General features: G+C 69.8%; 39 protein-coding genes, 1 other RNA gene and 1 pseudogene. 17 read left to right on the top strand and 24 right to left on the bottom strand.

Annotated elements, in window-relative coordinates; all coding sequences use genetic code 11:
* The 10 genes and pseudogenes from AC07Y4_RS25305 to AC07Y4_RS25260 form a co-directional block, all read right to left on the bottom strand.
* Positions 1 to 89, bottom strand: a pseudogene (locus tag AC07Y4_RS25305) (electron transfer flavoprotein subunit beta/FixA family protein); the annotation flags it as partial.
* Between the two features lie 37 nt (positions 90 to 126).
* Entirely contained in the window at positions 127 to 1,125 is a 999-nt protein-coding gene (locus AC07Y4_RS25300) for a Bug family tripartite tricarboxylate transporter substrate binding protein (RefSeq protein ID WP_487848130.1), read from the bottom strand.
* Between the two features lie 52 nt (positions 1,126 to 1,177).
* Entirely contained in the window at positions 1,178 to 3,133 is a 1,956-nt protein-coding gene (locus tag AC07Y4_RS25295) for an acyl-CoA synthetase (protein ID WP_487848129.1), read from the bottom strand.
* A gap of 46 nt (positions 3,134 to 3,179) precedes the next feature.
* Complete coding sequence (locus AC07Y4_RS25290; protein WP_495275271.1) at positions 3,180 to 4,178, bottom strand: Bug family tripartite tricarboxylate transporter substrate binding protein; 999 nt, start codon at positions 4,176 to 4,178, stop codon at positions 3,180 to 3,182.
* Between the two features lie 33 nt (positions 4,179 to 4,211).
* Positions 4,212 to 5,420 (bottom strand): CaiB/BaiF CoA transferase family protein, encoded by a 1,209-nt coding sequence (locus AC07Y4_RS25285; protein ID WP_487848127.1) that lies wholly within the window; start codon positions 5,418 to 5,420, stop codon positions 4,212 to 4,214.
* A gap of 73 nt (positions 5,421 to 5,493) precedes the next feature.
* Positions 5,494 to 6,309, bottom strand: a complete 816-nt coding sequence (locus AC07Y4_RS25280; RefSeq protein WP_487848126.1) for an oxepin-CoA hydrolase, alternative type — start codon at positions 6,307 to 6,309, stop codon at positions 5,494 to 5,496.
* The gene (locus AC07Y4_RS25275; RefSeq protein WP_487848125.1) at positions 6,306 to 7,448 is read right to left on the bottom strand and encodes an acyl-CoA dehydrogenase family protein; all 1,143 of its coding nucleotides are present in this window, start codon (positions 7,446 to 7,448) and stop codon (positions 6,306 to 6,308) included. Before AC07Y4_RS25275 ends, AC07Y4_RS25280 begins: the two co-directional genes overlap by 4 nt.
* Before the next feature lie 11 nt (positions 7,449 to 7,459).
* Complete coding sequence (locus tag AC07Y4_RS25270) at positions 7,460 to 8,668, bottom strand: acyl-CoA dehydrogenase family protein (protein WP_487848124.1); 1,209 nt, start codon at positions 8,666 to 8,668, stop codon at positions 7,460 to 7,462.
* 18 nt (positions 8,669 to 8,686) lie between these two features.
* Entirely contained in the window at positions 8,687 to 9,877 is a 1,191-nt protein-coding gene (locus tag AC07Y4_RS25265; protein ID WP_062478557.1) for an acetyl-CoA C-acyltransferase, read from the bottom strand.
* A gap of 32 nt (positions 9,878 to 9,909) precedes the next feature.
* Complete coding sequence (locus AC07Y4_RS25260) at positions 9,910 to 12,045, bottom strand: 3-hydroxyacyl-CoA dehydrogenase NAD-binding domain-containing protein (RefSeq protein ID WP_487848123.1); 2,136 nt, start codon at positions 12,043 to 12,045, stop codon at positions 9,910 to 9,912.
* Between the two features lie 157 nt (positions 12,046 to 12,202).
* Here AC07Y4_RS25260 and AC07Y4_RS25255 point away from each other — a divergent pair, with 157 nt between their 5' ends.
* Complete coding sequence (locus AC07Y4_RS25255) at positions 12,203 to 13,120, top strand: LysR family transcriptional regulator (protein WP_062478562.1); 918 nt, start codon at positions 12,203 to 12,205, stop codon at positions 13,118 to 13,120.
* Here AC07Y4_RS25255 and AC07Y4_RS25250 read toward each other — a convergent pair.
* Together AC07Y4_RS25250 and AC07Y4_RS25245 are read right to left on the bottom strand one after the other, a co-directional pair.
* Positions 13,105 to 13,347, bottom strand: coding sequence for a hypothetical protein (locus AC07Y4_RS25250; protein WP_062478565.1), 243 nt, complete (start codon positions 13,345 to 13,347; stop codon positions 13,105 to 13,107). The genes AC07Y4_RS25255 and AC07Y4_RS25250 overlap by 16 nt on opposite strands.
* 47 nt (positions 13,348 to 13,394) lie before the next feature.
* A complete protein-coding gene (locus AC07Y4_RS25245) occupies positions 13,395 to 13,733 on the bottom strand; it encodes a Rieske (2Fe-2S) protein (RefSeq protein ID WP_070060176.1) in 339 nt (112 codons plus the stop codon).
* A 175-nt stretch (positions 13,734 to 13,908) separates the two neighbouring features.
* Between AC07Y4_RS25245 and AC07Y4_RS25240 the strand changes: the two genes are divergently transcribed.
* The 8 genes from AC07Y4_RS25240 (at position 13,909) to htpX (ending at position 21,583) form a co-directional block, all read left to right on the top strand.
* Entirely contained in the window at positions 13,909 to 14,652 is a 744-nt protein-coding gene (locus AC07Y4_RS25240) for a peptidoglycan-binding protein (RefSeq protein WP_487848122.1), read from the top strand.
* A gap of 148 nt (positions 14,653 to 14,800) precedes the next feature.
* Complete coding sequence (locus AC07Y4_RS25235) at positions 14,801 to 15,010, top strand: YgaP family membrane protein (protein ID WP_095743567.1); 210 nt, start codon at positions 14,801 to 14,803, stop codon at positions 15,008 to 15,010.
* 3 nt (positions 15,011 to 15,013) lie between these two features.
* Positions 15,014 to 15,535, top strand: a complete 522-nt coding sequence (locus tag AC07Y4_RS25230; RefSeq protein WP_487848121.1) for an RNA polymerase sigma factor — start codon at positions 15,014 to 15,016, stop codon at positions 15,533 to 15,535.
* A 45-nt stretch (positions 15,536 to 15,580) separates the two neighbouring features.
* Positions 15,581 to 16,612, top strand: coding sequence for a dihydroorotase (pyrC, locus tag AC07Y4_RS25225; RefSeq protein WP_070060172.1), 1,032 nt, complete (start codon positions 15,581 to 15,583; stop codon positions 16,610 to 16,612).
* Positions 16,609 to 17,427: an NYN domain-containing protein gene (locus tag AC07Y4_RS25220; RefSeq protein ID WP_487848120.1), complete on the top strand. Its 819-nt coding sequence runs from the start codon at positions 16,609 to 16,611 to the stop codon at positions 17,425 to 17,427. Before pyrC ends, AC07Y4_RS25220 begins: the two co-directional genes overlap by 4 nt.
* Entirely contained in the window at positions 17,403 to 18,188 is a 786-nt protein-coding gene (locus tag AC07Y4_RS25215) for a DUF3025 domain-containing protein (protein ID WP_487848119.1), read from the top strand. Before AC07Y4_RS25220 ends, AC07Y4_RS25215 begins: the two co-directional genes overlap by 25 nt.
* A 107-nt stretch (positions 18,189 to 18,295) precedes the next feature.
* On the top strand, positions 18,296 to 20,551 hold the full coding sequence (locus AC07Y4_RS25210) for an IgaA/UmoB family intracellular growth attenuator (RefSeq protein WP_487848118.1): 2,256 nt from the start codon (positions 18,296 to 18,298) through the stop codon (positions 20,549 to 20,551).
* 159 nt (positions 20,552 to 20,710) lie between these two features.
* Positions 20,711 to 21,583 carry a protease HtpX gene (gene htpX / locus AC07Y4_RS25205; protein ID WP_056575841.1) on the top strand — a complete coding sequence of 291 codons (873 nt, stop codon included), beginning with the start codon at positions 20,711 to 20,713 and terminating at the stop codon, positions 21,581 to 21,583.
* 91 nt (positions 21,584 to 21,674) lie between these two features.
* Here the strand turns inward: htpX and AC07Y4_RS25200 are convergent, their stop codons facing one another.
* The 7 genes from AC07Y4_RS25200 to hmpA form a co-directional block, all read right to left on the bottom strand.
* Positions 21,675 to 22,220: a hypothetical protein gene (locus AC07Y4_RS25200; protein ID WP_070060168.1), complete on the bottom strand. Its 546-nt coding sequence runs from the start codon at positions 22,218 to 22,220 to the stop codon at positions 21,675 to 21,677.
* Entirely contained in the window at positions 22,217 to 22,660 is a 444-nt protein-coding gene (locus AC07Y4_RS25195; protein ID WP_070060167.1) for a hypothetical protein, read from the bottom strand. Before AC07Y4_RS25195 ends, AC07Y4_RS25200 begins: the two co-directional genes overlap by 4 nt.
* A gap of 145 nt (positions 22,661 to 22,805) precedes the next feature.
* A complete protein-coding gene (locus tag AC07Y4_RS25190; RefSeq protein WP_487848117.1) occupies positions 22,806 to 23,819 on the bottom strand; it encodes a ProQ/FinO family protein in 1,014 nt (337 codons plus the stop codon).
* Between the two features lie 111 nt (positions 23,820 to 23,930).
* Complete coding sequence (locus tag AC07Y4_RS25185) at positions 23,931 to 24,488, bottom strand: VUT family protein (protein WP_487848116.1); 558 nt, start codon at positions 24,486 to 24,488, stop codon at positions 23,931 to 23,933.
* Between the two features lie 2 nt (positions 24,489 to 24,490).
* Positions 24,491 to 26,116, bottom strand: coding sequence for an NAD(P)/FAD-dependent oxidoreductase (locus AC07Y4_RS25180; RefSeq protein ID WP_487848115.1), 1,626 nt, complete (start codon positions 26,114 to 26,116; stop codon positions 24,491 to 24,493).
* A 73-nt stretch (positions 26,117 to 26,189) separates the two neighbouring features.
* Positions 26,190 to 27,110 carry a cysteine synthase A gene (gene cysK / locus AC07Y4_RS25175; RefSeq protein WP_062478599.1) on the bottom strand — a complete coding sequence of 307 codons (921 nt, stop codon included), beginning with the start codon at positions 27,108 to 27,110 and terminating at the stop codon, positions 26,190 to 26,192.
* A gap of 115 nt (positions 27,111 to 27,225) precedes the next feature.
* Entirely contained in the window at positions 27,226 to 28,410 is a 1,185-nt protein-coding gene (gene hmpA / locus AC07Y4_RS25170; protein WP_487848114.1) for an NO-inducible flavohemoprotein, read from the bottom strand.
* Between the two features lie 135 nt (positions 28,411 to 28,545).
* On the opposite strand from hmpA, the gene norR reads away from it, so the two are divergent.
* The 7 genes from norR (at position 28,546) to AC07Y4_RS25135 (ending at position 35,926) form a co-directional block, all read left to right on the top strand.
* Positions 28,546 to 30,138, top strand: a complete 1,593-nt coding sequence (gene norR / locus AC07Y4_RS25165) for a nitric oxide reductase transcriptional regulator NorR (protein WP_487848113.1) — start codon at positions 28,546 to 28,548, stop codon at positions 30,136 to 30,138.
* A 59-nt stretch (positions 30,139 to 30,197) separates the two neighbouring features.
* An RNA gene (gene rnpB / locus AC07Y4_RS25160) (RNase P RNA component class A) lies at positions 30,198 to 30,566 on the top strand.
* Positions 30,567 to 30,725: 159 nt separating this feature from the next.
* A complete protein-coding gene (locus AC07Y4_RS25155; RefSeq protein ID WP_139701559.1) occupies positions 30,726 to 31,184 on the top strand; it encodes a MarR family winged helix-turn-helix transcriptional regulator in 459 nt (152 codons plus the stop codon).
* 12 nt (positions 31,185 to 31,196) lie between these two features.
* Positions 31,197 to 33,296 carry an FUSC family protein gene (locus tag AC07Y4_RS25150; protein ID WP_487848140.1) on the top strand — a complete coding sequence of 700 codons (2,100 nt, stop codon included), beginning with the start codon at positions 31,197 to 31,199 and terminating at the stop codon, positions 33,294 to 33,296.
* The gene (locus AC07Y4_RS25145) at positions 33,293 to 33,499 is read left to right on the top strand and encodes a DUF1656 domain-containing protein (protein WP_099795029.1); all 207 of its coding nucleotides are present in this window, start codon (positions 33,293 to 33,295) and stop codon (positions 33,497 to 33,499) included. The genes AC07Y4_RS25150 and AC07Y4_RS25145 overlap by 4 nt, the downstream gene beginning before the upstream one ends.
* Positions 33,500 to 33,524: 25 nt before the next feature.
* Complete coding sequence (locus AC07Y4_RS25140; protein WP_095743575.1) at positions 33,525 to 34,448, top strand: efflux RND transporter periplasmic adaptor subunit; 924 nt, start codon at positions 33,525 to 33,527, stop codon at positions 34,446 to 34,448.
* The gene (locus AC07Y4_RS25135; RefSeq protein ID WP_487848112.1) at positions 34,445 to 35,926 is read left to right on the top strand and encodes an efflux transporter outer membrane subunit; all 1,482 of its coding nucleotides are present in this window, start codon (positions 34,445 to 34,447) and stop codon (positions 35,924 to 35,926) included. The genes AC07Y4_RS25140 and AC07Y4_RS25135 overlap by 4 nt, the downstream gene beginning before the upstream one ends.
* 30 nt (positions 35,927 to 35,956) lie before the next feature.
* On the opposite strand, the gene AC07Y4_RS25130 is transcribed toward AC07Y4_RS25135, so the two are convergent.
* The 3 genes from AC07Y4_RS25130 to AC07Y4_RS25120 form a co-directional block, all read right to left on the bottom strand.
* A complete protein-coding gene (locus AC07Y4_RS25130; protein ID WP_487848111.1) occupies positions 35,957 to 36,526 on the bottom strand; it encodes a hypothetical protein in 570 nt (189 codons plus the stop codon).
* An 85-nt stretch (positions 36,527 to 36,611) separates the two neighbouring features.
* Positions 36,612 to 37,340: an RNA pseudouridine synthase gene (locus AC07Y4_RS25125; protein WP_390346730.1), complete on the bottom strand. Its 729-nt coding sequence runs from the start codon at positions 37,338 to 37,340 to the stop codon at positions 36,612 to 36,614.
* Positions 37,337 to 39,019: an MBL fold metallo-hydrolase gene (locus AC07Y4_RS25120; RefSeq protein WP_487848110.1), complete on the bottom strand. Its 1,683-nt coding sequence runs from the start codon at positions 39,017 to 39,019 to the stop codon at positions 37,337 to 37,339. The genes AC07Y4_RS25125 and AC07Y4_RS25120 overlap by 4 nt, the downstream gene beginning before the upstream one ends.
* Positions 39,020 to 39,129: 110 nt before the next feature.
* Between AC07Y4_RS25120 and AC07Y4_RS25115 the strand changes: the two genes are divergently transcribed.
* Positions 39,130 to 40,134, top strand: coding sequence for a Bug family tripartite tricarboxylate transporter substrate binding protein (locus AC07Y4_RS25115; RefSeq protein ID WP_487848109.1), 1,005 nt, complete (start codon positions 39,130 to 39,132; stop codon positions 40,132 to 40,134).
* Here AC07Y4_RS25115 and AC07Y4_RS25110 read toward each other — a convergent pair whose 3' ends face one another.
* Both AC07Y4_RS25110 and AC07Y4_RS25105 read right to left on the bottom strand, forming a co-directional pair.
* On the bottom strand, positions 40,135 to 40,965 hold the full coding sequence (locus AC07Y4_RS25110) for a TorF family putative porin (protein WP_487848108.1): 831 nt from the start codon (positions 40,963 to 40,965) through the stop codon (positions 40,135 to 40,137).
* A 50-nt stretch (positions 40,966 to 41,015) separates the two neighbouring features.
* The coding region (locus AC07Y4_RS25105) for an EamA family transporter (RefSeq protein WP_495275270.1) at positions 41,016 to 41,537 on the bottom strand (522 nt) is incomplete at its 5' end.

Raw genomic sequence — 41,537 nt, 5'->3', positions numbered from 1 at the left:
TTGGCAATGTCCACCCCGGTGCCGTCGCTCTTGACGCGCACCTTCACGTTGTAATCGACGACCCGTTTGACAGGCACCAGAACTTTCATGGCTGTTCCTCTTGAATGACAAAAATGGGAAAAGGGGTTACTCGAGCTTGGCGCCCGATTGCTTGATCAGGCGCTCCCACACGGGGCGTTCCTGCTTCCAGGCCGCGGCGAAGAGCTCGGGCGAGCTCTCCTTGATCTCGAAGCCCATGGCCGCCACGCGCTCGCGCACGTCGGGTTGCTGCGTGGCCTTGCGCACCTCGTCGGCGATGCGGTCCACGATGGCCTTGGGTGTCTTGGCGGGCGCGGCAATGGCGAGCCAGCCGGTCACGCGGTAGGCCTCGTCCTTCAGGCCCTGCTCGGCCAGCGTGGGCACGTTGGGCAGCGTGCTCATGCGGCGCTCGCCGGTCACGCCGACGGCCTTGAGCTTGCCGGCGTCGATGTGCGGCTTGGCCGCGAGCGCGCTGGCGTAGGCCATCTGGATCTGGCCGCCGATCAGGTCCTGCACCATCGGCGCCTCGCCCTTGTAGGCGACGTGGTTCATGTCGGCCTGCTGCGTGAGGCTCATGTGCGCGCCGGCCAGGTGCGGGTAGGCGCCCACGCCGTACGAGCCGTAGGCGACCTTGCCCTTGTTCGCGGCCACGTACTTCAGCAGCTCGGGGCCGGTCTTGGCGGGCACGCTGGGGTGCACCACGAGCACCAGCGGCGCCATCGCGATCTGGTAGACCAGCGTGAGGTCGCGCTGCGTGTCGTAAGGCAGCTTCTCGTAGAGGAACTCGTTGGTCATGAGCGAGTTGCTCAGCGACAGCACGATGGTGTAGCCGTCGGGCGCGGCCTTGGCGACCGCGTCGGTGCCGATGATGCCGGCCGCGCCGGGCTTGTTGTCGACCACGAGGGGCTGGCCCATGCTGGCCGACATCTTCTGGCCCAGCACGCGCGCCAGCACGTCGGTTGCGCCGCCGGCCTGGAAGGGCACGACGAGGCGGATCGGCTTGTTCGGGTAGGGCGCCTGCGCATGCGCGGGGGCCAGCGCGAACAGCGCGGCGGTCGAGGCTGCGGCGCACAGCAGGGCGCGGCGGGTCGAGGGTTGATGGGTCATGGTTTGTCTCCCGTTCGGTTTCAGAAAATCGTTGTGAAGAAGCTGATCAAGATCACTTCAGCGCGATGCGCGTCTTGAAGGGCAGCGGCTCCAGGGCCTTGTGCAGCCGTTCCTGCAGTGCTGCGGCTTGCGCACCCGCCGCGGCGGCGTCGATCTGCACATGCACGAGGCTTTCGCCTTCGGTGCTCACCGCCGGCCGGGCCGCATCGCCCACGCCGAGTGCGGCGCAGACCTCGGCGACCGTGGCCGCCACCACCTGCCGCGCGGCCATGGCGCGCAGCTCGGGCTTGTAGATCTTGCCGACGTTGGTCATCGGCATCGTGGCGATCACCGACACCCACTTGGGACGGGCCGGTGCCTCGTCCACGCGCGCGGAGGTGAAGGCCAGCAGCTCGTCCTCGGTGGCCGAGGCGCCGGGCACCAGCGTCGCGAAGATCACGGGCAGTTCGCCCGCGTAGGCATCGGGCGCACCGACGGCGGCGCACAGCTGCACGGCGGGGTGCGCACCCAGTGCGTCCTCGATGGTCTTGGGGTCGATGTTGTGGCCGCTGCGGATGATCAGGTCCTTCGAACGGCCCGTGAGGTGCAGCCGCTCCTCGGCGTCCATCCAGCCCAAGTCGCCGGTCGCGAGCCAGCCGTCGGCCGTGAAGGCCTTGGCGTTGTCGGCCGGATCGACGAAGCCCGAGAACACGTTGGGCGACTTGAACAGCACCATGCCGGTCTCGCCTTGCGCCACTTCGCGGTCGCTGGCGTTGCCGTTCTCGTCCAGCGCCACGATGCGCACCTGCGCGTACGGCAGGCGAAAGCCGACGCAGCCCGCGGGCCCGTTCACGCCGGGCGGCGTGATGGTCGAGATGCCGGCCATCTCGGTCATGCCCAGGCTCTCGTGCACGTGCAGGCCGAACAGGCGCTCGAAGCGCGCGGCCAGCTCGGGCGAGAGCACGGCGGCGCCGGTGCGGCAGTAGGTGATGGAGGAGATGTCGGCGCCGTCCAGCGGCACGTTGGCCAGCGCCGCGAGCACCGTGGGCACGGCCGACAGCGAGGTCGGGCGGTACTTCTCGACCAGCTTCCAGTAGTTGGCCAGCACCTCCTTGTTGCGCAGCAGCGAGGGCGTCGGAATGATCACCTCCACGCCCGCCGACAGCGACGAGAGCGAGGCCGGCAGCACGCCCGCCACATGGAACAGCGGGTAGCCGTTGATCGAGATGCCCTGTTCGTTCATGCCCGCGAGCTGCACGCTGGCCCAGGCGGTGAACACCTGCGCGCCGTGGCTGTGGCGCGCGAGCTTGGGCGCGCCCGTGGTGCCGCCGGTGTGGAAGTAGGCGGCGATGTCGGTGGGCGCGATGTCGCGGCCGCTCACGAGGCGGTCGCTCGGTTGCGCGGCGCGCAGCACGTCGAACTCGGCCACGCCCTCGGGCAACGCACCCGCAGCGCCCGGCGCTTCGTCGTGCGGCGCCACGCGCAGCACGGTGGTGAGCGTGGGCACCTGGCCGCGCAGGCGCATGGCCTTCGACCACATGCCCGATTCCGCGTCCGAGCCGTAGGCGATCAGCACCTTGGCGCGCGCTGCGGTCATCAGTGCCACCAGCTTCTCGTCGGTGAGCAGCGGGTTCAGCGGCTGCACGATGCCGGCGGCCTCGCCGCCCCAGAGCGCGAGGTGGTACTCGAGGCAGCCGGGCAGCAGCACCGCGACCGCATCCTCAGGCCCCACGCCCAGCGTGTGCAGCAGGTTGGCCGTCTGGTGGATGCCCGCGAGCAGCTGCGCGTACGACCAGCGGATGGGTTCATCCGCCGGGTTGCCGCTGCGCAAAAAGGTCAGCGCGGTCTTGTCGCCGAAGGCCGCGCCGGAGTTGCGGAAGAGCTCGTAGGTGCTGCGCACCGTGAGCGCTTCGTCGAGCGGCGTTTCTTCCAGCCGCCGGATGTCGGCGAGACCGCGCACCGGGAACAGGGGGCGGAACGGCGCGCTGGCCGTTCCCGTGGGGTTGTTCTTGTCGTTGCCTGTTGTCATGTTGTCTCCTTGAGGGGTCTTGCCGGCTGCGGACGGAGGCCGTGTCTTACTGGTTCGTGATCTTGTTGTCGCGAATGACCTTGCCCCAGCGCTCGAAGTCCTGGCGCATGCGCGTGGCGGTCTGCTCCGGCGTGCCGTAGGCCGCGAAGGAGCCCACGCTCTGCAGCTTCTCGCCGACTTCCTTGTCGGCCAGCGCCTTCTTCAGCTCGGCGCTCATGCGGTCGACCACGGCCTGCGGCGTGCCGGCCGGGGCCAGCAGTCCGCCCCACGAGGTGGCGTCGAAGCCGGGGAAGCCCTGCTCGGCCACGGTCTTCACGTCGGGCAGCAGGCTCACGCGCTTGCCGGAGCCCACGGCGATCGGGCGCAGCGTGCCGGCGCGGATGTGCGGGATCACGGCCACGAGGTCGGAGAACATCGCGGGCACCTGGCCGCCGATCAGGTCGGTCACGGCCGGGGCGCTGCCGCGGTAGGGCACGTGCTGCATCTCGAACTTGCCGATGTTCTTCAGCTGCTCGGTCGTCAGGTGGCCGAAGCTGCCGGCGCCGGCGGTCGTGTAGTTGAGCTTGCCGCCGTCGGTCTTGGCCTTGGCGATCAGGTCCTGCAGGTCGTTCACGCCGGGCAGCACCTTCGGGTTCACCACCATCACGATCGGCAGGTCGTACACGGTGCCCACGGGCGTGAAGTTCTTGAAGATGTCGTAGGGCACGGTGCCGTACAGGTGCGAAGCCAGCAGCGTCGGCGTGGCCAGCATCACGAAGGTGTAGCCGTCGGGTGCGGCCTTGGCCGCGAAGGCCGCGCCGATGGTGCCCGAGGCGCCGCTGCGGTTGTCGACCAGGATGTTCTGCTTGAGCGACAGGGACATCTTCTGCGCCACGATGCGCGAGGCCACGTCGGTCGGGCCGCCGGGCGGGAAGGGCACGACCAGCGTGATCGGCTTGGTCGGCCAGGCTTGGGCGAAGGCGCTGCCGGCCAGCAGGGGAAGGGCCAGCGCGAGCAGGGCGCGGCGCACGGGGTTGCGGGGGGTACGGAGGAACGGGAAGGCCATGGATTTCTCTTCAGGGATGCGGGCGCTGCCTACTTAGACAACGCCATTCGTTTTCAGCGCTGCCAGCTTTTCATCCGACAGGCCGAGCAGGGACTTCAGCACGTCGTGCGTGCCTTCGCCCAAAGTGGGCGGCGCGCTGCGCACGGGCAGGCGCTCGCCATCGAAACGGTAGGGCGGCGCCAGCACATGGACCTCGCCGGCCACCGGGTGCGGCTGCTTGGTCACCAGGCCGGCGTCGGTCGCGCGCGGGGAGTTCAGCGCCTCCAGCAGGCCCAGCACTTCGCCGCAGGGGATGCCCGAGGCGTTGAGCTTTTCGAGCAACGCGGCGCGCGGGCGCTTCGCGAGTTCGGCGGTCAGCTCGGGCAGCAGCGCCGCGCGATTGGCCGAACGCAGGATGTTGGTCTTGAAGCGCTCGTCGGCGGCCAGGTCGGGGCGCTCGATCACCTCGGTGCAGAAGCGCATGAACTGCGCGTTGTTGCCCACGGTAATCACCAGCGGGCCGTCAGCCGCGTCGAACACGCCGTAGGGAACGATCGACGGGTGCGAGTTGCCATAGCGCGGCGGGTCTTCGCCCATCAGCAGCGCTTCGAGGCCGTAGTAGGCGGTGATCATCAGGCCGCAGTCGAACAGCGCCATCTCGATGTGGCGACCCGTGCCGGTCTTCTCGCGCTGGTAGAGCGCGGCCAGCACGGCCTGCGCCGAGTACATGCCGGTGAACAGGTCGACGGCGGCCACGCCGAACTTCAGCGGCGGCTGGTTGGCTTCGCCGTTGAGCGCCATCAGGCCGGCTTCGCCCTGCACCACGAGGTCGTAGCCGGGGCGCGCGGCCTCGGGGCCGGTGCGGTCGTAGCCCGAGATCGAGCAGTAGATGAGGCCCGGGTTCTCGTTGCGCAGCTGTTCGTAGCCCAGGCCCAGCTTGTCGATGCCGCCGAACTTGAAGTTCTGCAGCACCACGTCGCACTGCTTGGCGAGGTCGCGTGCGATCTGCTGGCCTTCGGGCGTCTGCAGGTCGAGCGTGACGGAGCGCTTGTTGCGGTTCACGCTGTTGAAGTAGGCGGTCTCGGTCTTGCCCACGCGCAGGCCCCAGTCGCGCGTGTCGTCGCCGCGGCCCGGGTGCTCGACCTTGATCACCTCGGCGCCCATGTCGGCCAGCACCATGCCGCACCAGGGGCCGGCCAGGATGCGGGACAGATCGAGGACGCGCACGCCGGCGAGCGGCAGCGAGGAATTCAGCGAGGGCATGGGAACAACTCCAGGAAAACGAAAGACCCCCGCATCTGCATCGGCATGCACACGCGGGGAGGGGCGCGGCGCGTCAGGACGCGTCGGGCTGGGGTGCGTGGCGCAACGCGACGAAGTCGGCCTTGCGCTTGCCGAGGAAGGCGCCGATGCCTTCGGCGGCTTCGGCATCGGCCTGCGACGCCACCATGTAGACCGCTTCGGCCTCGAGTTGTTCCTCGAGCGTTGCACGATGGGCCTGGCGGCACAGCGTCTTGATGCGTGCGCTGGCGCGCTGCGGGCCGTTGGCCACCTTGGCGGCGAGTGCGACGGCCTCGGCCAGCGCGCCGCCTTTGTCGGTCAGGCGGTTCACCGCGCCCATCGCGTGCAGGCGCTCGGCCGCGAGGCGATCGCCAGTGAGGCACAGCTCGGTGAGCAGCTGGCGCGAGACGAACTCCGCGAGGAAGGCCGTGGCGCCGCCGTCGGGCGTGAGGCCGACCTTGACGTAGGCCACCGTGTAGAACGCATCGCGCGCCGACACCAGCATGTCGCAGGCCAGCGCCATCGACAGGCCCGCGCCGGCCGCGCCGCCTTCGACGGCCGCGATCACGGGCTTGCCGCAGTCGCGGATCGCGCGGATCAGGTCGTGCAGGCCTTCGAGCTTCTCGCGGCGTTCGGCCTCGGGCAGTTCGCGGCGCTTGGCCAGCAGGTTCAGGTCGCCGCCCGAGCAGAAGAAGTCGCCCGCGCCGGTGAAGACGATGGCGCCCACCTCGGGGTCGTTCTGCGCGTCGGTGAGCGCGGCGGAGAGCTCGGCGTACAGCGTCGGCGTGATCGCGTTGCGCGCGGCCGGGTTGCTGTTGGTCAGGATGCGGACGGCGCCTTCCTGCGAGATGAGGACGGTCTTGTCCGTCATGCCGCGACCTCTTTGCCCAGAGCGATGTAGCGCTGCAGGTGGTGGTCTTCATCGCCGAGCTGGTGGTCGATCATCACGAGGCGCTTGGCGTAGTGGGGCAGCGGCAGCTCCCAGGTCATGCCGATGCCGCCGTGCATCTGGATGCTTTCCTCGGCCACCAGCGCACCGATGCGGCCGATGCTGAACTTGGCGGCCGACAGCGCGCGCTCGCGCGCCACGCGGTCGCTGCCGTCGATGGCGGCGGCAGCGTTGATCACGGCCGAGCGGGCCTGTTCGATCTCCAGCAGCAGGTCGGCCATGCGGTGCTGCAGGGCCTGGAAGCTGCCGATGAGGATGCCGAACTGCTTGCGCGTGCGCAGGTACTCGAGCGTGGCGGTCTTGGCGGCTTCCATCGCGCCCAGGGCTTCGGCGCACAGCGCGAGCACGCCGCGGCCGATGGCGCGCTCCAGCGTGGCGGCGCCCTGGCCTTCGGCGCCCAGCAGCGCGTCGGCGCCGAGCGTCACGCCGTCGAGCGTGAGTTCGGCCACGCGGCCCCCGTCGATCGCCGGACAGCCGCGCACGGTGAGGCCGGCAGTCTTCGCGGGCACGAGGAAGAGCGAGATGCCGGCTTCGTCGTCCACGTTGCCCGAGGTGCGGGCCGAGACCAGGAACAGGTCGGCCTGCTCGCCTTGCGGCACCACGGCCTTGGCACCCTTGAGCACCCAGCCGTCGCCACGGCGTTCGGCGGTCGTGGCCACGCGCGTGCGTTCGTAGTGCGTGTCGGCTTCGTCGTGTGCAAAGGCTGCCACGGTGGCGCCGTTGACGATGTCGCCGATCTTCTCTTTCTGCGCGTCGCTGCCGGCGGCGCTGATCGCCTCGCCGACCATCACGGCGCCCAGCAGCGGCTCGACCACGAGGCCGCGGCCCAGCGCTTCGAAGACCACGGCGATGTCGAAGCCGCTGCCGCCGAAGCCGCCGTCGGCTTCGCTGAACAGCGCGCCGATCACGCCGAGCTCGGCGAAGTTCTGGAAGATTTCCTTGCTGAAACCGTGCGCCGACTTCGCGATGCGGTCGCGCGCATCGAAGGCGTACTGCTCGGCGATGAAGCGGTTCAGGCTGTCGGCGAGCATGCGCCGGTCTTCGGTGTGTTCGAAGTTCATTGCGTCTCTCCTTACAGGCCCAGGATCATCTTGCTGATGATGTTCTTCTGGATTTCGTTCGAGCCGCCGAAGATCGACAGCTTGCGGTTGTTGAAGTAGCGCGACGCGGCGGCCTTGGCATAGGCCGGGCCGAAGGTCTCGCCGGTGAAGCCGTCCTGCAGTGCTTCGGCCACGAAGGGGCGGCCGTACACGCCCATGGCGCGGCGCGCGAGCGACGAGATCTCTTGGCGAATTTCGGTGCCGCGAATCTTCAGCATCGAGCTTTCCGCGCCGGGCACGCCGCCGCCGGCCACCGCCGCGATCACGCGCAGGTTGGTGGTCTTCATGTTCTCCAGGTCGATCTCGACGCGCGCCAGGCGTGCGGCAAAGGCCGGGTCGTCCGCCAGCGGCTTGCCGTTCTTGGTCTGCGACGCGGCGATGCCCTTGAGCTGTTCGAGCGCGGCCACCGAGAAGCCCACGCCCGCGATGTTGGTGCGCTCGTAGGTCAGCAGGTACTTGGCGCAGGTCCAGCCCTTGTTCTCTTCGCCCACGAGGTTCTCGGCGGGCACGCGCACGTCGGAGAAGAACACCTCGTTGACTTCATGCTCGCCGTCCAGCGTGATGATCGGGCGCACTTCCACGCCGGGCGAGGTCATGTCGACCAGCAGGAAGCTGATGCCTTCCTGCTTCTTCGCCTCGCGGTTGGTGCGCACCAGGCAGAAGATCATGTTGGCGTGCTGGCCCAGCGTGGTCCAGGTCTTCTGGCCGTTCACGATGTAGTGGTCGCCCTGCGCGTCGATGCCGCGCACGGCCGTGGTCTTCACCGCGGCCAGGTCGGAGCCCGCGCCGGGTTCGGAGTAGCCCTGGCACCACCAGTCGGCGCCGCTCAGGATGCGCGGCAGCCAGTAGCTCTTTTGCGCTTCGTTGCCGTACTTGATGAGCACCGGGCCCAGCATGTTGACGCCGAAGGGCACGATGCGCGGCGCGAAGGCCAGGGCGCACTCGTTCTCGAAGATGAACTTCTCGACCGCGGTCCAGCCGGGGCCGCCGTATTGCTCGGGCCAGTGGTTGGCGAGCCAGCCGCGCTCGTTCAGGATGGCGTGCCATTCCTGCATGTCGGCCTTTTCCAGGATCTTGCCGCCGCGCACCTTGTCGGACAGCCGCGCGGGCAGCTTGTCCGCCAGGAAGGTGCGCACTTCGCTGCGGAAGGCTTCTTCTTCGGTCGTGAAGTTCAGGTCCATCGCGGACTCCTCAATGAATCAATAAATTTCGAACAGGCCGGCCGCGCCCATGCCGCCGGCGATGCACATCGTGACCACGGCGTACTTGGCGCCGCGGCGCTTGCCTTCGAGCAGCACGTGGCCCGTGAGGCGCGCGCCGGTCATGCCGAAGGGGTGGCCGATGGAGATCGCGCCGCCGTTCACGTTCAGGCGTTCCGACGGAATGCCCAGCTTTTCCTGGCAGTAGATCGACTGCGAGGCGAAGGCTTCGTTGAGTTCCCACAGGTCGATGTCCTGCACCTTCAGGCCGTGGCGCGCGAGCAGCTTGGGCACGGCGAAGACCGGGCCGATGCCCATCTCGTCGGGCTCGCAGCCGGCCAGCGCCAGGCCGCGGAACGCGCCCAGCGGCTTCAGGTTGGCGCGCTCGGCGTCCTTGGCTTCCATCATCACGCAGGCCGAAGCGCCGTCGGACAGTTGCGAGGCGTTGCCGGCGGTGATGAACTTGTCGTCGCCCATCACGGGCTTGAGCTTGGCCAGCGCCTCGTAGGTGGTGCCGCGGCGGTTGCAGTTGTCTTCGGTGGCGGTGACTTCGCGGTGGGTGACCTCCTTGGTCTCCTTGTCGGTCACGGCCATCGTGGTGGTGCAGGCCACGATCTCGTCCTTGTAGCGGCCGGCCAGCTGCGCTTCTTCGGTCTTGCGCTGGCTCTCGGCCGAGAAACGGTCCTGGGCTTCGCGGCTGATGTTGTAGCGCTTGGCCACGATGTCGGCGGTGTCGATCATCGCCATGTAGAGCTCGGGCTTGTGCTCGACGATCCACGGGTCCAGGCTGAGGTCGCCACCGTCGCCGGGGCTGCGGCCGCGGATCTGCGAGATGCTTTCCACGCCGCCCGCGATCATGGCCGGCGCGCCGTCCACCACGATGCGGCCGGCGGCCATGGCGATGGCCTGCAGGCCCGAGGCGCAGAAGCGGTTCACGGTGGTGCCGGCGATGCTGATGGGCAGGCCCGAGCGGATGATCGACTGGCGCGCGATGTTGCGGCCGGTGGTGCCTTCGGGGTAGCCGCAGCCGAGGATCGCGTCCTCGATCAGCGCCGGGTCCAGGCCCGAGCGCTCGACCGCGGCCTTCACCGCGAACGAGGCCAGCGTGGCGCCGGAGGTGATGTTGAATTCGCCGCGGTGCGCCTTGGTGAGCGGGGTGCGGGCGGTAGAAACGATGACGGCTTCACGCATGGGGTTGTCTCCTGGACGGTGGGCTCTAACGGTTACTCGGATTGATTCAGGCTGGCGAAATCGGCGCCGCGTTCGACCAGCTCCACGAGCAGCGGCGACGGCTTCCAGAAAATCGGATCGGCCTTGGCGAACTCGCGGATGTCGGCCAGCACCTTGGGCAGGCCCACGGTGTCGGCGTACTTCATGGGGCCGCCGCGGTGGCGCGGGAAGCCGTAGCCATAGAGGAAGGTCACGTCCACGTCGAGCGGGCGCAGCGCGATGCGCTGGAGCACGACATTGGCGCCTTCGTTGACCATGGCGGCCATGTAGCGGCGCAGGATTTCTTCTTCGGTGAATTTGCGCGGCGTGATGCCGGCGCGCACGCGCTCGGCGTCGATGATGGCCAGCACCTCGGGGTCAGGCACGCCGGTGCGCGCGCCTTCGGGGTACAGGTAGTAGCCGCGCTGCGTCTTCTGGCCGAACCAGCCGCGCTCGCAGATGCGGTCGGCCACCTGCACGTAGCGCGCCTGCGGGTCGCGCGTGGCGGCCTTGCGCTTGCGCGTGGCCCAGCCGATGTCGCCGCCGGCCAGGTCCGACACCTGGAACGGGCCCATCGGGTAGCCGAAGTTGCGCACGGCCGCGTCGATGTCGTAGGGCGAGGCGCCGTCTTCCATCATGTGGTCGGCGGCCTGGCGGTACACGGCCAGGATGCGGTTGCCGATGAAGCCGTCGCACACGCCGGCGCGCACGGGCACCTTCTTGAGCTTCTTGGCGAGTTCGAAGCCGGTGGCGACCACGTCGGCGCTCACCTTGGCGGGCACCACGATCTCCAGCAGCTTCATGATGTTGGCGGGCGAGAAGAAGTGCAGGCCCACCACGTCCTGCGGACGCGAGATGCTGGCGGCGATCTCGTCGATGTCCAGGTACGAGGTGTTGGTGGCGAGCACGGCGCCCTTCTTGCACACGCGGTCGAGTTCGGCGAACACGGCCTTTTTGACGCCCATCTCCTCGAACACGGCCTCGACCACGATGTCGACATTCGCGAAGGCGTCGTAGCTCGTCGAGCCCGAGAAGCGCGCCATCACGGCGGCCTTGGCCTCGGGGGTCATGCGGCCCTTGGCGATGAGGCCGTCGTACACCTTCTCGACGTGCGCACGGCCGCGCGCCAGGCTGGGCTCGTCGCGCTCGACCATGGTCACGGGCAGGCCCGCGTCGAGCATGGCCACGGCGATGCCCGCACCCATGGTGCCGCCGCCCACGATGCCGGCCGAGGTGAGCGCGCGCGGGCTGGCCGAGCGGGTCTCGGGCGCCTTCAGCACTTCGCGTTCGGCGAAGAAGGCGTGGATCAGGCCGGCGCGCTGCGGGCTGTCGATGCACTGCAGGAACAGCTTGCGCTCCAGCGCCATGCCTTCGTCGAAGGGCAGCGTGAGCGCGCCTTCGACCGCTTCGATGATCTTCATCGGCGAGAACAGGCCGCGGCTCTTCTTGGCGGTGTCGGCGCGCGCGGCCTCGAGGGCGGCGCGGGCGGCGTCCTTGTCGGCCAGGCCGGCGGCTTCGCGCGTGCGGCGCACCGGGGCGTTGGCAGCGACGAGTTCCTGCGCGTAGGCGAGGCCTTCGGCGCGCGCGTCGGCGTCGGTGCCGAGGCGATCCACGAGACCGAGCGTCAGCGCTTCCTTGGCGCCCGCATGGCGGCCGCTGAGCATCAGTTCGAGCGCGGGCTTCACGCCGATCAGGCGCGGTGCGCGCTGCGTGCCGCCCGAGCCGGGCAGCAGGCCCAGCGCCACCTCGGGCAGGCCCAGCTTGGCGGTGGGCGCGGCGAGGCGGTAGTGCGCCGACAGCGCAATTTCCAGCCCGCCGCCGAGTGCGGCGCCGTGGATGGCGGCGACCACCGGTTTGGTGCAGTTCTCGATCTTCAGGCAGACCTCGGGCAGCGAGGGTTGTTGCGGCGCCTGGCCGAACTCGCGGATGTCCGCGCCGGCGATGAAGTTGCGGCCCGCGCCGACGATCAGCACCGCCTTGGCGCCGCTGTCGGCCTCGGCCGCATCGATGGCGGCGGCCAGGCCGCGGCGCACGTCCACGCCCAGGGCGTTGACGGGCGGGTTGTCGATGGTCACCACGCACACGTCGCCTTGACGCTGGAAGGTGACGGGACCGTTGGACGTGGAAGGGCTGGGAGTGGGGGTGGCCATGTGCGTGTCGCTTGTCTCTTGCTTGCGTGGCAGGCCCTCGTGAAGTCTCGAGGGGTCCGGGGCTCTGGGGAGCCCTGCATTCTTGGCCGGCATCGCTGCTTTGACAATTGCATAGGTGGTTGACAGACTGTCAAAGAATTTTTGACACAATCCGCCCATGGACCTGCAATCGCTCACCCTGCTGGTGGAAATCCTTGACGCGGGCAACCTGAGCGCGGCGGCGCGCCGGCTCAAGATGACCCGCGCCAACGTCAGCTACCACCTGAACCAGCTGGAGCGCTCGGTGGGCGCGCAACTGATCCGGCGCACCACCCGCCGCGCCGAGCCCACCGAGATCGGGCTGCGGCTGTACCAGCACGGCGTGGCCATCCAGGGCGAGCTGCTGGCGGCGCGCGAGTCGGTCACCGCGCTGGGCGAGGGCCTGCAGGGCCGCGTGCGCCTGAGCGTGCCCAGCGGCTACGGCCAGCTCGTGATGGCCGACTGGCTCATCGACTTCAAGCGCCAGTACCCCGGCATCGTGCTCGACGTGGTGTTCGAGAACCGCATCGAAGACCTGCTGCGCGACGAGGTCGACATCGCCATCCGCGTGATCCCCGAGCCGCCGCAGAACCTCGTGGCGCGCGAGATGGGGCCGGTGCGCTACGTGGCCTGCGCCACGCGCGCCTACGCCGAGCGCCACCCGCTGCCCGTGCAGCTGGACGCGCTGCGCGCCACGCCGGTGGTCACGGCCGCCGTCATCGGTCGGCAGCTGCGCATCTCGGCCTACCAGGGCGAGACGCGGCGCGAGGTGATCCTGGAGCCGACGCTGATCTCGGAAAACTTTCTGTTCCTGCGCCAGGCCATCCTCGCGGGCCTGGGCGTGGGCCTCGTGCCCGACTACGTGGTGCAGGAAGACGTGCGCCGCGGCGACGTGGTGACCACGCTGGACGACTGGCGCCTGTCGATCTTCGGCACCCAGATGTTCATGCTCTACATGCCGAACCGCCAGCACACGCGGGCGATCCGGACGTTCATCGATTTCATCCTGGCGCGGGTGCGGCCGGAAGAAGCCGAAGAAGCTCAGTCGCAGCGGTAGACGACTTCGCCTGCCGGCACACCCTGCGCCGGCACCTCCGACAGCGTGCTGCTCAAAAAGCGCATCGGCGCGCCGAAGTTGCGGCAGTAGTTCTCGGCGTCCTGCGCCGTGGGCGACTTGAACACGCCGTCGGCCAGGAAGGTGACGCGCGGCGCGGGTCGCGAGACGCAGCCCGCGCCGATGAGCAGGGCCGGAACGAGGACGGAGACAGCAGCGAATCGGCGCATGGGGCAGGGCGGAAAGAAGAGGCCGCGACTGTAGCCGCTCGGCGGCGTCAGTCGGCCAGCCACACGCTGCCGTCCGCCGCCTCGCGCAGCGCCAGCGGCGTGAGGCGCGCACCGCGGCAGGGGCCGCCCACGCAGCGCCCGGTGTCGGGCTCGAAGATCGCGCCGTGCCGCGCGCACATCAGATAGCGCCCGGAGCTTTCGAGGATCTGGCCTTCGAAATCGAGCGGGCCGCCGGCGTGCGGGCACTGGTTCAGGTAGCCGTGCACGGCGCCCTGCCAGCGCACCGCGAAGGCCGGCGCGCCGCCGGGCGCGGTGAACAGGGCCGCGAGGCCGCCGTCGGCGAGTTCGGTGGCGATGGGCTGGGCGGTCGGGGCGGGCGCGGTCATGGGGAGCGAGCCTACCAAGGTCCGCCACGGGGCTGGCGCCCGGGGGAAACCTCCGTGGCATCACATGTTCCGGCTATGTCATCCGACCAATAGACGCAGGGGCGTGCCGTTTTCACAATGCATCCGCTCGCTTTCCTTCGTCCGTGCATCCTTGTCTCAAGGGGGATTCCCACCGATGAGCACGCTGAAACAGGGCTGGCGCGGGGCCGATGTCCGTCGCCTGCAGGAGGCCCTGAACCGCAAATTGCAGCCCAGCCCCGGCCTCGCGCCCGACGGCGACTACGGCCCCGTCACCCGGGCGGCCGTGCTGCGCTTGCAGGCCGCGCACTGGCTGTGCGAGGACGGCGAAGCCGGCCCCTGCACCCGCAACGTGGCCTTCGACAACGAAACCCACGCGCCGCTGCTGCACCCCGTGGCGTTGATTCCGCAGCCCGTGCCCGCGCTGTGCTGGGCGGCCGCCACCGCGATGCTCACGCGCGCCACCGTGCAGACCGTGGTGGCGCGCACGCCCTGCGAGTTGATGGGCGCCGACGGCGCCTTGCGCCGCCGCGTGGACAGCGACCGCCATGCCCAGGGCAGCGACCCCGATGACGACGACAACCGCCGCTTCGCCGCCGCGCACGGCCTCACGCTGCGGACCCACGGCCCGTGGACCGTCGCCGCGCTGCGCACCGCGCTGCACGCCGGGCCGCTGATGTTCGACCTGCGCTGGGGCGCCAAGGGCGGCGCGCCCGCCGGCCAGCCGGGCCACATGGTCGTGCTCGCGGGCATCCGCGGCGACAACGACCCCGGCGGGGGCGGCACCACGCTGCGCCTGTTCGACCCCTGGCCGCCGGGCCGGGGCGCGCGCAGCTCGACCAGCCATGTGCGATGGATGCAGGCCGTGGCCGATCGCATCTGCGGGGTGTTCCAGCGGTAGTGGCGCCTGACTGCGGTGGCCGTTGGCACCGGCGCATGAAAAAATCCTGACTTTCCGCGAACCGTTTCGGCGGGTGGCCGCCTCTTTCCATGCGGGAGGGGCGTTCTGCTCCCCCGCATTCACACGTCACGGATCGAAGGAAACCACCATGCTCTACGTCAAGAATGTTCCCGGCTGGGAACGCGCCCTGCGCATCGCCCTGGGCCTCGCCGGCCTCGCCTTCGCCGCCATGAACTGGCCGGCGGATGCCATGGCCGTCGCGGTCGGCCTCATGGGCGCGATGCTGGCCCTCACCGGGCTGGTCGGCTTCTGCCCGATGTGCGCGATGGTCGGGCGCACCCTCGACAAGGGCCGCTGACCCATGCCCACCGCAGCGATCGACCGCACCTGCCTGATCCTGGCCGCGCAGACCGGCGACCCCGTCGCCCTCGAGGGCCTGCTCGCCGCCTGCCAGACCGACGCGCGCCGCTACGCCCGCCGGCACTGCCAGGCCAGCGACGTGGATGACGCCGTGCAGGAATCGCTGCTCGTGGTCGCGCGCCGCGTGCGCGGGCTGCAGGCGGCTGCGGCGTTCTCGTCGTGGCTGTTCACCGTCATCCGGCGCGAATGCCTGCGCCTGCAGCGCGCGATGTTCCGCCACGACCCGCTCGACGAAGACGTGGTCGAACGCCAGCTCGCGGCCCGCAGCGACCACGCGCTGCGCATCGACCTGGCCCACGCGCTCGAATCGCTGCCGGCGCACTACCGCGAGGTCGTGCTGCTGCGCGACTTCGAGGAACTCACCATCGCCGAGATCGCCGAACGCCTGGGCGAGCCGGCGGGCGCCGTGAAGAGCCGGCTGCACCGGGCGCGCCTGCTGGTGCGCGAGTACCTGCTGGGGTAGCCCGGGGGTGCTTCGGTCGAGGGGCGATGCGACAATCTCGCCGCAATGACAGACACCCTCACGATCACCCGCCCAGACGACTGGCACCTGCACGTGCGCGATGGCGCCGCCCTCGAAGCCGTCGTGCCCCACAGCGCCCGCCAGTTCGGCCGCGCGCTGATCATGCCGAACCTGCGTCCGCCCGTGACCACCGCCGCCCAGGCCGTGGCCTACCGCGACCGCATCCGCGCCGCCGTGCCCGCGGGCACGTCCTTCGAGCCCGTGATGTCGCTCTACCTGACCGACAAGCTGCCGCCCGAAGAAATCGCGCTGGCCGCCGAAGCCGGCGTGCGCGCGCTCAAGCTCTACCCGGCCGGCGCCACCACCAACAGCGATGCCGGCGTGACCGACATCCGCAAGACTTACAAGACGCTCGAGGCCATGCAGAAGCACGGCCTGCTGCTGCTGGTGCACGGCGAAGTGACCGACCCCGCCATCGACCTGTTCGACCGCGAAGCCGTGTTCGTCGACCGCGTGATGATCCCGCTGCGCCGCGACTTCCCCGAACTCAAGGTGGTGTTCGAGCACCTCACCACCAAGGAAGGCGCCCACTACGTGCGCGACGCCGACCGCTTCACGGCCGCCACCATCACGGCGCACCACCTGCTGTACAACCGCAACGCCATCTTCACCGGCGGCATCCGCCCGCACTACTACTGCCTGCCCGTGCTCAAGCGCGAGACGCACCGCGTCGCGCTGGTCGAGGCGGCCACCAGCGGCAGCGACCGTTTCTTCCTGGGCACCGACAGCGCGCCGCACCCCGCGCACCTGAAGGAACATGCACTGGGCTGCGCCGGCTGCTACACCGCGCTCACCGCCATCGAGCTGTACGCCGAGGCCTTCGACAGCGTGAACGCGCTCGACAAGCTCGAAGGTTTCGCCAGCTTCCACGGCCCCGACTTCTACGACCTGCCGCGTCACACCGACACCATCACGCTGAAGCGCGAAACCTGGACCCTGCCCGAGACCGTGCCCTACGGCGAAGCCACGCTCAAGCCGCTGCGCGGCGGCGAGACGGTGAACTGGAAGCTCGCATGACGGCGCCGGTGCCCCTGTCGTCGCTGCGCGTGATGCTGCTGATCGACGCCGACAACGTCTCGGCCGACGTGATCGAGCAGGCCGTGCAGCGCACGATGGAGGACTACGGCGCCATCCATGTGCGCCGCGCCTACTGCAACGCCGAGATGGCCGTGAACCGCCAGGCGCTGTTCAAGCGGCTGTCGGTGCGGCCCATGGTGAACCTGTCGGCGGGCAAGAACAGCACCGACATCGCGCTGGCCGTCGACGCCATCGACCTCGTGATCGCCGAGCGGCCCGACGTGGTCGTGCTGGTGTCGTCCGACTCCGACTTCGCGCCGCTCGTGATCCGCCTGCGCGAAAAGGGCTGCCGCGTCTGCGGCATCGGCCAGCAGGGCAAGACCGGCGAAGAGACCGTCGGCATCTACGACAGCTTCATCGACCTCGCGCACCACGGCATCAAGCCGGCCGTGCGCACCGCGCCGGCCAAGAAGGTGGCGGCTGCGAAGAAGACGCCGGCCGCGAAGACCGCCCCCGCGAAGAAGGCTGCGGCCAAGACCGCGCGCAAGACGACGGCAAAGACGGCCAAGCCGGTGGCACCGCCACCGCCGCAGCAGCCTGAAATCTCCGAAGCCGCCGAGTTCATCCTGCAGGCCGTGCCCGCGCTGCGCCGCGGCACCGACGTGCCGCTGAACGACGTGGCCAAGGCCCTGCGCACCGCTGGCCTGCTCAGCAAGAGCGGCAGCTCGCTCAAGCTGTTCGACAAGCTCACGGGCGAGTTCGCGGTGATGCAGCACCCCGACCGCATCCGATGGACGGGGGCGCCCGCGCCTTGACCCCGGGCCTGCCAGCGGTCGCGGCCATCGAGTGGGCCGCACCCTGGCTGGCGCCGTACCGTGATCCCGGCGAAGCCGTGGCGCGGACCATCGCACAGGGTGGCACCGTCGCCGCCGCGCTGCAGGCGGCCAAGCCACCCGCCGTGCCCGACTTCGTCACGCAGGACGCGCTGCCCGAAGGCCAGGCCTACGAGGCCCACATCTTCCGCACGCGCACCGTGCCCACGCGCGACAACCTGCACGACTTCTTCAACGGTCTGGTCTGGCTGGCTTTCCCTGAAACCAAGCGCCGGCTCAACGAACTGCAGGCCGCCGAGATCGCACGCGCCGGCGTCGGCGCCACGCGCGGGCCGCTGCGCGATGCGCTCACGCTCTTCGACGAGAACGGCGCGGTGCTCGATGCGCCGCCTGCGCTGTGGGAGGCGCTGGTGGCGCGCGACTGGCAGGCGCTGTTCGTCACGCGGCGCAGCCTGTGGCACGAGGCGCGCCTGCTGCTCTTCGGTCATGCGCTGCTTGAAAAGCTGGTGGTGCCGCGCAAGCCAATCACCGCGCATGTGCTGCTGACGCACCGCGCGACCGGCGCCGCCGCTCTCAACGATGCGGCAATCGCCCGAAGCATCGGTGCGAAAAGGCTCGAAGCCAAGCCTTTCGTTCCCCTGCCGGTGCTCGGCGTGCCCGGTTGGTGCATCGAGAATGACGCGGCTTCGTTCTACGCCGACCCGCAGGTCTTTCGACCGTTGCCGGGCTCGTCGGCAGGCTGAAGCCACGCCAGCACGCACGGGTTCGGGAGGGCCCTCGGCTGGCGGTCGCATCGCGCGCAAGTGCGCGCGACGTACGTCAAGAAAAAATCAGGGAGGTTCAAAAAAAGATGGACACCGTCCTCATCGTTCTCAAGCTCGGGTTGGTTCTCTACGGGATCTACAGCTTCATCACCTACATGTCACGGCGCTCCGAGAACCGGAATGCCCTGAAAGACTTTCGCAGCAGCTCGCCGGTGTTGCGCAGCATCACCGACGAAGAAAAATCGGCGCTGCAACCCTTTCTCATGGGGCAGGGCCTCGTGATCGGCGACAACGTGCACGAGCTCGACGGCGCGTTCGTGCGCCACGGCCTCCAAACGCAAGGCGCGACCACGCTGCACGACACCCTTGGCGACGTCGACGTGCTGCTGCCCTACGACGCCCTCCACTACGTCGAGGCGTACAACGAGGCGCAGGTGGTGTTGTCCGGCAAGTGCGCGGTGGTGATCCGCCTGAACGGCTTCGAACTGCTCGAAGGCCGGGCGCGCGCGCAGCGCCAGCAGGCCCAAGACCAACAATGGCAGCGCGGCGAGCTCGGCGCGCTGCCGTCGCTCGATGAGACCGTGGCGGCCGAAGTGGCGACTGGCGTGGTGGTGCCGGAAGCCGCGGTGGCATCGATAGCGACCGACCCGAACGCGCGCTACCAGCGCGGCGAGGTCGACATCCTGAGCCAGCGCACCGAAACGCCCGAGGAGGTCGAGAGCCGCATCGGGCGCGGCGGCTGGGCCTCGGCCTTCGCGTGGCTTCTGGCGTTCGTGCTGTTGTGGGTCGCCACCTGGGACGCCACGCGCGCGGCGCGCATCTACCTGCTGGGCGCAGGCCTGCTCGCAGGCTTGTGGGCCGTGTGGCTGTTCGTGCGCAAGCCGCCGGCCACGGCGCCGGAGCGGGAACCGCAGCCCGTGAACCGCGTGCGCGGCATGCTCAACCAGATTTCGGTGACGAATGCTGGCAACACGTCGGTCCAGAGCGTGGGCCTGTTCATCGGCGACAAGTTGAGCCTCGTGTTGCCCTCGCACTGGCGCAACGCGGCAGCGGTGGCGCACGGCGAGGTGATCGAAGCCGAGCTGCGCACCAGCGACTACAGCGCAGTGGTCTTCGGCCCCAAGTGGTCGGTGAGCGACGAGTGGCGGCGTTTCCAGCCCGTGTACTGGGGACGGCACCTGCTGCATCTGATCATCGGCCTGCTCGCCGCAGGTGCGGTCGCGCTGTCGGTGCCGAACCTGCGCAGCGAGGCCGCGTTGGCCGCGCAGTGGGTCATGAATGGCAACGGCACCGCCGCTTATGCCGACGTCGGGCAGCTGGCCGACAATCCGCCGCCCTGGGGCAGCCGCGTGCGCATGGCAGGCGAAGGCCGGTGCGAGATCGACCTGAGCGGCCGTGCCGGCGTGCCCGCCATTGATTGCACCCTGGTGCGCTGGGGCGGCACCGCACCCGTCGTTCCCGCGTTGGACATTCCGCAGGCCGTGCTGGCGCTCGCCAGCCCCGACTTCATTCGTGTGTCCGAGGACTACACGATGTCCAGCCTGATCGAGGTGCAGCGGCTTCTGCAGGGCGGACGGGTGGACGACAGGCTCGCGGCCTACAGCGCGCGCGAGCGCACGCTGTGGATCGCGCGGGGTTTCGACCAGTCGGTGGCGGCGATCGAGGCCGCCTGCAAGGATGCCGATGGTCTGTCGCCCTCCGCCTGCGAGAGCCTGCAGCGCGACCTCGTGCGCACCATCGACGCCACCGTCGACAAGGACGGCGTCGACATGCCCGTGATCACCTGGCAGGCGTTGGCCGCGAGCGTGGCGACGGGCCAGGAGAACGCATTCCTGAGGCTGTCGCAACAACAGCTGGCGTCTGTCCGGCGTGCGTTGCAACAAGCCGTCGACAGTGCGGTGGCTGCGAAGATCGAGACGGCGCGCGCCGCCATCGTGCCCGCCAAGGGCGGCGTGCTGCTGGCGTCTGCCACGCGCATCGTGGACATGCCGGCGCAGCCCGGCAAGGCCGAAGATGGCGAGAGCACCCCGCTCGCCCGCTGGACCCGCCTGCAGCTCAACGCCACACCAGACAGCCTGAAACCCTTCACCCTCGAAGGCCTCGTGACCGCCAGCGGCAAGGACACCACCGGCACGCCGTGGGTGCGCGTCGACCCGAGCCTCGATGCCTCGCGCATGACTGCGGCGGGCGCGCACGTGCTGTGGTGGCTGTTCGCCGCGGGGCTGGTGCTGGTCAACGGCGTGCTGTTTGCACTGCGCTGGACGCAGGGCAGTCGCCGTCGCGCCCGGCTCGAGGCCGACATCGCCACCCGCCCCGCGCCGGGCACCAGCGGCCTTTTCTGACAGGCCTTGACTCCGGCGGGGAATATCGGGGCGCCAGAACTTTTGCTCCTATCATGGCTCCACCGGAAGCAACACCGAGGGCCTCCCCGTCGCGCGCGGCTTGAAGAGGGCCCCGGGGCCCTTATCTAAGGGGGCAGATTTCCCCACGGAGAATTCAACTTGAAACGTATCCTTCTGTTTGTCCTGACCAACGTGATGGTCGTTGCGGTGCTCGGCGTGGTCGCCAGCCTGCTCGGCGTCAACCGCTTTCTCACGGCCAACGGGCTCAACCTGACGGCGCTGCTCGGCTTCGCGCTGGTCATGGGTTTCGGCGGCGCGATCATCTCGCTGCTCATCAGCAAGCCCATGGCCAAGTGGACGGCCGGCCTGCGCATGATCGACAACCCCCAGTCGCCCGACGAGGCCTGGATCGTCGGCACCGTGCGCAAGTTCGCCGACAAGGCCGGCATCGGCATGCCCGAGGTCGGCATCTTCGAAGGCGAGCCCAATGCCTTCGCCACCGGCGCGTTCAAGAACTCGTCGCTCGTGGCCGTGTCCACCGGCCTGCTGCAGGGCATGACGCGTGAAGAGGTCGAGGCCGTCATCGGCCACGAAGTCGCGCACATCGCCAACGGCGACATGGTCACGATGACGCTGATCCAGGGTGTGATGAACACCTTCGTCGTGTTCCTCTCGCGCGTGATCGGCTACGCGGTCGACAGCTTCCTGCGCCGCGGCGACGACCGCTCGTCGGGCCCCGGCATCGGCTACTACGTGAGCACCATCGTGCTGGACATCGTGCTCGGCTTCGCCGCCGCGATCGTGGTGGCCTGGTTCTCGCGCCAGCGCGAGTTCCGCGCCGACGCCGGCGCCGCCGCACTCATGGGCAACCGCCAGCCGATGATGAACGCACTCGCGCGCCTGGGCGGCCTGCCGGCCGGCGAACTGCCCAAGGCCGTCGAAGCCATGGGCATCACGGGCGCAATGGGCAAGCTGTTTGCCACGCACCCGCCGATCGAAGAGCGCATCGCGGCGCTGCAGAACGCGCGCTGAGCACAGACAGGCCGCGCAGCGGCACAAAGAAAAAGGGGCTGGTGATCCACCAGCCCCTTTTTCATTCACCGAAGAACGGTGTGTCGTTCGCTCAGAGGTTGAGCGCCGAGACGGCTTCCAGGCCCTGCTTGATGTTGTTGCGCGCGGCACCTTCCACCGACATGCGCAGGCGGGTCGTGCCGACGAGCGAGTCGAACGCGCCGCCCGTGTAGGTCGACTTGATGACCTGGCGCATCGCCACCGACTTGTCGGAGGTCTTGATGAGCGACCAGCCCGCTTCCATGTCGACCGTGAACGCGGCGCCGAACGTGGGCTTGGTCAGCTTGACGATCGAGACCGACAGCTCGTAGTCACCGCTCTTGCCCTTGACGACTTCCTTGAACAGGGCCGATTGCGTGACCGACTTCTCGATGGCGGCGCCCAGGTCTTCGTTGGTGATGTCCGAGCTCCACAGCGGGTTCGTTTCATTGCCGCCGCCGGTCTTCACCGACACCGAGTAGGGCAGCTTCTTGCTCGAAGCGATGCTGGTGGGCGTCATGGCCTCGCGGTTGGCCGACGAGGCGCAGCCCGCGAGCACGACGACGACGGAGAGAACGGCCAGGGCGCCTGCGCGGCGAAGGGTGGTGGTGTTGATCATTTGGTTTTGTCCGATTCTTTGAAGATGTTGCCGACCACTTCGTCGACCATTTCGGGCGGCGAGAGGCGTGTGAGGGAGGTGTGGAGCGAATTGCCGGTGGCCAACGGGTAGTCGGACTTCGGTTCGCGGATCGTGACGGTGAGCTCGACGAGGTACATGGTGATGTCCCACATCCACTTGTCGACGTAGGTGACGACAGCGTCGACTGGCTCGGGGGGCTTGGCTTCTTCCGTGACCTCGAAACCGCGTTTGCGCAGATTGCCGGCAATCAGCTTCTGGAGCGTGCCGTCTTCACCCTCGAGCTTCCTGACCTGCACCACGCGCAGCTTGTCGAGATTTGCCGAGGGATCGACGGTCGCTGTTGCGCGGTTGACCGCGCAGCCGCTCGCGAACACGGAAACAGCCACGGCTGCGAGAAGCAGCCTGATGACTCTTTTCAAATGAACTTCTCCTCCGCCCGGAATGGGCCGAAGGAATGTAGCTGGAAATGTGTAAAAACGTTTCCTGAGCACCGATCCTTGGCGAAAAATTCGCCGCGCCGCAGTCAGACTGCACAGTTGCAGCCTTCTGGGCGCTTCAGGCCGTTCAATTGCCGGTGGCGGCAGGCTCGTCGGACGCGGGCGTGTCCGGTGCGGATTCGGCGGCTTGCGGCGCAGCTTCTGGTACTGCTTCCGGTGCCGCTGCGGCCGCAGCGGCGGCGGCCTCTGCCGCAGCCTCGGCCCGCTTCTTGTCGTCCCGCACGCGCTGCAGCGTGCGCGTCACGTCGCCGGGTTTCATGCCGTACATGTCGGCGAACTCCTGTTCGCTGCGGCCGCTGGCTTCGAAGGCGCGCAGCAGGGCTTCGCGCTTGGCGGCCTGCTGGGCGAGTTCGGCCAGGGCTTCGTCGACGACGGCGTTGTTGTTGGCGTCGCGCGAGCGCACCAGCACGGCATAGGCCTCGTGGTCGAGGCCCGAGGCTTCGATGGCCTTGGCGATGCGCGTCACCAGCTGGGGACGCAGGTCTTCGCCGGGGTTGCGGTGCGAGCGGCGGCGGTGCAGCTCGAGGATGGCGTGGTGCACGTGCTCGGGCGCAACCGGGTCGAGCGCGTTGCCGTCCAGATCATGGCGCGCATGGCCGGCGGCCACGCTCTCGAGGTAGCGCGTGGAGCGCGCATGCTGGCCCATCGCGATCTTCAGGTCTTCGGCCTTGAAGTCTTCGGGATGGCGCGCGATCAGCTCTTCGTACACGCCGAGCTTCAGCGGCACGAAGCGTGCGCCGAAGAGCTGCGGGTACAGCGCGAACAGGCGCTCGAGCACCGGGTTGACCTTGCGCGGTGCGCGCTGGGCTTCGGGCTGTTGTTGCTGTTGCGGCTGCTGTCCGCGCGGCTTGCGCCCTTGCTGCGGCGGCTGCTGCTGCCCATGCGGGCGCTGTTGCTTGGCACGCGGCGGGCGTTGTTGCTGCTGCTGTTGCGCGGGGGCGGGCTGCGCTGCCGACGCGTCAGCGCCTGCGTCGGTGCCCGCGCCGGCCTTCAGCTGCTGCAGCTGCTCGGCCATGTCCGGGCGCTGGCGCCGTGCGTTGCGCGAGTTCGTGTTCGGGGCGGCGGTGGATGCGTCGGTCATACGGAAGGCTCGGCGATGGGCGCGAGGGGATGGAAAGGGAAGAAAAGGAACAACCGGTCCCGCGCGGTCAGCGCGGCCGGAACATCCTGCGGGTATTGTCAGGGCGGATCGTCATGCGCGTGCAGCGCCTCGGTCACCTCGGTCAGCGGCTTGCCGCCCGATCAGCAGCCGGAACGGCAGCAGCATCAGCACACCGACACCGAGCTTCACGCCCAGGTCGCCGAGCGCCCAGGTGAGCCAGGGGCCGTCGGTGCCTGCGAAGGCGATGCCCCAGAAGACGATGCTGTCGAGCACGGCCGCGATCACCGTGGCCACCAGCGGCGCGCGCCACCACAGGCCCCGGCGCAGGCGGTCGAACACGCGGATGTCGAGCAGCTGCGAGGCGATGAAGGCCAGGCCCGAGGCGGCAGCAATGCGCGCCGGCGCGAGCAGCAGCGACACCGCCACGGCCACCGCGAAGCCGACCCACGCCACGCGCCGCGCCATGCCGGGGCCGAAGCGCCGGTTGACGAGGTCGCTCACGAGGTAGGCCACCGGGTAGGTGAAGGCGCCCCAGGTGAGCCAGTCGTTGATGGCGAACTGCACCAGGAGGTTGGACGCGAGCACCACGGCGGCCATCGCCAGCGTGGCGACGGCCAGCTGGCCGGTGGTGGGGCGGTGCAAGTGCATCGTCAAACGGCGCTGCCGAGCACGCTGCGCGCCACGGCCTCGGCCACCTTGATGCCGTCCACGCCGGCCGACAGGATGCCGCCCGCGTAGCTCGCGCCTTCGCCGGCCGGGTAGAGGCCGCGCACGTTGAGGCTCTGGAAGTCGTCGCCGCGCGTGATCTTGATCGGCGACGAGGTGCGCGTTTCCACGCCGGTGAGCACGGCGTCGTGCGTGTCGAAGCCCTTGATCTTGCGGCCGAAGGCCGGGAAGGCTTCGCGCATCGCCTCGATGGCGTAGGCGGGCAGGGCCTGGTGCAGGTCGGTCGGTGTCACGCCGGGCTTGTACGACGGGATGATGCTTCCGAGCGCGGTCGACGGCTTGCCGGCGATGAAGTCGCCCACCAGCTGGCCGGGCGCGTGGTAGTTGCTGCCGCCGAGCACGTAGGCGTTGCTTTCGAGCTGGCGCTGCAGCGCGATGCCCGCGAGCGCATCGCCCGGGAAGTCGCGCGGGTCGATGCCCACCACGATGCCCGCGTTGGCGTTGCGTTCGTTGCGCGAGTACTGGCTCATGCCGTTGGTGACCACGCGGCCCGGCTCGCTGGTGGCCGCGACCACGGTGCCGCCGGGGCACATGCAGAAGCTGTAGACCGAGCGGCCGTTGCTGGCGTGATGCACCAGCTTGTAGTCGGCCGCACCGAGCAGCGGATGGCCCGCGTGGCGGCCCCAGCGGGCGCGGTCGATGAGGCCCTGCGGATGCTCGACGCGAAAGCCGATGGAGAAGGGCTTGGCCTCGATGTGCACGCCGCGTGCGTGCAGCATCTCGAAGGTGTCGCGCGAGCTGTGGCCCAGCGCCATCACGACGTGGTCGGCGCGCAGTTCGCTGCTCTGGCCCGTCGTCTGGTCGAGCACCGTCAGGCCGCGCAGGTGGCCGTCTTCGATGTGCACGTCGGTCACGCGCTGCTCGAAGCGGATCTCGCCGCCGAGCGCGACGATCTGCTCGCGGATGTTCTCCACCACCTTCACCAGCTTGAAGGTGCCGATGTGCGGGTGCGCGACGTACAAGATTTCGGGCGGCGCGCCGGCCTTCACGAACTCTTCCATCACCTTGCGGCCGAGGAAGCGCGGGTCCTTGATCTGGCTGTAGAGCTTGCCGTCCGAGAAGGTGCCGGCGCCGCCTTCGCCGAACTGCACGTTCGACTCGGGGTTGAGCACGCTCTTGCGCCACAGGCCCCAGGTGTCGCGGGTGCGCTGGCGCACGGTCTTGCCGCGTTCGAGCACGATGGGCTTGAAACCCATCTTCGCGAGCATCAGCGCCGCGAAGATGCCGCAGGGGCCGAAGCCGATCACCACGGGGCGCGTGGCGTCCGCGGGCGCCTGGCCCGGCGGCGTGTAGCGCATGTCGGGCGCGGGCTGGATGTGCGGGTGGCTGGCGTGCTTGGCCAGCAGCGCGGCTTCGAGCGCGGCGTCGGCCAGCTGCACGTCGCAGATGTAGACCGTGAGCAGGTCGACCTTGCGGGCGTCGAAGCTGCGCTTGTAGACGGTGTGGGAGGCGATCGCTTCGGTCGGAACGTCGAGCGTCCGGGCGATCAGGGTGGCCAGCGCCTCTGGGGCGTGGTCGAGCGGGAGTTTGAGTTCGGAGATTCGCAGCATGTCGTGGGGCTTGTGGTTATCAAGCAGACCGACGATTTTAAGCGCCCGGGGCGCTATGAAACTTGTAGCTGGGTCAGGCGGGCAGGAAGCCTTCGACGGAGAGGTAGCGCTCGCCCGTGTCGTAGTTGAAGCCCAGCACCACCGCATCGGGCGCCAGCGAGGGCAGCTTCTGCGCGATGGCCGCGAGCGTCGCGCCCGACGAGATGCCGACCAGGATGCCTTCCTCGACCGCGCAGCGGCGTGCCATTTCGCGCGCCGGTTCGGCGTCGACCTGCAGCACGCCGTCCAGCAGCGAGGTGTCCAGGTTCTTCGGAATGAAGCCCGCGCCGATGCCCTGGATGGGGTGGGGCGCCGGCGCGCCGCCCGAGATCACGGGCGAGGCCACGGGCTCCACCGCGAACACCTGCAGCTTGGGCCACTTCTTCTTCAGCACCTTCGCCACGCCGGTGATGTGGCCGCCCGTGCCCACGCCGGTGATGAGCACGTCGATGCCCTCGGGAAAGTCGGCCGCGATCTCTTCGGCCGTGGTGCGCACGTGCACGTCGACGTTGGCGGGGTTGTTGAACTGCTGCGGCATCCACGCGCCCGGCGTGCCGGCCACGATTTCCTCGGCGCGGGCGATGGAGCCCTTCATGCCGTTGGCGCGCGGCGTGAGGTCGAAGGTGGCGCCGTAGGCCAGCATCAGGCGGCGGCGCTCCACCGACATGCTGTCGGGCATCACCAGGATCAGCTTGTAGCCCTTGACGGCCGCGACCATCGCCAGGCCGATGCCGGTGTTGCCCGAGGTGGGCTCGACGATGGTGCCGCCGGGTTTCAGCGCGCCGCTCTTCTCGGCGTCTTCCACCATCGACAGCGCGATACGGTCCTTGATCGAGCCGCCGGGGTTGGCGCGCTCCGACTTGATCCAGACCTGCTGCTTCGCATGGCCGAACAGGCGGTTGATGCGGATGTGCGGCGTGTTGCCGATGGTCTGGAGGATGTTCTGGGCCTTCATGGAATCTCCTTGGGTGCGAGGGTCGGATGGTCAGCGCGCATTGTGGCGCCCCCTGGGCCGGGTTGCACCCGGCCCGCGACCGTTTCAGCACGAGGGGATGGCAGGCCGTTGCGGTTCAGGCCTCCAGGGCTTCGAGCGGCCCGAAGAACTCGTAGCGAAGCTGCTGCTTCGGCACGCCGAGCGCCAGCCCGTTCGCATACACCGCCTGCATGAAGGGCTTCGGTCCGAGAAAGTACAGGTCGACATCGCGGTCTTCCGGCAGCAGCCCGGCCAGCAGCTCGCGGGTGACGAAGCCGGTCGCATGCGGCGTGTCGGTGTCGCGCGGCGCGTCGTAGACATACAGCGGCTTCACGTTCGCATGCCGCTGCGCGAGTGCGTCGACGCGGGCGCGGAAGGCGTGCGCACCGCCGTGCCGCGCCGCATGGACGAAGTGCACCGGCCGGCCCGTGTGGGCCACCGATTCGAGCATGCTCATCGCAGGCGTGATGCCCACGCCGCCCGTCACCAGCACGAGGGGACGTGCCTGTTCGCCCGCGGGCTGCAGCACGAAGTCGCCGCACGGCGCCTGCACCTGCAGCCGCGTGCCGACCGCGGCGGCCTCGTGCAGCCAGTTCGAGGCGCGACCGCCTTCTTCCTTCTTCACGCTGATGCGGTACCACGGCTTGCCCGGCGCGTCGGACAGCGAGTAGTTGCGTCGCACCGGCTGGCCGTCGATCTCCAGCACCAGCGTGAGGTACTGCCCCGGCGAGAAGGCCAGCAGCGCGCCGTCGTCCACGGGCTCCAGGTAGAACGAGGCGATGACTTCGCTTTCGTCTTCGCGCCGCGCCACGCGGAATTCGCGCGTGCCGCGCCACCCGCCGGGTTGCGCCGCGTTGGCGCTGTAGACGGCTTCTTCCGCGGCGATGAGCAGGCCCGCCAGCGATTCGTAGGCCTCGCCCCACGCGGCGATCACCTCGTCGGTCGCGGCATCGCCGAGCACCTCCTTCACGGCGCGCAGCAGGTAGTGGCCGACGATCGGGTAGTGCTCCGGCAGCACGCCCAGCGCGGCGTGCTTCTGGATGATGCGGGGCAGGGCGCCGGCGATCGCTTCGAGCCGGTCGATGTGCGCGCCATAGGCGATGACCGCACCCGCCAGCGCGCGCGCCTGCGTGCCGGCCGCCTGGTGCGCCTCGTTGAAGAAGGCCTTCACCTGCGGATGGCCCTCGAACATGATCTTGTAGAAGTGGCTGGTGATGGCCTCGCCGTGGGCCTGGAGCGCGGGCACGGTGGACTTGACGATGGCGATGGTTTGCGGATTCATGGTCTGGCGGTCCTTCGGTTGAGATGCGTTGGTCATCTCACGATCCGTGCCAGCCGGAAGGCCTCTGCAAGTGCTTGACGCCATTGGGGATTTATCAGGCGTGGTCAAATTCACAACAACTTCAGCGTTGTACTTATGACCACATTGCGTGTCGATTCGACCACCGAGGCCTCACCACCCGAGCCCGAGCCCGAAGCCGAGGCCGCCCGCTACCGGTCGCTGCTCGCCGCCGCGCGCGGCCTGGTCCGCTGCGACGCCGCCGCGCTGCTGCAGCTCGACGTCGACGTGTTGAAGCCCGTCGCGGTCGACGGCCTGAGCGACGAAACCCTCGGGCGCCAGTTTCCCGTCGCCGCCCATCCGCGTTTCGCGCGCCTGCTCGACAGCGAACGGGGCCTGCGCTTCGCCCACGACAGCAGCCTGCCCGACCCGTACGACGGCCTCGTCGCCGGCCAGCCGGGCATCCTGCCCGTGCACGACTGCATGGGCGCGCCGCTGCGCCTGCGCGGCGCCGTCTGGGGCCTGCTCACGCTGGACGCCCTGGAGCCGCACGCCTTCGACGCCGTGGGCCCGGCGCAGATGGAGGCACTGATCGCCCTCGTCGAAACCGGCATCGAGGCCGCCCACACGATCCGCGAAATGCAGGCGCGCGCGATGCGCGAGCAGGCCGTCGCGCAGGCGCTGCGGGCGGGGCGTGGCGCGCCGCGCGAGCTGCTGGGCAGCAGCCCGGCGATGAAGCAGCTGTGCCACGAGATCGACACCGTCGCCGTGTCCGACCTCACGGTGCTGCTGCTCGGCGAAACCGGCGTGGGCAAGGACCTGGTCGCGCAGCGCCTGCACGCGCGCTCGCGCCGCAGCGAGCAGCCGCTGGTGCAGGTCAACTGCGCGGCGCTGCCCGAGTCGCTGGCCGACAGCGAACTCTTCGGCCACAAGCGCGGCGCGTTCACCGGCGCCGTGCAGGACCGCGACGGCAAGTTCGAGATCGCCGATGGCGGCACGCTCTTTCTCGACGAGGTCGGCGAACTGCCGCTGAGCGTGCAGGCCAAGCTGCTGCGCGTGCTGCAAAGCGGCGAGGTGCAGCGCCCCGGCAGCGACCGCATGCGCAAGGTCGACGTGCGCGTGATCGCGGCCACCAACCGCGACCTGCCCGCGGCGATCGCGCAGGGGCGCTTTCGCGCCGACCTGTACCACCGGCTGTCGGTCTATCCGCTCGTGGTTGCGCCGCTGCGCGAACGGGGGCGCGACGTGCTCGTGCTGGCCGGCAGCTTTCTCGAGGAGAACCAGCACCGGCTGGGCGCGCGCAATCTGCGGCTCTCGCCGGCGTCGAAGGCCGCCATGCTGGCGCACGGCTGGCCGGGCAATGTGCGCGAGCTCGAGCACGTGATCAGCCGCGCTTCGCTGCGGGCGTTCAGGGAACAGCCGCGCGGCTCGCGCTGGACGGCCATCGAACCGCATCACCTGGCGCTGGACAGCGCCGCCGCCGTGGGAGGCGCGGTGGCAGCGCCCGTGCAGGCCCCGGCGAACGAACACGCGGGGCCTGCCATCGCTGGCGGCACGCTGCGCGAGGCGACCGAGGCCTTCCAGCGGGCCTGGCTGTCGGAACTGCTGGCCCGCCACGGCGGCCGCGTGGCCAGCGCCGCGCGCGAGGCCGGCATCGACCGCAGCAACTTCCATCGAACCCTGCGCAAGCTGGGCCTGGTGCAGGCCGGGGACAGCGAAACGCCCGGCTGACGGCCGGCGCGCGACACCGCCTGAAGGGTCATTGATGGGGCGGGCGATAATCGAGCGGTGAAGCACGCCAGACCGCCGCTGGTGCAAGCCCGAAAGGGACGATGCTCTGCCTTCGGGCAACAGCATCGGGTCGAAAGATCGCACTGGAGGAACGTCCGGACTGCACAGGACAGCGCAGGAGTTAACGACTCTCCACCGTGAGGTGAGGATCAGAGCAACAGAGACGAGCCGATTCAGTTCGGGTGAAACGGGCAATCTCTGCGCGCAGCAACACCAAGTAGGCCAGTATTGAGGTGGTTCCGCTGAGCTGGCGGGTAGGTGGCATCGAGCCGTTTGGCGACAAACGGCCCAGAGTAATGGCGGTCACGCCGGGGTCTTCGCAAGAGGGCCTCGGTGCACAGAATCCGGCTTATCGGCGAGCTTCACACTTTTCTTTCCCTTCCCCCTTTTCCCTGGGCCGCGCGCTGACGACGTGCACGGTCGCGTGCAAGACTCGGTAGAAACCCGTACAATTGTTAGCAAGCTAACTAATTGATAACGCCGTGGCCGATACCGAACCCATCTCCCCGTTGCGCGAACACGCGCTGATGCGGCTCGGCACCTCGCTGTCGGTGCTCCAGCGCGGTTACCGCGCGGCGGCCGACAAGGCGGTGGCGCACGTGGGCCTGTCGCAGACGCTGGCCTGGCCGGTCGTGGTGCTCGGGCGCATGGAAGACGGCGTTCGGCAGGGCACGGTGGCCGAGGCGCTGGGCATCGAAGGGCCGTCGCTGGTGCGCTCGCTCGACCAACTGGTCGAGGCCGGTTTCGTCGAGCGTCGCGAAGACCCCGCCGACCGCCGCGCCAAGACGCTGCACCTCACGCCCGCCGGCCGCGCCGTCTGCGAGCCCATCGAGGCCGCGCTGCGCCAGATGCGCGCCGCGCTGTTCGAAGGCATTCCCGACGAGGACATCGCCGCCACCTTGCGCGTCTTCGGCGCGCTCGAGGCCAAGCTCGGCCGCAGTGCCGCCGGCATGCAGAGCCTGCAGCAGGAAGGGCGCGGCCAGTAAATGGCGATGTCGATGGCGCTGCCGCGCTTCACCCGCGCGGAAGTTCTCTTTTCCGTCAAGAGCTTCGCCGCCGCGATGCTGGCGATGTACCTGGCCAGCCGCGCCGGCCTGCCGCGCCCGTTCTGGGCGCTCATGACCACCTACGTCGTCGCCCACCCGCTGGCCGGCGCCGTGCGCTCCAAGGCGGTGTTCCGCTTCTGCGGCACGCTCATCGGCAGCGTCGCCACCGTGCTCATGGTGCCCGCGCTGTCCAACGCGCCCGAGCTGCTCACGCTGGTGCTCGCGCTGTGGGTCGGGCTGTGCCTGTATGTGTCGCTGCTCGACCGCACGCCGCGCTCGTACGTCTTCATGCTCGCGGGCTACACGGCGGCGCTGATCGGCTTTCCGTCGGTGCAGACGCCGCTCGTGCTGTTCGACACTGCCGTGGCGCGCGTGGAAGAGATCGGCCTGGGCATCTTCTGCGCCACGCTGGTCCACAGCCTCGTGCTGCCCGCGGGGCTCGCGCCCACCGTGCTGGGCCTGCTCGACCGCACGCTGAAAGACGCGCGCCAGTGGATCGGCGACCTGTTCCAGCCCGGCGACCGCAGCACCCCCAAGGACGCCGACCCCAAGCGCCTGGACGACGACCGCCGCCGCCTCGCCGGCGATATCACGCAGCTGCGCCTTCTTTCGACCCACGTGCCCTTCGACACCACGCACCTGCGCTGGACCGCCGGCGCGATTCGCGCCATGCAGGACCGCGTGGCGGCGCTCACGCCCGCGCTGTCGGCCGTCGAAGACCGGCTGCAGGCGCTGGCGCAAGCCGAAGGCCGCCTCGCGCCCGACGTCACCGCCGTGCTGGCGCTGGCCGCGCAATGGCTGCGCGACGAGAGCGACCCGGCCGTCGACGCCTCTGCACGCCTGCAGGCGCTGCGCCAGGCGATCGGTGCGCTGGGCAGCGCGCAGGACGTGGGGTTCACGCCCTGGGCCCGCGCACTGCGCATCGGCCTCGCAGGCCGGCTCGAAGAACTGGTCGACGGCTGGACCGCCTGCGCTCGGCTGCGCCGCGACATCGACGAAGGCCTCAAGGGCGGCGCGCCGTTGCGCCGCACGGCCGCGCTGGGCCAGCGCGCGATGCACCGCGACCACGGCATGGCGCTGCTGTCAGCGCTGGCCGCCGTCATCGCCATCTGCGTGTGCGGCGCGTTCTGGATCCTCACGGGCTGGACCATGGGCTCGGCCGCCACCATGATGGCCGCCGTCTTCTGCTGTTTCTTCGCCACCATGGACGACCCCGTGCCCGCGATGCACGGCTTCCTGAAGTGGACGCTGTGGTCCATTCCCATCTCGGCCGTCTACGTGCTCGTGCTCATGCCCACGGTGCAGGACTTCGGCATGCTCGCGCTGGTCTGCGCGCCGCTGTTCCTGGTGCTGGGCCTGTACCTGCCGCGCCCGACGCACTTCATGGCCGCGATGGCGCTGGTGTTCGGCGTGTCGGGCACGCTGGCGATGCATGACACCGCCAGCGCCGACCTCGTGAGCTTCATCAACAGCATGACCGGCCAGATCGTCGGCGTGGTGATGGCCGCGCGCGTCACGCGGCTGGTGCGTTCGGTGGGCGCCGACTGGAGCGCGCGCCGCATCCAGCGCGCCACCTGGCGCGAACTCGGCGACATGGCCGCCTCCACCCAACCGCAGTACGCGCAGAGCGACGCCTACGCCGTGCGCATGCTCGACCGCATCGGCCTGCTGGCGCCGCGCATCGCACAGGCCGGCGGCACCGTGGAAGGCGTGGCCGCCAACGACGCGCTGCGCGACCTGCGCATGGGCGCCGACATCGCCGTGCTGCAGCGCGTGCGCGCCCAGCTGCCGATGGTCACTTCGGCCGCGTTGCTCGGCGGCATCGCGCGCTTCTTCCGCCAGCGCGGCGAAGGCCGCATGGCGCCGCGACCGGCGGCGCTGCTGCCGCAGATCGATGAAGCGTTGGCCGCCGTGCTCGCTGCGCGCGACACCTCCACCGCGTCGCGTGCCGCCGTCACCGCGCTGGTCGGCCTGCGCCGCAACCTGTTCCCCGACGCGCCGCCTTCGCTCGCGGCTGTGTCTTCTTCTTCACCGCAAGGAGCTTCCGCATGATCGGCGAAGCCAGTTTCTACGGGCTCTACGTGCCCTGGCTCATGTTGCTGGCCGCCGCCGCGCTGCTCGCCCTGTGGGGCGTGCGCCGGCTGCTTGCCGCCACTGGCCTGTACCGCTGGGTGTGGCACCCGGCGCTGTTCGATATGGCGCTGTACCTGCTGCTGCTGTACGGCCTGAGCCGCCTCACGGCGCACCTGCAATGACAACGCAAACCACACAGAGATTCCCATGAAAGCCAACCCCTTCGCAGACAACCCCCGGGCCCAGAGCCTGCTGCGCGTTCTCCTCACCGTGGCCGTGGTGGCCGCCGCCGTCTGGGCGGGCTTTCGCCTGTGGGACCACTACGAGCTCGCACCGTGGACGCGCGACGGCCGCGTGCGCGCCAACGTGGTCCAGATCGCACCCGACGTCTCGGGCCTCGTCACGGCCGTGCCGATCCGGGACAACCAGCCGGTCGCCGCCGGCACGCTGCTGTTCGAGGTGGACCGCGCGCGCTACGACCTCGCCGTGCGCCAGGCGCAGGCCGCGCTCGCCGCGCAGCGCGCCGTGAGCGCCCAGGCCCAGCGCGAGAACGCACGCAACACGGGGCTGGACGAGCTGGTGTCGAAGGAGTCGCGCGAACAGACCCGCGCCCGCGTCGAGCAGGCGCAGGCCGCCGTCGCGCAGGCCGAGGTGGCGCTCGATTCGGCGCGCCTGAACCTGCAGCGCGCCGAAGTGCGCGCGCCGGCCGACGGCCTCGTCACCAACCTCGACCTGCGCCAGGGCAGCTACGCCGCCGCCGGCCGGCCGGTGCTCGCGCTGGTCGACGCGCAGTCGTTCTATGTCGAAGGCTATTTCGAAGAAACGAAGCTGCCGCGCATCCACCTGGGCGACCGCGTGCGCGTGACGCCGATGGGCGGCGGCGCGGTGCTCGAAGGCGCGGTCGACAGCGTGGCCGCCGGCATCGCCGACCGCGACCGCTCCACCAGCGCCAACCTGCTGCCCAGCGTGAACCCGACCTTCAACTGGGTGCGGCTGGCGCAGCGCATCCCGGTGCGCGTGAAGCTCGACCCGCTGCCCGAAGGCGCGCGCCTCGTGGCCGGCCAGACCGTCACGGTGCAGGTCCTCGAACACGACGCGGCCCACGCGGCCGCCACACCGAAGAAGGGATGACCGCCATGACCCGCTTCGCCTTTCGCATGGCTTCGCTCGCGGTCGCGGCCGGGCTCGCGGCCTGCGCGGCGGTCGGCCCCGACTACCGGCAGCCGCCCGAAGCGCTGGCCAGCCAGCCCGCTGCGGCCAAGCCGTTCGCCGAAGCACCGGCGAATGCCGCGCCGCTGCCCGCGCACTGGTGGCGCCTGTACCACGACCCGCTGCTCGACCGGCTCGTCACCCAGGCCCTCGCGCACAACACCGACCTGCGCCAGGCCGTCGCCAACCTCGAGCGCGAACGCGCCATCGAAACCGAAGTGGCCGGCGCCAAGTACCCCACGATCGGCGTGAACGGCGGGCCGTCCTTCGGCCACGTCTCGGGCCTGTCGCTGCTGCAAAAGGGCTACGAGCCGCCGAACACCTTCAACTACAGCGCGGGTGCGTCGCTGTCGTACCAGGTCGACCTGTTCGGCCAGATCCGCCGCGCCATCGAGGCCTCGGCCGCCAGCAGCCAGGCCGCCGAAGCCGCGCTCGACCTCGTGCGCGTGAACGTCGCGGCCGGCACCGCGCGCGCCTACGCCGAAGCCTGCTCGGCCGGCCTGCGGCTGCAGATCGCGCAGAAGTCGGTCTCGCTGCAGCAAGACGCCGTGAACGTCACCGAGCGCCTGCAGCGCGCGGGCCGCGCCGGTGCCATCGACGCCGGCCGCGCGCGTGCCCAGCTCGCGCAGCTCGACGCCGCGCTGCCGCCGCTGAAGGCCCAGCGCCAGGGCGCGCTCTACCGCCTGGCCACGCTCACCGGCGCACTGCCGCAAGACTTTCCGCGCGAGGTGGCCGACTGCACGACGCCGCCGCGCGTGGCCGGCGCGCTGCCGGTGGGCGACGGTGCCGCGCTGCTGCGCCGCCGGCCCGACATCCGCCAGGCCGAGCGCAGCCTCGCCGCATCCACCGCGCGCATCGGCGTGGCCACGGCCGACCTCTATCCGAAGGTCACGCTGGGCCTGTCGGGTTCGTCGGCCGGCCATGCCACCGGCTTCGGCCGCCAGGACACGCTGGCCTGGAGCGTGGGCCCGCTGATCTCGTGGACCGTGCCCAACACCGGCGCAGCGCAGGCCCGCATCGCACAGGCCGAGGCCGGCACGCGCGCCGCGCTCGCGAAGTTCGACGGCACCGTGCTCACCGCGCTGCGCGAGACCGAGACCGCGCTCGGCACCTACGCCCGCGAGCTCGACCGCCGTGCCGCCCTGCAGGCCTCGCGCGACGAAAGCGCCAAGGTCGCCGCGCAGGCGCGCCAGCTCTACCGCAACGGCCGCACCGCCTACCTCGACGCGCTCGACGCCGAACGCGCACTGGCCGGCGCCGACGCCGCATTGGCCGCCAGCGAGGCGCAACTGGCCGACGACCAGGTCGTGCTGTTCATGGCGCTCGGCGGCGGCTGGGAGCCGGCCGATGACGCGCTCGCACAAAGCCAACAAGGCAAGCCCGCCACGACCGTCCGCTGAGCGGCACGTGCCGCTCGCCGGCCGCAACGCTCAGCGCGTGAACAGCCAGCCGCCCTTGGGCTGGCGCGTCAGCTCGTGGCGCTTGATGGCGCGCTCCTCGCCGTCGTCGCCCACGTAGACCACGTCGAAACGCAGCAGCCGGGGCGACACCAGCTTCCAGTTCTGGATGCGCTGCACCGTCACGCAGGCGGTCTTGTCGTGGTACTGCATCTCGGCCATCGGCCCGGCCTGGAAGCCCGTGCCGTCGAACAGCCGGCCGGGTGCCGCGAAGGGGTTGAGCACCGCGCCGTTGCGCGCCGTGATGCAGCCTTCGGTACGCAGGAAGGATTCGATGGTCGGCGACGCGCTCCCCACCACCTTGCCCACCGCGGGGCTCGGGGGCTTGCCGCCGACGGCTTCGCGGATGCGCTCCACCTGCACCGCGGTGATCGGCGCGAGGCCGTCTTTGGACACCACGGCGGGTGGCGCGGCTGTCGTTGCAGTGGTCGGCGAACCGACCGGCGCGTCCGGGAACAGCAAGGCCGTGAGGTAGCTGCAGCCCGCCAGCAGCGTCAGGGGCAGGGTGCAGGCCAGGGTGCGGATCGGTGTGCCGAACTTCATGGTGCTGGTATCTCCCGTGTGCGGCGCGGGGCCGCTGTCTTCAGGTGGCAGTTTGCGGTGCTGCCTCGTCGTCCTCAAGCCGCTTTCAAAAACGCTCGTGCGGTGCCAGGTAGCGCCACTGGCCCGGCTGCAGCCCGGCCAGCGAGACGCGGCCCACGCGCAGGCGCCGCATGGCGACGATGCGCAGGTTCACGCCGTCGCAGATGTGCGCGATCTGCCCGGGCCGCGCGCCCTTCAGCGCAAAGCGCAGGCCGGTCTGCTCGGGCGACTGCCGGCCGATGCTCACGCGCGCGGGCGAACGCTCCAGCCGCGCCAGCACCTCGGGGCTCACCGGGCCGGCCACGTCGACCATCACTTCGTGCTCGAGGATGCCCGCGTCTTCCTGCAGTTTGCGCTCGATGCGCCATTCCTGCGTGTAGGCCACGAGGCCGCTGGCGCCGGTTTCGAGCGGCGTCATGCAGCGCTGGCCGCGCGCATGCGCCGGCAGGAAGCGCTGGCCCTCGCGCTCGGGCTCGTGGTGGTTGGCGGCCACCAGCAGCTGGTGGGCGTTGTCGGTCGGCATGCCGGCGGGCTTGTAGAGCACCATCGTCACCGGCACCACGGGCTCGGGCCGCGCGCCGGCGGCGATCTCGACCTGCTGGTGCGGCTGCACGCGCGACTGCGGCAGCAGGGCGGGCACGCCGTCCACGCGCACCGCGCCGTTCTCGATCAGCAGCTCGGCCTCGCGGCGCGACACCTGGGCCAGCGCGGCCACGCGCTTGGCCAGGCGCACGCCTTCGTCGTCGGGCGCAGAGGGGCGGTTCGAGCGGTTCATCGCGCGTCGGCCAGTTGACGGATGCGCGCCACGTGCGCCGCCAGCGAACGCGCGGCCACCGGCCACATGCGCTCGGGCACGTCGTCGTAGGCAAGTGGCAGCCACTGCTCGGGCGTGCCGTCGGGCAGCCGCTGCATCGCGGCGGCGATCTTGGCCTCGCGCTTGAGGCGGTGCGCCTTCAGGTGCGCGATGGCGGTGCGCGCAAAGCCGATCACGTAGCCGTGCGCCGGCAGGATGAAGTCGATGCCGCCGGCCGCGCAGGCCGCGTCGAGCTTGTCGAGCGAATCGAGGTACGCCGTCATGTCGCCGTCCGGCGGATCGACCACCGTCGTGCTGCCGTTGAGGATGTGGTCGCCCGAGAACAGCAGGCCGTCTTCTTCCAGCACCAGGCACAGGTGGTTGGCCGCGTGGCCGGGCGTGTGGATGGCGCGCAGCGTGTGCACGAGCGGCGTGCCGTCGGGCGCGGTGCCCGAGAGCACCAACTGTTCGCCGTCGGCCAGCTCGCGCTCGGCGCTGAAGCGTGCGGTGGACCGGGCCGTGGGCGCGGACGACAGCCCGAGGATCGGCGGCTTGCGCTCGGCGGCGCACAGCGCCTGCAGCGGCGCGGCGCCTGGCGAGTGGTCGGCGTGCGAGTGCGTGCAGACGATCAGGCGGATGTCGCCTTGCGTGGCTTCCATCAGCCGCGCCAGGTGCGTGGCGTCGTTCGGGCCCGGGTCGATCACGAGGTAGCCGGTGGCCGCGTCGCCCACGAGGTACGTGTTGGTGCCCGGGCCGGTCATGGCGCTGGGGTTCGGCGCGGTGAGGCGCTGCACGTTCTTCAGCAGCGCCACGGGCTGCGTGCTCTGCCAGTCGAGCGCGTGCGCGATCTGGCCGTCGGGGCACACCAGCGCGAGCTCGCCGAAGGGGGACTCGTGTTCCATGTAGCGCGCGTCCTCGCCCTTGAGCAGGCCGGCGCGCGGACAGCTGGTCCACAGCGGCTTCTCCTGGCCGTCGGCCCCGGGCGCGCAGGCCGCGAGCACCGCATCGACCGTCGCGTAGGCCGCCATGCGCTGCAGCGTGCGGATGGTCGGGAAGATCATGAAGAAGCTGCCCGCCTCGTGGCGCGCCAGCGCGTCGGCCGGGCGCACCCAGCAGGGCTCGAACTGCTCGCTCTCGTCGGCCGTGGGCTCCTGGCCCTCGGGCATGCGCGCCACCAGGAAGGGCACGTCGAAGCGCTTGGGCAGGTCGCGGTCGGTGATCCAGTGCGCGAAGGTGAAGACCTCGTCGGCCGACAGCACCAGGCCGCGTGCCGCGCACTGGTCGGCGAAGGCCGTGCCGGCGGTGGCGTTGCGGTCCATGGCGGCGACCTCGCCGGCGCTCACCGCGCGGCCGTCGGCGTGGCGGGCCAGCAGGATGCCGAGTTCTTCGAAGGCCTCGCGGATCGCGGCGATGGCCTGCGTGTGCTGCGTGTCGCTCTGCGTGGCGCGGCGTGCCGCGATGCGTGCGGCGGCGGCGTCGGCCGCGTCGATGTGGCCCCCCGGAAAGACGTAGGCACCGGGCGCGAAGCTCGCGGTGGCCGAGCGGCGGGTCATCAGGACCTCCAGGCCGGCGTCGGTGTCGCGCAGCAGCAGGACGGTGGCGGCGGCGCGCACGGGCACCGGTTCGCGATGGGTGTGGAGTTGTTGTGTGGGGCGGACCATGGAGCGATTATGGAGAGGCGAGGGGCGCGGTGCATAAGCACATGTGCAAACAGATATCAGCCGCGCGCCACAATCGGCGCCTGCACCGTCCGCCTCGAAGAAAGACCGACATGGCCCATTCTCCCTTCCCGCGTCGCGCCCTGCTGGCCGCTGGCGCCTTGCTCTGCACCGTTGCCGCATCGACCCTGGCGCTGGCCCAGCCCGACTGGCCGCAACAACCCGTCACACTGATCATGGGCTTCCCGGCCGGCTCGGGCGTCGACGTGGTGGCCCGCGCCATCCAGGAGCCGCTGTCGCGCCAGCTCGGCAAGCCCGTGATCATCGACTACAAGTCGGGCGCCGCCGGCAACATCGCCAGCGAGTACGTCGCCCACGCCAAGCCCGACGGCTACACGCTCTCGTTCGGCACCGCCGCCACGCACGGCAGCAATGCCGCGCTGTACAAGAAGCTGCCCTTCGACGTGGAGGCCGACTTCGTGCCCGTGGCGCCCGTGCTCGACGTGTCGAACGTGCTCACCATCAACCCCGACGTGATCAACGTGCGCACGCTCAAGGAGTTCGTCGAGCTGGTGAAGGCCAACCCCGGCAAGTACAACTACGCCTCCACCGGCAACGGCGCGGGCACGCACATGGCGTTTGCCGAGTTCAACTCGCGCCTGGGCCTGAACATGGTCCACGTGCCCTACAAGGGCGGCCCCGAGGCCATCACCTCGGTGGTGCGCGGCGAAACCTGCTGCATCATGAACCAGGTGCAGACCGTGCTTCCGCACTACAAGGCCGGCAAGGTGCGCCTGCTGGGCGTGACCACCGCCACGGCGGTGCCGGCCGTGAAGGAGGTGCCGACCATCGCCTCCAGCGGCCTGCCCGGCACCAAGGGCTTCGACAGCGCCATCTGGTTCGGCATCTTCGCGCCCAAGGGCACCGACGCGCACATCGTCGACAAGCTCAACGCCGCCGTGAAGACCGTGCTCGAGCAGCCCGAGATCCGCGAGCGCTTCGAGAGCCAGGGCAACACCGTGCGCATCGAGTCGCCCGCCCAGTTCAAGAAGACCGTGCACGCCAACCGCGTGAAGTGGGCCGAGGTCGCCAAGGCGGCGAACATCAGCATCGACTGATCAGAGCGTCTTCGTCAGCGTGAGGATGAAGCGGGCCTTGTTCGGCGAGTAGGTCGTCTGGCCGACGGTGCCGAAACCGTAGTCGTAGCCCGGGTTGGCCACGGAAACGTACGAACTCTTCTTGTTCGCGCCCTGCACCGAGCCGGTCAGCGTGAGGCCGCTGCCGAAGTCGTAGGTCGCGCCGACGTTGTAGTCCACGTAGCTCCTGTAGCCCAGGCTGCGGATGTCGCTGGACATGTTCGTGTAGCCCACGGCCGCTTTCAGCGTGACCTTGGGCACGATCTCCTTGCTGTAGGCCAGGTTCAGGTAGCCGGTGTTGCGGCCCGTGCGGCCCGAGCCGGTCTTGGCGCTGGCATAGCCGAAGTAGTCCTTCGACACCGTGTGCGAGTACTTCAGCGTGAACGAACCGAGCGTGGCGTCGGTGTAGCCCGCGCTGGCGTACAGCTCCGTCGTGTTGCCCGTCGAATTGCCCGGGTACAGATAGGTGAGGGCGCCCACGTCCATGTCGAGCGGGCCGGCCTTGAACTTGTAGCCGCCGTAGAGGTCGCTTTCAAGGCTGTTGCCCTTGAGCCAGTTGACGCTCGAATTCCAGTTGCCGATGTAGAAGCCGCTGTCGCCGAAGGCGTAGTCGAAGCCGCCCTGGATGGCGGGCTTGAAGCCGCGGGTCTTGGCGTAGTCGTTCTTGCCCAGCATGTCCTGGTCCTGGCCGCGGAACTTGTAGTTCGTGGTCAGCGCCACGTTGCCCGTGAGCTGCGCGTTGGCGAGCAGGGGCAGGGCGAACAGGGTGGGAAGAACGAGCACCGGCAAGGCGGTGCGAAGGAGGTGTTTCATCGAAAGAATTCGCTAACGGATGGAGGAGCCGGCAGCGTAGAAGCGCGGGTCTAAAAGCCGCGTAAAAAACGAAGGCCCCGGCGCAAAAGTTGTGTGTCGGGCATCGTCATCGCGACCACGCCCACCACCACGCAGGCCAACCCGACCCACGCCGTGGGCGCCAGCGTCTCGCCCAGAAACACCACGCCGATCGTCACGCCGATGGGCACGCGCAGGTAGGCCTGCGCCGAGGTCGACATCGGCCCCAGCGTCTTGATGAGCCGGAAGTAGATCGTGAAGGCCAGCGCCGTGGACAGCATCGCCAGCGCCAGCACGGCGAGCATCGAGGCGGTGGAGGGGGCGAGCGTCCAGGGCCTGTCGATCGCCAGGCTCGCGGGCACGAGCAGGGCCGCGCCGCTCAACAGCGAGCCGGCCGCGGGCACCATCGGGTCCAGGCCCTTGAACACGCGGCCGAACATCGCGGCGCAGCCGTAGCAGACGGCGGCCACCACCAGCGCGAGCTGCGCCAGCAGCGAATGCCCCAGCCCCTGCAAGGCCTCGAAGCCCACGATCAGGCAGATGCCCGCCAGCCC

The sequence above is a fragment of the Variovorax sp. GW460-12-1-14-LB1 genome (genome assembly GCF_059423605.1).
The sequence above is the reverse complement of the archived record's forward strand: the minus strand, read 5'-3'. Positions and strand labels throughout refer to the sequence as shown.

Bases quoted from the DNA above. Each gene is read 5' to 3' on its own strand.
- AC07Y4_RS25290 (WP_495275271.1), bottom strand. From the start codon at position 4,178: ATGGCCTTCCCGTTCCTCCGTACCCCCCGCAACCCCGTGCGCCGCGCC.
- AC07Y4_RS25295 (WP_487848129.1), bottom strand. From the start codon at position 3,133: ATGACAACAGGCAACGACAAGAACAACCCCACGGGAACGGCCAGCGCG.
- AC07Y4_RS25140 (WP_095743575.1), top strand. From the start codon at position 33,525: ATGAAAGCCAACCCCTTCGCAGACAACCCCCGGGCCCAGAGCCTGCTG.
- AC07Y4_RS25275 (WP_487848125.1), bottom strand. From the start codon at position 7,448: ATGAACTTCGAACACACCGAAGACCGGCGCATGCTCGCCGACAGCCTG.
- AC07Y4_RS25300 (WP_487848130.1), bottom strand. From the start codon at position 1,125: ATGACCCATCAACCCTCGACCCGCCGCGCCCTGCTGTGCGCCGCAGCC.
- AC07Y4_RS25260 (WP_487848123.1), bottom strand. From the start codon at position 12,045: ATGGCCACCCCCACTCCCAGCCCTTCCACGTCCAACGGTCCCGTCACC.
- AC07Y4_RS25155 (WP_139701559.1), top strand. From the start codon at position 30,726: ATGCGGCTCGGCACCTCGCTGTCGGTGCTCCAGCGCGGTTACCGCGCG.
- AC07Y4_RS25200 (WP_070060168.1), bottom strand. From the start codon at position 22,220: ATGATCAACACCACCACCCTTCGCCGCGCAGGCGCCCTGGCCGTTCTC.
- AC07Y4_RS25265 (WP_062478557.1), bottom strand. From the start codon at position 9,877: ATGCGTGAAGCCGTCATCGTTTCTACCGCCCGCACCCCGCTCACCAAG.
- AC07Y4_RS25125 (WP_390346730.1), bottom strand. From the start codon at position 37,340: ATGAACCGCTCGAACCGCCCCTCTGCGCCCGACGACGAAGGCGTGCGC.
- AC07Y4_RS25220 (WP_487848120.1), top strand. From the start codon at position 16,609: ATGACGGCGCCGGTGCCCCTGTCGTCGCTGCGCGTGATGCTGCTGATC.
- hmpA (WP_487848114.1), bottom strand. From the start codon at position 28,410: ATGAATCCGCAAACCATCGCCATCGTCAAGTCCACCGTGCCCGCGCTC.
- AC07Y4_RS25215 (WP_487848119.1), top strand. From the start codon at position 17,403: ATGGACGGGGGCGCCCGCGCCTTGACCCCGGGCCTGCCAGCGGTCGCG.
- AC07Y4_RS25110 (WP_487848108.1), bottom strand. From the start codon at position 40,965: ATGAAACACCTCCTTCGCACCGCCTTGCCGGTGCTCGTTCTTCCCACC.
- AC07Y4_RS25285 (WP_487848127.1), bottom strand. From the start codon at position 5,420: ATGCCCTCGCTGAATTCCTCGCTGCCGCTCGCCGGCGTGCGCGTCCTC.
- AC07Y4_RS25180 (WP_487848115.1), bottom strand. From the start codon at position 26,116: ATGCTGCGAATCTCCGAACTCAAACTCCCGCTCGACCACGCCCCAGAG.
- AC07Y4_RS25135 (WP_487848112.1), top strand. From the start codon at position 34,445: ATGACCGCCATGACCCGCTTCGCCTTTCGCATGGCTTCGCTCGCGGTC.
- AC07Y4_RS25280 (WP_487848126.1), bottom strand. From the start codon at position 6,309: ATGACGGACAAGACCGTCCTCATCTCGCAGGAAGGCGCCGTCCGCATC.
- AC07Y4_RS25235 (WP_095743567.1), top strand. From the start codon at position 14,801: ATGCTCTACGTCAAGAATGTTCCCGGCTGGGAACGCGCCCTGCGCATC.
- AC07Y4_RS25250 (WP_062478565.1), bottom strand. From the start codon at position 13,347: ATGCGCCGATTCGCTGCTGTCTCCGTCCTCGTTCCGGCCCTGCTCATC.
- AC07Y4_RS25245 (WP_070060176.1), bottom strand. From the start codon at position 13,733: ATGACCGCGCCCGCCCCGACCGCCCAGCCCATCGCCACCGAACTCGCC.
- AC07Y4_RS25270 (WP_487848124.1), bottom strand. From the start codon at position 8,668: ATGGACCTGAACTTCACGACCGAAGAAGAAGCCTTCCGCAGCGAAGTG.
- AC07Y4_RS25150 (WP_487848140.1), top strand. From the start codon at position 31,197: ATGGCGCTGCCGCGCTTCACCCGCGCGGAAGTTCTCTTTTCCGTCAAG.
- norR (WP_487848113.1), top strand. From the start codon at position 28,546: ATGACCACATTGCGTGTCGATTCGACCACCGAGGCCTCACCACCCGAG.
- AC07Y4_RS25230 (WP_487848121.1), top strand. From the start codon at position 15,014: ATGCCCACCGCAGCGATCGACCGCACCTGCCTGATCCTGGCCGCGCAG.
- AC07Y4_RS25145 (WP_099795029.1), top strand. From the start codon at position 33,293: ATGATCGGCGAAGCCAGTTTCTACGGGCTCTACGTGCCCTGGCTCATG.
- cysK (WP_062478599.1), bottom strand. From the start codon at position 27,110: ATGAAGGCCCAGAACATCCTCCAGACCATCGGCAACACGCCGCACATC.
- AC07Y4_RS25130 (WP_487848111.1), bottom strand. From the start codon at position 36,526: ATGAAGTTCGGCACACCGATCCGCACCCTGGCCTGCACCCTGCCCCTG.
- AC07Y4_RS25255 (WP_062478562.1), top strand. From the start codon at position 12,203: ATGGACCTGCAATCGCTCACCCTGCTGGTGGAAATCCTTGACGCGGGC.
- AC07Y4_RS25120 (WP_487848110.1), bottom strand. From the start codon at position 39,019: ATGGTCCGCCCCACACAACAACTCCACACCCATCGCGAACCGGTGCCC.
- AC07Y4_RS25240 (WP_487848122.1), top strand. From the start codon at position 13,909: ATGAGCACGCTGAAACAGGGCTGGCGCGGGGCCGATGTCCGTCGCCTG.
- AC07Y4_RS25185 (WP_487848116.1), bottom strand. From the start codon at position 24,488: ATGCACTTGCACCGCCCCACCACCGGCCAGCTGGCCGTCGCCACGCTG.
- AC07Y4_RS25115 (WP_487848109.1), top strand. From the start codon at position 39,130: ATGGCCCATTCTCCCTTCCCGCGTCGCGCCCTGCTGGCCGCTGGCGCC.
- AC07Y4_RS25210 (WP_487848118.1), top strand. From the start codon at position 18,296: ATGGACACCGTCCTCATCGTTCTCAAGCTCGGGTTGGTTCTCTACGGG.
- AC07Y4_RS25190 (WP_487848117.1), bottom strand. From the start codon at position 23,819: ATGACCGACGCATCCACCGCCGCCCCGAACACGAACTCGCGCAACGCA.
- pyrC (WP_070060172.1), top strand. From the start codon at position 15,581: ATGACAGACACCCTCACGATCACCCGCCCAGACGACTGGCACCTGCAC.